40 protein-coding genes and 1 pseudogene are annotated in these 41148 nt (G+C 69.9%); 24 read left to right on the plus strand and 17 right to left on the minus strand.

Going from position 1 to position 41148, the window contains the following annotated elements; genetic code table 11:
• Positions 1-649 (plus strand): TetR family transcriptional regulator (locus tag AIIKEEIJ_RS21115; RefSeq protein ID WP_161996490.1); only part of this gene is annotated, 649 nt, incomplete at its 5' end.
• Here AIIKEEIJ_RS21115 and AIIKEEIJ_RS21120 read toward each other — a convergent pair.
• The 6 genes from AIIKEEIJ_RS21120 to AIIKEEIJ_RS21145 all read right to left on the minus strand — a co-directional run bounded on the left by AIIKEEIJ_RS21120 (position 552) and on the right by AIIKEEIJ_RS21145 (position 7500).
• A complete protein-coding gene (locus AIIKEEIJ_RS21120; RefSeq protein WP_072636696.1) occupies positions 552-2693 on the minus strand; it encodes a transglycosylase domain-containing protein in 2142 nt (713 codons plus the stop codon). The two genes, AIIKEEIJ_RS21115 and AIIKEEIJ_RS21120, sit on opposite strands and share 98 nt — an antisense overlap.
• A gap of 170 nt (positions 2694-2863) precedes the next feature.
• Complete coding sequence (locus AIIKEEIJ_RS21125; RefSeq protein ID WP_006932283.1) at positions 2864-3061, minus strand: hypothetical protein; 198 nt, start codon at positions 3059-3061, stop codon at positions 2864-2866.
• Positions 3058-3909: a carbohydrate ABC transporter permease gene (locus AIIKEEIJ_RS21130; protein ID WP_006932281.1), complete on the minus strand. Its 852-nt coding sequence runs from the start codon at positions 3907-3909 to the stop codon at positions 3058-3060. The genes AIIKEEIJ_RS21125 and AIIKEEIJ_RS21130 overlap by 4 nt, the downstream gene beginning before the upstream one ends.
• A complete protein-coding gene (locus AIIKEEIJ_RS21135; RefSeq protein ID WP_029546719.1) occupies positions 3906-4988 on the minus strand; it encodes a carbohydrate ABC transporter permease in 1083 nt (360 codons plus the stop codon). Before AIIKEEIJ_RS21135 ends, AIIKEEIJ_RS21130 begins: the two co-directional genes overlap by 4 nt.
• Before the next feature lie 14 nt (positions 4989-5002).
• Positions 5003-6280: an ABC transporter substrate-binding protein gene (locus AIIKEEIJ_RS21140; RefSeq protein WP_006932272.1), complete on the minus strand. Its 1278-nt coding sequence runs from the start codon at positions 6278-6280 to the stop codon at positions 5003-5005.
• 146 nt (positions 6281-6426) lie between these two features.
• Positions 6427-7500, minus strand: coding sequence for an ABC transporter ATP-binding protein (locus AIIKEEIJ_RS21145; RefSeq protein ID WP_029546720.1), 1074 nt, complete (start codon positions 7498-7500; stop codon positions 6427-6429).
• Between the two features lie 85 nt (positions 7501-7585).
• Here AIIKEEIJ_RS21145 and AIIKEEIJ_RS21150 point away from each other — a divergent pair, with 85 nt between their 5' ends.
• Positions 7586-8395, plus strand: a complete 810-nt coding sequence (locus AIIKEEIJ_RS21150) for a DUF2786 domain-containing protein (protein ID WP_338020998.1) — start codon at positions 7586-7588, stop codon at positions 8393-8395.
• Entirely contained in the window at positions 8392-8907 is a 516-nt protein-coding gene (locus AIIKEEIJ_RS21155) for a TIGR04338 family metallohydrolase (protein ID WP_050036166.1), read from the plus strand. The genes AIIKEEIJ_RS21150 and AIIKEEIJ_RS21155 overlap by 4 nt, the downstream gene beginning before the upstream one ends.
• Before the next feature lie 26 nt (positions 8908-8933).
• Here the strand turns inward: AIIKEEIJ_RS21155 and AIIKEEIJ_RS21160 are convergent, their stop codons facing one another.
• On the minus strand, positions 8934-9155 hold the full coding sequence (locus AIIKEEIJ_RS21160; RefSeq protein ID WP_161996491.1) for a CsbD family protein: 222 nt from the start codon (positions 9153-9155) through the stop codon (positions 8934-8936).
• 292 nt (positions 9156-9447) lie between these two features.
• Here AIIKEEIJ_RS21160 and AIIKEEIJ_RS21165 point away from each other — a divergent pair, with 292 nt between their 5' ends.
• From AIIKEEIJ_RS21165 to AIIKEEIJ_RS21210, 10 genes are read left to right on the plus strand one after another with little or no spacing between them, the layout of a single operon-like run.
• Positions 9448-10176 carry a hypothetical protein gene (locus AIIKEEIJ_RS21165; protein ID WP_161996492.1) on the plus strand — a complete coding sequence of 243 codons (729 nt, stop codon included), beginning with the start codon at positions 9448-9450 and terminating at the stop codon, positions 10174-10176.
• A 5-nt stretch (positions 10177-10181) separates the two neighbouring features.
• Positions 10182-11420, plus strand: a complete 1239-nt coding sequence (locus tag AIIKEEIJ_RS21170) for an SRPBCC family protein (protein WP_161996493.1) — start codon at positions 10182-10184, stop codon at positions 11418-11420.
• Positions 11417-11833, plus strand: a complete 417-nt coding sequence (gvpJ, locus tag AIIKEEIJ_RS21175) for a gas vesicle protein GvpJ (RefSeq protein WP_072636701.1) — start codon at positions 11417-11419, stop codon at positions 11831-11833. Before AIIKEEIJ_RS21170 ends, gvpJ begins: the two co-directional genes overlap by 4 nt.
• Positions 11833-12630, plus strand: coding sequence for a GvpL/GvpF family gas vesicle protein (locus AIIKEEIJ_RS21180; RefSeq protein ID WP_006932240.1), 798 nt, complete (start codon positions 11833-11835; stop codon positions 12628-12630). The genes gvpJ and AIIKEEIJ_RS21180 overlap by 1 nt, the downstream gene beginning before the upstream one ends.
• A 3-nt stretch (positions 12631-12633) precedes the next feature.
• Positions 12634-12897: a gas vesicle protein GvpG gene (locus AIIKEEIJ_RS21185; RefSeq protein ID WP_161996494.1), complete on the plus strand. Its 264-nt coding sequence runs from the start codon at positions 12634-12636 to the stop codon at positions 12895-12897.
• A complete protein-coding gene (locus AIIKEEIJ_RS21190) occupies positions 12894-13226 on the plus strand; it encodes a gas vesicle protein GvpO (protein ID WP_072636703.1) in 333 nt (110 codons plus the stop codon). Before AIIKEEIJ_RS21185 ends, AIIKEEIJ_RS21190 begins: the two co-directional genes overlap by 4 nt.
• Complete coding sequence (locus tag AIIKEEIJ_RS21195) at positions 13223-13612, plus strand: gas vesicle protein (protein WP_006932229.1); 390 nt, start codon at positions 13223-13225, stop codon at positions 13610-13612. The genes AIIKEEIJ_RS21190 and AIIKEEIJ_RS21195 overlap by 4 nt, the downstream gene beginning before the upstream one ends.
• Entirely contained in the window at positions 13605-14393 is a 789-nt protein-coding gene (locus tag AIIKEEIJ_RS21200; protein ID WP_161996495.1) for a GvpL/GvpF family gas vesicle protein, read from the plus strand. Before AIIKEEIJ_RS21195 ends, AIIKEEIJ_RS21200 begins: the two co-directional genes overlap by 8 nt.
• The gene (locus AIIKEEIJ_RS21205) at positions 14390-14623 is read left to right on the plus strand and encodes a gas vesicle protein GvpJ (protein WP_161996496.1); all 234 of its coding nucleotides are present in this window, start codon (positions 14390-14392) and stop codon (positions 14621-14623) included. Before AIIKEEIJ_RS21200 ends, AIIKEEIJ_RS21205 begins: the two co-directional genes overlap by 4 nt.
• Entirely contained in the window at positions 14616-14909 is a 294-nt protein-coding gene (locus AIIKEEIJ_RS21210; protein WP_072636705.1) for a gas vesicle protein K, read from the plus strand. The genes AIIKEEIJ_RS21205 and AIIKEEIJ_RS21210 overlap by 8 nt, the downstream gene beginning before the upstream one ends.
• An 11-nt stretch (positions 14910-14920) precedes the next feature.
• Here AIIKEEIJ_RS21210 and AIIKEEIJ_RS21215 read toward each other — a convergent pair whose 3' ends face one another.
• Positions 14921-16057: an acyl-CoA dehydrogenase family protein gene (locus AIIKEEIJ_RS21215; RefSeq protein WP_161996497.1), complete on the minus strand. Its 1137-nt coding sequence runs from the start codon at positions 16055-16057 to the stop codon at positions 14921-14923.
• Positions 16058-16066: 9 nt separating this feature from the next.
• Positions 16067-17239, minus strand: a complete 1173-nt coding sequence (locus tag AIIKEEIJ_RS21220) for an acyl-CoA dehydrogenase family protein (RefSeq protein WP_029546726.1) — start codon at positions 17237-17239, stop codon at positions 16067-16069.
• 203 nt (positions 17240-17442) lie between these two features.
• On the opposite strand from AIIKEEIJ_RS21220, the gene AIIKEEIJ_RS21225 reads away from it, so the two are divergent.
• The gene (locus AIIKEEIJ_RS21225) at positions 17443-18081 is read left to right on the plus strand and encodes a TetR/AcrR family transcriptional regulator (RefSeq protein ID WP_006932215.1); all 639 of its coding nucleotides are present in this window, start codon (positions 17443-17445) and stop codon (positions 18079-18081) included.
• Here AIIKEEIJ_RS21225 and AIIKEEIJ_RS21230 read toward each other — a convergent pair.
• Complete coding sequence (locus tag AIIKEEIJ_RS21230; protein WP_161996498.1) at positions 18062-18565, minus strand: nitroreductase family deazaflavin-dependent oxidoreductase; 504 nt, start codon at positions 18563-18565, stop codon at positions 18062-18064. The two genes, AIIKEEIJ_RS21225 and AIIKEEIJ_RS21230, sit on opposite strands and share 20 nt — an antisense overlap.
• 92 nt (positions 18566-18657) lie before the next feature.
• Here AIIKEEIJ_RS21230 and AIIKEEIJ_RS21235 point away from each other — a divergent pair, with 92 nt between their 5' ends.
• The 6 genes from AIIKEEIJ_RS21235 (at position 18658) to AIIKEEIJ_RS21260 (ending at position 25895) form a co-directional block, all read left to right on the plus strand.
• Positions 18658-19452 (plus strand): LLM class F420-dependent oxidoreductase, encoded by a 795-nt coding sequence (locus AIIKEEIJ_RS21235; RefSeq protein ID WP_029546728.1) that lies wholly within the window; start codon positions 18658-18660, stop codon positions 19450-19452.
• A 136-nt stretch (positions 19453-19588) separates the two neighbouring features.
• Positions 19589-20815, plus strand: a complete 1227-nt coding sequence (locus tag AIIKEEIJ_RS21240; RefSeq protein WP_161996499.1) for an acetyl-CoA acetyltransferase — start codon at positions 19589-19591, stop codon at positions 20813-20815.
• Positions 20816-20825: 10 nt separating this feature from the next.
• Positions 20826-22343, plus strand: coding sequence for a carotenoid oxygenase family protein (locus tag AIIKEEIJ_RS21245; RefSeq protein ID WP_161996500.1), 1518 nt, complete (start codon positions 20826-20828; stop codon positions 22341-22343).
• Positions 22344-22353: 10 nt separating this feature from the next.
• Complete coding sequence (locus AIIKEEIJ_RS21250; RefSeq protein WP_202917376.1) at positions 22354-23295, plus strand: winged helix-turn-helix transcriptional regulator; 942 nt, start codon at positions 22354-22356, stop codon at positions 23293-23295.
• Between the two features lie 50 nt (positions 23296-23345).
• A complete protein-coding gene (locus tag AIIKEEIJ_RS21255) occupies positions 23346-25148 on the plus strand; it encodes an ABC transporter substrate-binding protein/permease (RefSeq protein WP_050036180.1) in 1803 nt (600 codons plus the stop codon).
• Between the two features lie 3 nt (positions 25149-25151).
• Positions 25152-25895 (plus strand): amino acid ABC transporter ATP-binding protein, encoded by a 744-nt coding sequence (locus AIIKEEIJ_RS21260; protein WP_065923277.1) that lies wholly within the window; start codon positions 25152-25154, stop codon positions 25893-25895.
• 70 nt (positions 25896-25965) lie between these two features.
• On the opposite strand, the gene AIIKEEIJ_RS21265 is transcribed toward AIIKEEIJ_RS21260, so the two are convergent.
• Positions 25966-26592 (minus strand): TetR family transcriptional regulator, encoded by a 627-nt coding sequence (locus AIIKEEIJ_RS21265; protein ID WP_161996501.1) that lies wholly within the window; start codon positions 26590-26592, stop codon positions 25966-25968.
• A gap of 149 nt (positions 26593-26741) precedes the next feature.
• Between AIIKEEIJ_RS21265 and AIIKEEIJ_RS21270 the strand changes: the two genes are divergently transcribed.
• The 4 genes from AIIKEEIJ_RS21270 (at position 26742) to AIIKEEIJ_RS21285 (ending at position 32473) form a co-directional block, all read left to right on the plus strand.
• A complete protein-coding gene (locus AIIKEEIJ_RS21270; RefSeq protein WP_161996502.1) occupies positions 26742-28340 on the plus strand; it encodes a bifunctional 3-(3-hydroxy-phenyl)propionate/3-hydroxycinnamic acid hydroxylase in 1599 nt (532 codons plus the stop codon).
• On the plus strand, positions 28337-29200 hold the full coding sequence (locus tag AIIKEEIJ_RS21275; RefSeq protein WP_161996503.1) for an alpha/beta fold hydrolase: 864 nt from the start codon (positions 28337-28339) through the stop codon (positions 29198-29200). The genes AIIKEEIJ_RS21270 and AIIKEEIJ_RS21275 overlap by 4 nt, the downstream gene beginning before the upstream one ends.
• Positions 29197-30204 (plus strand): VOC family protein, encoded by a 1008-nt coding sequence (locus AIIKEEIJ_RS21280; RefSeq protein WP_029546735.1) that lies wholly within the window; start codon positions 29197-29199, stop codon positions 30202-30204. Before AIIKEEIJ_RS21275 ends, AIIKEEIJ_RS21280 begins: the two co-directional genes overlap by 4 nt.
• 193 nt (positions 30205-30397) lie before the next feature.
• Positions 30398-32473, plus strand: coding sequence for an alkaline phosphatase PhoX (locus AIIKEEIJ_RS21285; RefSeq protein ID WP_161996504.1), 2076 nt, complete (start codon positions 30398-30400; stop codon positions 32471-32473).
• Positions 32474-32525: 52 nt separating this feature from the next.
• On the opposite strand, the gene AIIKEEIJ_RS21290 is transcribed toward AIIKEEIJ_RS21285, so the two are convergent.
• The 6 genes and pseudogenes from AIIKEEIJ_RS21290 to AIIKEEIJ_RS21315 all read right to left on the minus strand — a co-directional run bounded on the left by AIIKEEIJ_RS21290 (position 32526) and on the right by AIIKEEIJ_RS21315 (position 41008).
• Positions 32526-33245 carry a haloacid dehalogenase type II gene (locus AIIKEEIJ_RS21290; protein ID WP_161996505.1) on the minus strand — a complete coding sequence of 240 codons (720 nt, stop codon included), beginning with the start codon at positions 33243-33245 and terminating at the stop codon, positions 32526-32528.
• A 61-nt stretch (positions 33246-33306) separates the two neighbouring features.
• The gene (locus tag AIIKEEIJ_RS21295) at positions 33307-34602 is read right to left on the minus strand and encodes a PucR family transcriptional regulator (RefSeq protein WP_050036186.1); all 1296 of its coding nucleotides are present in this window, start codon (positions 34600-34602) and stop codon (positions 33307-33309) included.
• Positions 34595-36022, minus strand: coding sequence for an FAD-dependent oxidoreductase (locus AIIKEEIJ_RS21300; protein ID WP_161996506.1), 1428 nt, complete (start codon positions 36020-36022; stop codon positions 34595-34597). The genes AIIKEEIJ_RS21295 and AIIKEEIJ_RS21300 overlap by 8 nt, the downstream gene beginning before the upstream one ends.
• A pseudogene (locus AIIKEEIJ_RS21305) lies at positions 36019-37817 on the minus strand (DUF3556 domain-containing protein). The gene AIIKEEIJ_RS21300 and the pseudogene AIIKEEIJ_RS21305 overlap by 4 nt, the downstream one beginning before the upstream one ends.
• A gap of 87 nt (positions 37818-37904) precedes the next feature.
• Positions 37905-39365, minus strand: coding sequence for an AMP-binding protein (locus AIIKEEIJ_RS21310; RefSeq protein WP_161996507.1), 1461 nt, complete (start codon positions 39363-39365; stop codon positions 37905-37907).
• 158 nt (positions 39366-39523) lie between these two features.
• The gene (locus AIIKEEIJ_RS21315) at positions 39524-41008 is read right to left on the minus strand and encodes an amino acid permease (RefSeq protein WP_050036188.1); all 1485 of its coding nucleotides are present in this window, start codon (positions 41006-41008) and stop codon (positions 39524-39526) included.
• Between the last annotated feature and the right edge of the window lie 140 nt (positions 41009-41148).

Here is a 41148-nt window from a genome sequence, read left to right on the forward strand (position 1 = left end):
CGACATCCTCGATCGCGCCGACGTCGGCCGCTCCACGTTCTACCACCACTTCCGCGACAAGGACGACCTGCTGGTGGTCAGCTGCACCGAATATGTGCAGCGGGCCGTCGAGGAACGCACTCGGGGACGGCAGACGCCGTGGGGACCGGTGCGCACCGTGTTCGACCTGTGCGAGCAGCACCCGCGGTTGTACGAGGCGCTGGCCGGCCGGCGCAGCGACGCCGTGCTCGTGCGCGCCACCACCCACATGGTCCACGAGGTCCTCGCCGGCCACCTGCGCGAACAGTGCGAGGCGGGGGAGGCGGAGTGCGATCCGGCGGTGCGGTTCCTCGCGTGGGGGATCGTCGGCCTGTTCGGTCCTGTCGCCGCGGGCGAGCTGACGGCCGCGCAGGCGTTCGCCACGTTCGAGGCCGCGGCGCGGCCGTGGCGTCTCTCGGACCCCGGGCCGGTCCGACCCGGGGGTCCGGCGGCGGTACCGCTCACCCCCACGGCGGCGGTGCCGCTCACCCCCACGGCGGCGGTGCCGCTCACCCCCACGGCGGCGCCATCACCTATCCGGGAATCTGGATCGTCACGCCCGGCAGGACCTCGATCTGCTGCGGCACCTGGATCTCCGGCGGCAGCTCCACCGGCGGCGCCGGGATCGTGATCGGCGGCAGCTCCGGCAGCTGCAGCTGGGGCAACTGCACGGGCGCCGGGACGTTGTTCGACGGGGCCGTCACCCCGGTGTCGACGGGCACGCCCGCCTGCCCGCCGATCGGCTCGGGCCACGGGAAGCTCTCGACCTCGGTGCCCTCGAGGGCACCGTCCATCGTGCCCTTCCAGATGTCCGACGGCAGCATCGAACCGTAGATCGACCCGCCCCAGCTGTTCGTGATCGCGGTGCCGTCCGGCGTGCCGACCCACACCGCGGTCGACAGCGACGGGGTGTACCCGACCATCCAGGCGTCCTTGTTCAGGCCGGTGTCACCGAGCTGGGTGGTCCCGGTCTTCGCCGCCGACGGCCGCCCGCCCGCGAGCGCGTGTCCGCGCGAGTACGCGGCGATCGGCTGCATCGCCTGCGTGACGTTGTCCGCGACGGCCGGGTCTAGGCGCTGCTCGCCCGGGGACGCGGGCCGGTCCAGCAGCACCTCGCCCTCCGCGTTGACGACCCGCTGCACGAAGTACGGCTGGTGGTAGGTCCCCGACGCGGCGAGCGTGGCGTACGCCGACGCCATGTCGATCACCCGCGACTGGTACTGGCCCAGCACGATGCCGCCCTCCGGCGCGCCGCCGTTGTGGCTGAGCGTGGGGCCCTCGATGCCGGGAATCTCGAGCGGGATGCCGGCCTCGTGGGCGGCGTCGGCGATCTTCTGCGGCCCGTCCTCCATGGCCAGCATCAGCCGGTAGAAGCTGGTGTTCAGCGACCGCTTCAGCGCCTCGGCGATGGTGCACACGCCGCACGACTCGCCCTCGACGTTGCCGATCTCGAGATTGCCGACGGTCAGCGGAGCGCTGCTGAACCGGGCGTTCAGGCCGATGCCGTCCTTCAGCGCCGCGACGAGGCCGAACACCTTGAACGCCGAGCCGGTCTGCACGGGTGCCTGCGCGAAGTCGAACCCGGCGCCCTCCTCGCCGCCGTAGTACGCCCGGACCGCGCCGGTGCGCGGATCGATCGACACGACGGCCGTGCGCAGGTTCGCCGGTTCGCCCTCGAGGGTCTCGCGAGCCGAGTCGATCGCCGCCTGCTGCGCCCGCGGATCGATCGTCGTCGTGATCTGCAGGCCCTCGGTGCTGAGTACCTGGCCGCTGATGCCCGCCGCCTCGAGCTCGCGGATCACCTGGGTGCGCAGCAGCCCCTCCGGCCCGCCGGCCTCGTTGGCCTGCGTCGCCTGCGCGGCCGGCACCGTCGGAGGGAACTCCTGGGCGTCGCGTTCGGCGGTGTCGAGCTCGCCCATCTCGACCATGCCGTCGAGGACGTACTTCCAGCGCGCCTCGATCGCCGGCCGGTTGAACTCGGGGTCGAGCGCCGACGGGGTCTGGATCACCCCGGCGAGCACAGCGCCCTCGGCCACCGACAGCTCCCCGACCGGCTTGCCGAAGTACGCCTGCGCGGCGGCGGCGATGCCGTAGGCGCCGCGGCCGAAGTAGATGGTGTTCAGGTACGACTGCAGGATCTCGTCCTTGGACCACTGCCTGGCCATCTTCGTCGAGATCACCAGCTCCCGCATCTTGCGGGTGACGGTCCGGTCGGCGCCGACGAGCACGTTCTTGACGTATTGCTGGGTGATGGTGGACCCGCCGCCGGCGGTTTCCTTGCCGAGCACGTTGTCGCGGGCCGCGCGAGCGAAGCCGCTGACCGAGAAGCCCGGGTTGCTGTAGAAGTTGCGGTCCTCGGCCGAGAGCACGGCGTTGCGCACGTGCTCCGGGATCTCCGCGAGGTCGACCTCGACACGGTTGCCCTCGGGTGGCACGATCCGGCTCAGCTCGGTGGTACCGTCCGCGGCGTAGACCGTCGCGACCTGATTGGTCCTCATGTCCGACGGGCGGGGCACGTCCGTCGACATGTACGCCACCGCGAACGCGAGCGCCGGCACGAGCACCAGAACGGCCACCACGGCGAGCGCGATGTTGCCGACGATGCGCCACCGCCGCGCTTTCGCAGCGGCGGTGGGCTTCCTGTGCTGGGGGTTCGACGGGGTCGTAGAACTCACACGTACCACTTTCTCGGAAAGATCCGGGTCCGACGAATGATCGCACCCTCTCGATCGCATGGTACGGAGTTCCGTCCCGATGTGACGGGTACCGCAGGCCGCGCGGACACCGCTCGGCCCGCGCGCCCCGGCGGAGAAACCGCCTCCGAGCTGCGGCGATACGGCACCCCTCAGGAGCCCGCGCGCCGCCAGGCCCGGAACGTCAGCCCCCACGCCGCCACGCACCCGAGCAGCACCAGCGACGGGACCACCCCGGGCGAGGCGGACAGCAGCTCGGCGACCGCACCGACCAGCGCCAGCAGCGTGACCATGGTCAGGAACCCGAGCAGCAGCTCGAGCCGCTGCCGGCGCGACGGCCGGCGGCTCACGACTTGACGCCGCCGGCGGTCAGGCCTGCGATGATGCGACGCTGGAAGATCAGCACCATCACCACCAGCGGCACCATCACCAGGGTGCCGCCCGCCATGATCGACGCATACGGCGTCACATACGGGTCGGTCCCGGTGAACCGGGCCATCGCCACGGTCACCGGGGCGGTCTTCTCGCTCGACAGCTGCGACATGAGCAGGAACTCGTTGACGGTCGCGATGAACGCGAGGATCGCGGTGGTGAACAGCGCCGGCGCCGCGAGCGGCAGCATGATCATCCGGAACGCCTGGCCCCGGCTGGCGCCGTCCATGCGGGCGGCCTCCTCGAGCTCCCAGGGCAGCTCGGAGAAGAACGAGGTCAGCGTGTAGATCGTCAGCGGCAGCACGAACGAGATGTTCGGGATGATCAGGGCCTTGTAGCTGCCGATCCAGCCGATGTCGGTGAACAGCTGGAACAGCGGCGTCACCAGCGCGACGACGGGGAACATCGACGCGCCGAGGATGATGCCGGTGACGAAGTACTTGCCGCGGAAGTCGAACCGGGACAGCGCGTAGGCGGTGAAGACACCGACCAGCAGCGCGATCGCGGTGGTGGCCCCGGCGATGATCACGCTGTTGAGCAGCGCCCGGGAGAAGTTGACCTTCGCGGACGGGTCCAGGGCGTCCGCGAAGTTCTGCAGCGTCGGGTTCGTCGGCCACGGCGTGGTGCTGAACGTGTCCGCCGGGTCGCGCAGCGCGGTGACGATCATCCAGTAGCACGGGGCCAGGCCCCACACGACGATGAGTGCGACGCCGGCGTAGGTGCCGATGCTGCCGCGCAGGGCCTTGCCGGTGCCCGGTCGGCTCATGCCGGGGTCCCCTTCCGCTGTTCTTCCTGCGTGCGCACCGCGTTGGCGCCGAGGAACCGGACCAGGACGAACGCCACCGCGAAGATGATGAGGAACGTGATCGTCGACAGGGCCGACGCGGAGTTCGCGCCCTGGCGCATCTGGTCGACCACCAGCACCGAGATGGTGGAGGTGGCCGGGTTGGAGCCCATCATGATGGCGGGCAGGTCGTACATGCGCAGCGCGTCCATCGTGCGGAACAGGATCGCGACCATGAGCGCCGGCTTCACCAGCGGCAGCGTGATCTGGGTGAACCGCTGCCAGGCGGACGCGCCGTCGACCTTGGCGGCCTCGTACACGTCCGACGGGATCATCTGCAGCCCGGCCAGGATGAGCAGCGCCATGAACGGCGCGGTCTTCCACACGTCGGCGACGATGATCGCGAACCGCGCGGGCCACGGGTCGGCCGTCCACAGGATCTCGGTGCCGAGGATCTGGTTGGCGATGCCGTCGTTGGCGAAGATGAAGAACCACAGCTTCGCGGTGACCGCGGTGGGGATCGCCCACGGCACCAGCACCGACGCGCGCAGCAGGCCGCGACCGCGGAACGACTTCGCCATCACCAGCGCCATCGCGAACCCGATGACCGTCTCCAGCGCCACCGTCACCACGGTGAAGAAGAAGGTGTTGCCCACCGAACCCCAGAACTGCGAGCCGAGGGTGCCCGGCGGGCACGGGATCGAGCCCGTCGCGGTGCCGCAGCTCTGCGTGATCCAGCGGACGTAGTTCTCGACGCCGACGAAGCCGCCGGTGACGAACCGGCCCGTCTCGGGATCGAGCTTCTTCGCGTCGCCGTGGAACGACATCCACACCGCCCGGCCGAGCGGATACAAGATGACGACGGCCAGCACGACCAGTGTCGGCGCGACGAACGCCCACACCGGTATCCGCCGGCGCGCCTTCACTGCCGCGGCCGGCGGCTCGGGGGGCTCGGGAGCCCGGTGCCGGCCGCCTCCACGGCCACGGTCGGGACCGATCACTGCGGTCCCGACCGTGGTGGTGGGCGACTGGTCCGCGGGCTCGACCTGCGGCTTCGCCATGTACTACTCCTGCATCAGTTGCCGGCGGTCTCGATGCCGGCCTTGGTGTCCGCGAGCGCCTGATCCACCGTCTTCTCACCGCGGATCGCCGCGTAGGCGTTGTCGCGGATGGCCTTGGAGACCTGCGAGTAGTACGGGGTGACCGGACGCGGCTGCGCGTTGGCCAGGGATTCCTTCAGCGTCGCGAAGTACGGGTACTGCTCGAGGATCTGCGGGTCGTCGTAGACCTCCTCGAGGACCGGCGCGCCACCGGCCTCGGCGTAGTAGGTCTGCGACTTGCGCGTCTGCATGAACTCGAGGAAGTCGCGGGCGGTCGCCGGCGCATCGGAGAACGCGCTGATGCCGACGTTGTAGCCGCCCAGGGTGGAGGCGCCGGGGCCGTCCACGCCCGGCAGCACCGCGATGCCGTAGCGGCCGGCGACCGACGAGGACTCACCGTCGGTGAAGAAGCCCGGCCAGGTGCGCATGAACAGGGCGCGGCCCTCGCCGAAGGCGTTCTGCGACTCGCCCTCGGTGTACGTCTGCGCGGCCTCGGGGATGGTCCCGTCCTTGAACGAGTCGACGACGAACTGCAGCCCCTCGGCGGTCTTGTCGTCGATGGCCGGGGTGGTGCCGTCCTCGGCGACGAAGCTGCCACCGTAGGCGTTGACGATCTCGGAGACGTTGACCGTCAGGCCCTCGTAGTTCTTGAACTGGCCGACGTAGCAGTCGATGCCCGCCTCCTGCGCCTTCGGGCACTGCTCCTTCAGCTCCGCCCACGTGGCGGGGGCCTTGTCGACCAGGTCGGTGCGGTAGTACAGGAACGCGCCGTTGGTGTTCTTCGGCGCCGCGTACAGGGTGCCGTTGTAGGTGGCGGAGTCGACCGTGGCGGGCAGCAGGCCGCCGGTCTCGATCGCGTAGTCACCCTCGAGCGGCCGCAGCCAGCCGTTGGCCGCGAACTCGGCGGTGTTGGTGACGTCCACGGCGATGAGGTCGTACTCGTCGCTCTGGGCCTGCATGCGCTGGGTGATGTCGTCGCGCTGCTGGTCCGCTTCCTTGCCCAGCGGCTTGAAGGTGACCTGCTCGTCCGGGTGCTCCGCGTTCCAGTCGGCGATGATGCTCTCGAGCGCCGTGTTCAGCGGATCCTGACCCTCGACGATCGTGATGGGGCCGCGGCCCTCACCGCCGGCGGCGGTGCCCCCTTCGCTGCCCGAGTCCGAGCCGCCGTCGGAGGAACAGGCCGTGAGCACCAGCAGCGACGCGGCGGACGCCGCGACCGCCGCGCGGCGCATCGCCTTCGAGTTCAGAATCATGAATGACTCCCCGTTGAGATCGTGAGAAAAGCCTCGTCGGCGGCACCCGGCCACCGACATCGGCCCTTACTCTGGCATGGAGGGCACCGGAGTGCAGGGATTCCGCGCGACCTTGATCGGTTCCGTGTCGTGCCCTGCCGCTCGGCTCAGCCCAGGCGCCGGCCGTCGGACGTGGTGAAGACGTGCACCTGGTCCGGGTCGAACCGCAGGTGCACCCGCTCGCCCTTGTGGGGCGGATTGCGCCAGTCCCCGCGCGCGACGACCTGCTGCGGGCGGCCGGCGATCTGGGCGCGGCCGTAGATGTAGGCGTCGGAGCCGAGTTCCTCGACGACGTCGACGTCCATCCCCAGGCCGTCGGGCGCGATCTCGAAATGCTCGGGACGGATGCCGACCACCACCTCCGACTCGGTGACCCGGCCGACGACGTCGCGCGGCACCTGCACGGCGGTGTCGCCGAGCATCACCCCGCGGTCGAAGACCGGCAGCCTGAACAGGTTCATCGCCGGCGAGCCCATGAATCCGGCGACGAACACGTTGGCGGGCTTGTTGTAGAGCACGCGCGGCGACGCGCACTGCTGCAGAATCCCCTTGTCGAGCACGGCGACGCGGTCGCCCATCGTCATGGCCTCCACCTGATCGTGCGTGACGTAGACGGTGGTGGTGCCGAGGCGGCGCTGCAGCTGCGCGATCTGGGTGCGGGTCTGCACGCGCAGCTTGGCGTCGAGGTTGGACAGCGGCTCGTCCATCAGGAACACCTGCGGCTGGCGGACGATGGCGCGGCCCATGGCGACACGCTGCCGCTGCCCACCGGACAGCGCCTTGGGCTTGCGGTCGAGGTACTGCTCGAGGTCGAGCATCTTCGCGACCTCCTCGACCCGCGCGCGGATCTCCGCCTTCGGTGTCTTGGCGAGCTTGAGGGCGAAGCCCATGTTCTCGGCGACGGACATGTGCGGGTAGAGGGCGTAGTTCTGGAACACCATCGCGATGTCCCGGTCCTTGGGCTCCTGCGCCGTGACGTCGCGGCCGCCGATGAGGATGCGTCCGCTGTGCACCTGTTCGAGTCCCGCGAGCATCCGCAGGGAGGTGGACTTGCCGCAGCCGGACGGGCCGACCAGGACGAGGAACTCGCCGTCCTCGATCTCCAGGTTCAACGCGTCGACGGCAGGCGTGGTCGACCCGGGGAACAGACAGGTCGCGTGGTCGAAGGTCACTGGGGCCATGGCAGGAGAATAGGCGACCCCGTCGCCGTGGTGTCCTTTCGGATCACCACGGGTCCGAAAGGGCACCACGGCGTAGCCTGCCTGGGTGAGTTCGGAGAAGATGCTGACCCGCATCGGTGGCCTGCTCCGTCAGGCGGAATCCACCGACAACCCCCACGAGGCCGACGCGTTCCTCGCCGCCGCGCAGCGGCTGGCCACGGCGGCGTCGGTGGATCTGGCGGTGGCGCGTGCCCACACGGCGGGCCGGGAGCGCCGGGCCACCCCCGTGCAGCGCCTGATCACCATCGGCGAGGCCGGCCGGAAGGGGTTGCGGACGTACGCGCAGCTGTTCCTGGCGATCGCCGCCGCCAACGACGTCCAGTGCGACATCACCACGACGTCGACGGTGATCTACGCCTACGGCTTCGCCTCCGACATCGACGTGTGCGAGGCGCTGTACTCCTCGCTGCTGGTGCAGATGGTCCGCGCCTCCGACGCGTACCTGCGCTCGGGCACCTACAAGGAGGAGACGACGGTGCGCACGGTGGTCGAGACCCGCGGGGGACGGCGGGTGCGGACCCGGGTGCGCCGGCCCGTCGCGGCCGTCACCGCGCGGCTGAACTTCCAGTCGGCGTTCGCGGCGCGGATCGGCCGGCGGCTCGCGGAGGCGAAGCAGGACGCGGAGCAGGAGGCGGCGGCCGCCGCACCGGGCACGGCCCTGGCACTGCGGGACAAGCAGATCGAGCTGCGAGACTTCTACCGCAGCACGTCCGAGGCGCGCGGCAGCTGGCGCGGGCCGGGGGTGGGGGTGGGGCACTCGTCCGACGCCCGTCGTGCGGGGGACCGGGCGGGACGGCAGGCGCGCCTGGGTACGGCGCCGGAACTGCCGGTCCCGGCCCGGCGGTTGCCGCGGTGACCCGGCTGCGCGACACCCAGAGGACCGCCGTCTACGAGGCGGAGTCCTTGGTACGCAAGATGTTCGACCGCGCCGACGAGCGCGGACTCCGGGTGGTGGAGCTGGCCGGGTCGCAGGTGACCCTGCCGGTGGAGCGGCGCTTCGCCTCCATCGATTCCGTCCAGGCGTACGTGGACTCGGTGCTGGCGCTGAACTGGGTGCGGGCGCGCTGGCCGCGGGCGTCGGTGCGGGTGCGCGTCCGGGCACGCGCCGGCCATGCCGCCGCTCACTACGAAAGCGATTGCGCCACAATCGCGCTCCCGGAGCACCGCGCGAACACCGCGTGGGCGTTCCGCGAGCTGGTGGTGCTGCACGAGCTGGCGCACCATCTGGATGCGTCCGATCCGGACGATCCGGCGGAGCCGCCGCACGGGCCCGCGTTCGTCGACCGGTTCCTGACCCTGGTCGGCGAGATCATCGGGCCCGAGGCGGCGTTCGCCCTGCGCGCCTGCGGCTTCGCCGCCTGCGAATGACACCCGCCGGCGGCGCGCCGGGAGGCTCAGCGGAGATCGGAACGATGTGACCTGTTCTTGAATCGCCCTTGGGCATTCCTTACCGCGTGGGTGAGGTTGTCGCCGAACCGCTTGACGCGCCCGGAGACCTGGCCGCGCCTGCCCACGCTCTGCAGGTTCTTGTTTCCGGTCCGCTTGCCCAGGTTGTACCGGGTCTTGCCGACCACTTCCTCAGCCTTGTGCATCACCTTGTTGGCGAGGTGAGCCATGGTGCCCTCCTTAGCATTTCTGCGGGGACGGAGCCGCGCCCCGTCGAGGGTTGTCATACCCCGGGGCGCCGCCGGGAAACACCTCCGGGACATACCGATCGGTCCTTTATCACACCCGGATTGTGACGCATGCGCATTCCTGTTGATCGTCAGCGAAGCGATGTTTGAAATGCGTAGTGTGGGCTACACCACATCCGAACCGCACCGCGGGCCCGCCGCACCGGACCAGACACCGTGCGCAGCCGGGAACCTGCCCGCAACCGCGGCCACTTGCAGGCGAAGGAGAATGGTCATGAAAGGTGGGGCACGCGTCGCCGCCGGGGTGAGTATCGGGTACTTCCTCGGTCGCACGCACAAGATGCGGCTGGCGTTGATGCTCGCGGGGGCAGGCCTGACGGGACGCCTGCCCAGCAACCCGCAGGACATCCTCAAGCGTGGGGCCTCGATGGTCGGGTCCTCACCGGAACTCGTCAAGATCACCGATTCGGTTCGTGGCGAACTGATGAGCGCCGCCCGCGCAGCCGCGGTCACCGCCGCGAGCAACCGGATCGATTCGCTCAACGATCGGCTCCAGCAGCGCGCCGCCGGACGTTCCAAGGCTGCCGAGGAGGAGCCGGAGGAAGAGGAGTACGCCGGCGAGGAGCCCGAAGACGAGTACGCCGAAGGCGAATACGAGGAGGAGCCGGGCGAGGAGTCCGCCGAAGAGGAGGAGTACCCGGAGGAGGAAGCCGAAGAGGAGGAAGCCCCGGAGGAGGAAGCCCCGGAGGAGGAAGAGGGCGCTCCGGAAGAGGCCGAGGAAGCCGAGGAGGAGGCCCCGAAGCCCGCGCGGCGGCGGCCGGCCGCCCGACGGCGCACCTCGGAATCCGCGAGCCGTCCCAAGGCATCCCGGGCCAAGTCGAAGCCACAGGAACCGGAGGAGTCCGGCGACGAGGGCGAGGAGCCGTCGAAGCCCCGGCGACGCAGCACCCGCGCTGAGACACCCTCCACCGGACGCGCTCCGGTCCGGCGCACGAGGAAGTGAGTCCGATGACGCGATCACTCGGAGACGCCACCCGCCGGCTGGGCAAGACCGCCACGGAGACCGTCGGCAAGGCCGGCAAGACCGCCGCCGGCACCGCGGGACAGGCCGGTAAGACGGCCACCGGGGCGGCCGGAAGCGCCGGCAAGGCGGTGCAGGACCTCTCACCCACCAAGCACCTGCAGAAGTCGCTGCAAGGTCTGGCCGGGACGTTTGCCGAGCGTGCCCTGTCGACGGTCTCCGACAAGGTGACCGGGACTGCTGGGCGCCTCAACGACTATGCCGAGGGCGGGGGCGGCAACCTGATGAGCGCCTTGACCGGCGGCCAGAAGTCCGCGGAGGGCGAGTCGTCGGTCAAGTCCGCCATGAGCACCGGCCTGGAGAACATCAAGCAGACCGCCAAGGACAAGTTCGAGGGCGTCAAGGAATCCCTCGGCGGAGGCGGCAAAGGCAAGGGCGCCGGCGGCAAGAAGATCAAGCTCACCAATATCGTCGAGCAGATCGACGTCGGCGTCCCGATCGAACTTGCCTACGACATGTGGACCCAGTTCGCGGACTGGCCGAAGTTCATGAAGAAGGTCGAGCAGGTCGAGCAGGCCTCGGACGAGAAGCTGCAGTGGACCGGCAAGGTGTTCTGGTCCCGGCGCAACTGGGAGTCGACGATCCTCGAACAGGTTCCGTTCGATCGGATCGTGTGGCGCTCGAAGGGCGCCAAGGGCTACATCGACGGGGCGGTGACCTTCCACGAGATCACCGACAACCTGACCCGCATCATCATGGTGCTCGAGTACCACCCCAAGGGGCTGTTCGAGAAGACGGCCAACCTGTGGCGAGCCGTGGGACGACGAGCACGACTGGAGCTCAAGCACTTCGAACGCCATGTGATGACCGAGGCCGTCCTGCACGCCGAGGACATCCAGGGCTGGCACGGCGAGATCCGCGACAGCGAGGTCGTCAAGGACGACGAGACCGCCCGGCGCGAAGAGGAGGAACAGGAGCAGGAGGACCAGGAGCAGGACGTCGGGGACGAAGGCGCCGAGGACGAACTCCCCGAGGATCAGGACGAGGAAGACGAAGGCCTGCAGGACGAGGAGGACGAGGAGCCGGAGGAGGAAGACGAAGGCCTGCAGGACGAGGAGGACGAGGAGCCGGAGGAGGAAGACGAGGAGCCCGAGGAGGAACCGGCACCCTCACGGCGACGGCGCGCGGCCACCCGTAAGGGTGGCAGGCAAGGAGCACGCACATGACGATCCAACCCGCCGGCGGCGGGGGCGGCGGAGGTGGTGGCGGCGGCACGATGGCCCGCCCCAACTCCTCCGGTCTGGCCGACGTCATCGACACCATCCTGGACAAGGGACTCGTCATCGACGCGTTCGTGCGGGTGTCGCTGGTGGGCATCGAACTGCTGACCATCGACGCACGCATCGTGGTGGCCAGTGTCGACACCTATCTGCGGTTCGCCGAGGCGGTGAACCGGCTCGAGATCTCGCAGAACGAACCGAAGGGCCTGCCCGACCTAGTCGGTGACATCACCCAGGGCGGGGCGAAGCACAAGACCAAGGGCGCGCTCGAGGCCGCGGGCGAGAAGGTCATGGACTTCCTCGGCGACGTGGAAGACAAGCGGCAGACGGCCAGCCGACCGAAGAGAAGGGGGGATTGATGTCCACCGATCAGGCCGCAGAGGCACCCGAGAGCGAAGGCGGGCAGAGCACCGCGATGTACGTCTACGGCATCGTGCCGGCCGACGTGGAGCCCGAGGAGCACGCGAAGGGCGTGGGGAAGCCCCAGAGCGACGTCGCGGTGGTGCGCCACGGCGACATCGCCGCACTGGTCAGCGAGATCTCGGTCGACCGGCCGCTCGGCACGCCCGACGATCTGAAGGCACACGCGGAACTGCTGGACGGTTCCGCGGCCGTCGCGCCCGTGCTACCGCTGCGGTTCGGGGCGGTGATGACGGATGCGGAGGCGGTGGAGCGGGAGCTGCTCGAGGAGAACCACGACGAGCTGAAGGCAGCACTGGACGAACTCGAGGGGCGTGCGCAGTTCGTGATCAAGGGCCGCTACGTCGAGAACGCGGTCCTGCGCGAGGTGCTCGACGAGAACTCCGAGGCCGCCCGGCTGCGCGACGAGATCCGCGACAAGTCGGAGGACGCCACCCGCGACGCCCGCATGGCTCTCGGGGAGATCATCAGCCAGGCGATCGAGTCCAAACGCGCCGAGGACACCCGCCGGGTGATCGACGCCCTCGAGGCCCTCGAACCGATGGTCAACGAGCGCCAGCCCACCCACGAGGAGGACGCGGCCCACGTCGCCGTCCTCGTCGAACTCGACCGTCAGGGCGAGCTCGAAGAGGCGGTGGGTTCGCTCGCGCACGAGTGGGACGGCCGGGTCGAGATGACGCTGCTGGGCCCGATGGCGGCGTACGACTTCGTGATGAAGCGGGAACCGGAGGGCTGACACATGGGACTGATCTCGTCCATCCTCTTGTTGCCGCTCGCCCCGGTCAGAGGCGTGCTCTGGCTCGGCGAAGTCATCCAGGACCAGGTCGAGCAGACACTCCACGACCCGGCGACCATTCGGAGGGAACTCGAGGAGATCGACGAGGCGGCGGCGGCCGGTCGACTGTCGGAGGACGAGAAGGAGAAGGCACAGCAGGCGGTCCTCGACCGCATGATCCGGCCTGGCGGCGGTACGGCACCCGCCGGGGGGAGTGAGAACCTGTGAGCGGCAGGGCGACGCCCGAGGATTCCGACGACGTCCACGACGACGACCAGCCGCCGCCCCTGACGGCAGGCGAGGCCGCCGCGGCCGCCCTCGAGCACCTCGTGGAGCTGACCTCGAAGGAGCCCCAGGGGGCCACCTCGGTGGAGCCGGCCGATCACGGCTGGACCGTGGAGATCGAGGTGCTCGAGGATCGGCGCATCCCGTCGTCGGCGGACATGCTGGCCCTCTACGAGGTGGAGATCGACCTGGACGGAAACCTGCTGGCATACCGCCGAACCAAGCGCTACGGCCGCGGCAGCAGCGACATCGGCGAAAGGGACCGGCGATGACCGTGATGGGGGGCAGCTCGTCGCCGCAGCCGTCCGGGGGCGGTCACCAGTCGACGAACCTCGGCGACATCCTCGAGCGGGTCCTCGACAAGGGCCTGGTGATCGCCGGCGACATCCAGGTCAATCTGCTCGACATCGAGTTGCTCACCATCAAACTGCGGTTGGTGATCGCCTCCCTCGAGACGGCGAAGGCCGTGGGCATCGACTGGTGGGAGTCGGATCCGTGGCTCAGCAGCAAGGCCCGCAACCGCGAGATCGATCGGGAGGACGACAAGCTGGAACTCGAGAACCGGCGGCTGCGCGAGCGGATCGCCGAACTCGAGTCCGGGCAGGGCCGCCGCGAGGCCGTCGAGAGCGCTCGTGTGGAAGAGGAGGATCGTGACTGACGGAACCGGAGCGTGGTTGTACGCCGTGACGGACGACGGGCTCGCCGAGGAGGACCTCGGCGGGCTCACCGGCGTCGCAGGGGAAGCGGTGCGCGCCGTGACCGCCGGGGGCCACTCCGCCGTCGTGGGTTCGGTGCCGCTCGAGGTGTTCGGGGAGGAGCCGTTGCGGCACAACCTCGAGGACCTGCAGTGGCTCGAGGCGACGGCCCGGGCGCACGACGCCGTGGTGTCCGCCCTCGTGCGGCGGGGTGCGGTGATCCCGCTGCGCCTGGCCACCGTCTATCTCGACGACGCCCGCGTGCGCGATCTGCTGGACGAGCGGCGTGCGGACTTCGAGTCGGCGCTGGCCCTGGTGACCGGCCGCACGGAGTGGGGGGTCAAGGCGTACGGCGACCGGCGGGCCCTCGCCGACGCGGTGGCGGAGGCGCAGATCGCGGGCAGCGCCAAGGGCTCCGGCACCGCCTACCTGCTCCGTCGCCGCGCCCAGCTGTCGGCGCAGGAGTCCGTCGAGCGCGACGCCGCGGCCCGCGCCGACGAGATCCACTCCCGGTTGGTGCGGCAGGCCGCCGCCGGCCGGCGTCAGGCCGCGACGGATCCGGCGCTGAGCGGCCGGCGGGACTGGATGGTGCTCAACGGCACCTATCTGGTGGACGACGACCGCGCGGACGAGTTCGCGGCGACGGTCGAGGAACTCGGCAAGGAGTTTCCCGGGATCCGGCTCGAGCTGACCGGGCCGTGGCCGCCGTATTCGTTCGCCGGTGTGGAGCGGACATCCACATGAATCACGTCAGCGAGAGCGCCGACGGCGAGCGCCGCATCGCCCTCATCGACCTCCTGGACCGGGTGCTCGCCGGCGGGGTCGTCATCACCGGCGACATCAAGCTGTCCATCGCGGACGTCGACATGGTGCAGATCTCGCTGCGTGCCCTGATCTCGTCCGTCAGCACGCTGTCGGCAACCGGGATCGAACCGCCCGTCCCTCGCGACGCCCTGGAGGCGCCGGATGAGTGAATTCGACGGCATTTCACCGCGTATCGACTCGGATCCCGAGTCGGTCGAGCGTGGGCTGGTCACGCTCGTCCTCACCCTCGTGGAGTTGCTGCGGCAGCTGATGGAGCGGCAGGCGCTGCGGCGCGTGGACGAGGGGGACCTGAGCGACGAGCAGATCGAGCGCATCGGCACCACCCTCATGCTGCTCGAGGAACGCATGGGGGAGTTGCGTGACCACTTCGGGCTCACCCCCGAGGATCTCAACATCGACCTCGGACCGCTGGGGACGCTGCTGCCCCGGGAGTGAGCCCGCGCCGCTCACATGCCGGCGACCTCGATGCGGTCGTGGTCCGCGACGGCCCCGGCGAGGATCCGCACGTGATCCTCCACGGTGCCGAGCGTGTGCTCGATCGCGGTCAGCCGGCTCACGTAGTGGCCGACCGGGTATTCGGCGGTGATGCCGATACCGCCGTGCATCTGGATCGCCTCCTGCCCGACCTTCCGTGCCGACCGGCCCACCTGCAGCTTGGCCCGCGACGCGATGGTCGGGTCGACGATGCCGTCGGCGAGGGCCATGGTGGCGTACAGGCTCATGCTCGACGCCAGTTCGAGCAGCACGTACATGTCGGCCGCGCGGTGGGTCAGGGCCTGGAAGCGGGCGAGGGGGGCGCCGAACTGCTTGCGCTGCTTGAGGTAATCGGTCGTCAGGCGCAGCGTCTCGGCCAGCGCACCGACCGCCTCCGCGCACAGGGCGGCCTGAGCCCGTACCTGGGCGGCGGTGATCGCCGCCGTGGCGTCCACGGCCTCGCCGAGCGGCACGGCAGCGGCCGAGTCGAGGACGAGTTGCGCGGCGCGGCGCTCGTCGTGGGTGCCGTACGCGGTGCGGGTGACGCCGGCCGGGTCGGCGTCGACGAGGAACAGCCCGACACCGCCCTGGGGAAGACGGGCGGACACGACGAACGTCTCGGCGCAATCCCCGTGCAGCACAGGGTTCTTGCGGCCGGTGAGGGCCCAGGTGTCGCCGGTGCGGGCGGCGGTCGTGGCGACCTCGGTGGCGGGCCACCGGCTGCCGGGCTCGTCGTGGGCGAACGCGAGCAGCAGCGCGCCCTCGGACAGCCGCGGCAGGAGGTCCGCGCGCTGCTCGTCGGTGCCGACCTCGGCGACGAGGCCGCCCGGCAGGAACACCGCATTCAGCAGCGGTTCGGGGGCCAGCGCTCGGCCGATCTCGCCCATGACGGCCATGACCTCCACCGGTCCGGCGCCCATTCCGCCGTGCTCCTCGGCGAACGGCAGGCCGAGCACGCCGAGTTCGGCGAGCTGGCGCCACACGTCATCGCTCCAGCCGCGGTCGGTGTCGGCGACCTTGTTACGGGTCTCGGTGTCGTAGGTGCCCGAGAGCACGTCACGGACGGTCTTGCGGAGCAGGTCCTGTTCGGTATCGAGTTCGAAGTTCATGACAGTGGCTCACAATCCGAGGATGGAGGAGGCAATGATCGAGCGCTGCACCTCGCTCGACCCGCCGTAGATGGACACCTTGCGGTAGTTCAGGTAGGTCGGGGCGGTGTGCTGCGCCCACTCCGGCGAGTCGATGCCCGCGGCGCCGACGGGCAGCGAGTCGGGTCCGGCGATGTCGGTGAGCAGTTCGGTGACCGCCTGCTGCAGCTCCGAGCCGCGCAGCTTCAGCAGCGACGACGCCGGATTGGGCTTGCCGTCGGCGGACCCGGCGACCACCCGCAGCTGCGTGAGCTCGAGCGTGAGCAGTTCGTTCTCGAGCTCGGCGAGGCGCGCGGCGAACAGCGGGTCGTCGATCAGGGTGCCGGATCCGGTCCGGGTCTGCGCGGCGAGCTGCTTGGCGCGGGCGAGCCGCACCTTGGTGGCGCCGACACGGGCGATGCCGGTGCGTTCGTTGCCGAGCAGGAACTTCGCGTAGCTCCAGCCCGCGTTCTCCTCGCCGACCAGGTTCTCGGCGGGGACGCGCACGTTCTCGAAGAAGACCTCGTTGACCTCGTAGCTGCCGTCGACGAGCTTGATCGGGCGGACGGTCACGCCGGGCGTGGTCATGTCGATGAGCAGCATCGAGATGCCGGCCTGCTTCTTCGGCGCATCCGGGTCGGTGCGCACCAGGCAGAAGATCCAGTCGGCGTGCTGGGCGAGGGTGGTCCACGTCTTCTGGCCGTTGACGATGTAGTCGTCGCCGTCGCGCACCGCGCGGGTCTTGAGTGAGGCCAGGTCGGAGCCGGCCTCGGGCTCCGAGAATCCCTGGCACCACCAGATGTCGAGGTTCGCGGTGGCGGGCAGGAAGCGCTCCTTCATCTCCTGCGAGCCGAACTGCGCGATCACGGGACCGATCATGGACGCGTTGAACGGCAGCGGATCGGGCACCGAGGCGAGCTGCATCTCGTTGAGCCAGATGTTTCGCTGCACGGGAGTCCAGTCCTTGCCGCCCCACTCGACGGGCCAGTTCGGCACCGCCAGACCCTTGGCGTTGAGGATCTGCTGGCTCCGGACGACCTCGTCGCGGTCCAGGTGCCGGCCGGCAGCCACTTTCTCTCGGATCTCGGCGGGGAACTCGGTGGTGAAGAACGTGCGCAGTTCGTCGCGGAACGCGAGCTCTTCGTCGGTGAGCTTCAGGTTCATGGGGGCCTTCCGTCACGGTTGTGCCTGTGCGAGCGCAGCATGGAACCACGGCCCGATCCCGTTTTCACGCTGCATGATTCGCGGAGGGATGGGGGCTCGTTCGCCCTGGTGCTGCGTACACCCGTACTGTAACTTGACACTGTTAGGTTGTCCAGGCCGACCCCGGGACCGACCCCCGGACCGACGCCGAGGAAGGAGCGCCGATGGCACGACCCCGTACCCCGCTGCTCAGCCGCCCGCTCATCCGCGAGACCGCCCTGCGCCTCGTCGACGCGCACGGACTCGACGAACTGTCCATGCGCAAGATCGCCGCCGAGCTCCATGTCAGCGCGCCGTCGCTGTACAGCCACTACTCGAACAAGGACGAGCTGCTCGACGACATCGCCGACCAGGTCGGCGAGTCCGTCGATATCAGCGGGTTCGACACCGACGACTGGCAGGAGGCGCTGCGCGTCTGGGCGAGGTCCTACCGCGCCGCCCTCGCCGAGCACCCGAACCTCGTACCGTTCCTCGCGCGCAGCCCGGGCCGGCGCGAGGTCGCGCTCGATCAGGCCAACGCCGTGCACGGCGGCCTGACCCGGGCCGGGTGGCCGCCACGGACCGCGACCCTGATCGGCGCGTCGATCAAGTACATCGTCGTCGGCTCGGCCATCGCCTCGTTCTCGGGCGGCTTCCTCGACGACCTCACCATCTACCGGGAGCGCTATCCCCATCTGTCCCAGGCACACCGGCTGCGCGAGCACGCGGACGAGATCGACCGCGACGGCTTCGAGCTGGCGCTCGAGTCGTTCCTGCAGGGCCTGGCGCAGCGGTTCGCGAGCCTCACCGGCGCGGACCGCTGACCGGTCTGTAGGTACGGTGCAACCGCACGAACCGCAGATGCCGGCCCGCCGCCCGGTAGTCGGCCTCGCTGCCGTCGACGTCGAAGCCCATCGCCGCGCACAACCGCGGCGCGACCTTCGGGTGCCGGCGCCCGTACCGCGCCATGAATTCCGCCGCCTCCTCCGGATCGAGGAACTCCGCGGCCACCGCGACCCGTTCGCGGCCCGACTCGATCCGCGCCGCGGGATGCGCCCGCAGGTTGCGGTACCAGTCGGTCTGCTTCCCGAAGCCGACGGCCACGACGAATCCGCCGGACGTGTCCTCGTGGTTCACCACCTCGAGCACCGTCTGCCGCGGCCGTCCGCTGCGCCGGCCGACGTGGTGCAGCAGCAGGAACCGGCGGCCCAGCACCCGCCCCAGCCCGATCCGGTAGAGGTGGATCGGAGCGCGCAGGAATCGGCGGCGCAGTCCGGTCGGTGGTGCGGCGGGCTCGGTGATGCGCATTCCTTCACTGTGCGCCCGATCCGTCCGCTGCACCACCGGGACGCCCACACGGATCGGCTGCGGGACCGGCGCGACGGCCCTACCGTTGACTCATGCACCGTCCCATTCGCATCGGTCTTCAACTCCAGCCCCAGCATCAGCCCGACTACGGGAAGATCCGCGACACCGTGCTCCGCGCCGAGGACGCCGGCGCCGACATCGTCTTCAACTGGGACCACTTCTATCCCCTCTCCGGGGACCCGGACGGCGCCCACTTCGAATGCTGGACGATGCTCGGCGCGTGGGCGGAACAGACCGAGCGCGTCGAGATCGGAGCGCTCGTCACCGGCGGCGGCTACCGCAATCCCGATCTGCTCGCCGACATGGCCCGCACCGTCGACCACATCAGCGGCGGCCGGCTCATCCTCGGCATCGGCGCGGGCTGGTTCGAGAAGGACTACGTCGAGTACGGCTACGACTTCGGCACCAAGGGTTCCCGGCTGAAACTGCTCGGCGAATACCTGCCCCGGATCACCGCGCGGCTCGCGAAGCTCAACCCCCCGCCGACCCGGCACATCCCGCTGCTCATCGGCGGCGGCGGACCCCGCAAGACCATCCCGCTGGTGGCGCAGTACGCCGACATCTGGCACAGCTTCGGGGACCTCGACACCCACACGGAGAAGGCGGAGATCCTCGCGGCGCGCTGCGCCGACGCCGGCCGCTCACCGAACGAGGTCGAGCGGTCCGTGCCGTGGCCCGGAACCGCGCACGCGGCCGCCTTCGTCGATGCGGGCGTCACCCTGTTCACCGTCGGTGTCGGCGGTCCCGACTACGACCTGAGCGGCCTCCTCGAGGCGATCGGGTGGCGGGACGAGAACTCCGCACCGCCGCTGTCCGGGCTGGCCTGACCGGGCTACCCCAGGGCCGGGACGCGGCAACCGGGGTCCGGTTCCCGGCTGCCCGCGCGCACATCGTCGTTGCGTCCGCCTGGTCACTCTGTTTACTGTAGTTGAAGCCACGTATGGTCGACCCCCGCGGAAGGCGGTGAGCGGCGTGAACCCTGAAGGCGTGTGGATCGCCGGTGGATACCAGTCCGACTTCGCGCGGAACCTGACCCGGGAGGACCGGAACATCGCGGACCTCGTCGCGGAGACGGTGACGGAAACGCTGCGCGACGCCCGCATCGACGTCGCCGACGTCGGGGTGATCCACGTCGGCAATGCCTTCGGACAGCTCTACACCGGCCAGGGACACCTCGGCGGCATGCCGGCCTCCGTGCTGCCCGAGCTGTGGGGGATCCCGGCCACCCGGCACGAGGGGGCCTGCGCGTCCGGCTCCCTTGCCGTGCTCGCCGCGATGGCCGATCTCGAGGCCGGTCGCTACGACTGCGCCCTCGTGCTCGGCGTCGAACTCGAACGGTGCGTCCCCGGCGACGCCGGCACCCGGGTCATGAACGCCGCGGCCTGGGTGGGACAGGAAGGCGCCGACGCGAAGTACATGTGGCCGTACATGTTCGACAAGATCGCCGACGAGTACGACCGCCGCTACGGCCTCGACGACGAGCACCTGAGGGCGATCGCGGAACTGAACATCCGCAACGCCCGCGCCAATCCGAATGCGCAGACCCGCAACCGGACCTACGGACCCGGCAGTTTCGGCCCGGACGAGGCCGCCAATCCGGTGGTCGAGGGACGCCTCCGCAGGACCGACTGCAGTCCGCTGACGGACGGCGCCGCGGGCGTGGTGCTGCTGAGCAACCGCTACCTGAGCCGGCACCCACGCACCGTCGACGACATGTCCCGCATCCTCGGCTGGGGCCACCGCACGGTCGGACTGTCCTTGTCCGGCAAGCTCGCCCGCGACGGCGACGATCCCCTCGTCATGCCGCACGTGCGCGCCACGATCGTCGACGCGTTCGAGCGGAGCGGCATCGGCGGCGTCCGGGACCTCGACCTGATCGAAACACACGACTGCTTCACCGTCAGCGAATACCTGGCCGTCGACCACTTCGGGATCACCTCCCCCGGCCGGAGCTGGCAGGCGATCGAGAACGGCGACCTCGAGATCGGTGGCCGCATCCCCATGAACCCCAGCGGGGGGCTTCTCGGCGGGGGGCATCCGGTCGGCGCCACCGGAGTCCGGATGCTGCTGGACTGCCACCGCCAGATCACCGGCCGCGCCGGCGACTACCAGGTCCCCGGCGCCACGCGAGCCGCGACCCTGAACATCGGCGGAAGTACGACCACCACGGTCAGTTTCGTCGTCGGCTGAAAGGACATCCATGGAACTCGAGATTCTGGGACGGGCACTGTCCACCCTGCCCGCGGACGACGACCACCCGTACCGCACCGGTCCGTGGCGCCCGCAGCACACGGAGCGGCGCGCCGACGACCTCGAGGTGATCGGCGACCTGCCGGCCGATCTCGACGGCGTGTACCTGCGCAACACCGAGAACCCGGCGCACCCGGCACTCGAAGGTCTCTATCATCCCTTCGACGGTGACGGCATGATTCACGTCGTCGGATTTCGCGACGGAAAAGTCTTCTACCGCAACAGATTCGTGAAGACCGACGGCTTCCTGGCCGAACAGGAGGCCGGTGGCCCGTTGTGGGCGGGCATCGCCGAACGGCCGCAGAACTCGATCCGCCAGGACGGCTGGGGCGCCCGCGGCCGCATGAAGGATGCCTCCAGTACGGACGTCACCGTGCATCGCGGCGTCGCCCTGACCAGCTTCTGGCAGTGCGGGGACCTCTACCGCCTCGACCCGACCACGCTCGAGACCCTCGGCAAGGCGACGTGGGACGGCCGATTCCCCTCCGACTGGGGCGTTTCCGCGCATCCCAAGGTCGACGCCCGCACCGGCGAACTGCTGTTCTTCAACTACGGCACCGACGCCCCGTACCTGCACTACGGCGTGGTCGACGCCGACGATCGGCTGGTGCACTACGTCGACATCCCCCTGCCCGGCCCCCGCCTGCCCCACGACATGGCGTTCACCGAGAACTACGCGATCCTCAACGACTGCCCCCTGTTCTGGATCCCGGAGGCCCTCGCGCGCGGCAAGTACGTGCCGCGCTACCACCCCGACCTGCCGATGCGGCTCGGCGTGATTCCCCGGCGCGGCCGTCCCGACCAGATCACCTGGTTCGACGCCGACCCGACCTACGTGCTGCACTGGACCAACGCCTACGAAGACGGCGACGAGATCGTGCTCGAGGGATTCCATCAGGAGACACCGGAACCGCCGGACGACGGCACCGGACCGATCTACCGGCGGCTGTTCCGTTCGCTGGCACTCGACCGCATGGGCACCCACCTGCACCGCTGGCGGCTGAACCTGCGCACCGGCTCGCTCACCGAGGAACGGCTGTCCGAGTCCGTCACCGAATTCGGGATGATCAATCCGCATCACGGCGGCGTCCGCCACCGCTACACCTACGCCGCGACGGGGGTGCCGGGCTGGTTCCTCTTCGACGGCCTCGTCAAACACGACGTGCAGACGGGGGCGGAGGAGCACTACTCGTTCGGCGAGGGCGTCTTCGGCAGCGAGACCGTGATGGCGCCCCGCACCGGGTCGGCCGCCGAGGACGACGGCTACCTGATCACGATCACCACCGACATGAACCGGGACCGGTCCGAATGCCTGGTCTTCGACGCGCGGCAACCGGGGGACGGACCGCTCGCGCGGATCGGACTCCCCGAACGGGTCTCGAGCGGCACCCACTCGACCTGGGCGGCGGGCTCGGACCTCCCGGGGTGGCGGGACGCGGACCGGGCAGGCGACGTCCTGAACCTATGATCAGCTGTCGATGGCAGGTTCCGGCACGGTCACCGAACTCGAGCCGGGCGGTGACAACGCGATCGCGGTCACCCTCGGCATCCTCGGCGACGAGTGGAACCTGTGGATTCTGCGGTACGCGTTGCAGGGCGACCGCCGATACCGGGACTGGATCGAGCGGGGGGAGATCTCCAACGCGGTGCTGACCGCGCGCCTGGCCCGCCTCACCGACGCGGAACTCCTCGAGCGGGTGCAGTACCAGGAGCGGCCGGCTCGACACGAGTACCGGTTGACGGCCCGCGGCCACGGCGTGTGGCCGGTTCTGCTCACCATGTGGGCGTGGGAACAGCAGTGGGCGCCCGACCACCGGGGACAGCTCCCGGCCAGGCGGCACGCGGTCTGCGGCGCCCGGTTCACACCGGTGCTCGTCTGCGGCCACTGCGACCGGCCCACCGGCGCACCCGACGTGGACGCGCAGCTCGGCCCCAGCGGACAGTGGCCGCGCAGCGTGCCGGCCGCGACCGGTCGCCGACGGTCCGGCCGTGCTCGCGCGCCGGAGATCCTGCCGCACACGATGGAACTGCTCGGCGACCGGTGGTCGGCGGCGCTGCTCGGGGCGGCGTTCCTCGGCGCCACCCGCTACGGGCAGTTCGCCGAGCGCATGGGGGCACCTCCGACGGTGGTGGCCGACCGGCTCCGGCGCTTCACCGAGCTGGGCGTCCTGCAGGAACTGCCCAATCCCGACCGCCCGGCGTGGGTGACCTACCACCTCACCGACAAGGGGCGGGCGTTCTTCCCCGTCGTCGCCTGCATGATCGACTGGGGGCTGCGCTGGTTCCGCGCACCGGAGGGACCGGCGATCGTCCTGCGTCACCGCCACTGCGGCCACACCTTCGCACCCGCACTGACGTGCAGTCACTGCAGGGGGCGGCTGCGGGCCTCCACGGTCTCGATCGAACCCACCGGCGGCTGACCCGCCCCGGCACACCCGTCGGACGGCGCGATTCGGATTAGGCTCCCACCATGCCCGAATCCGTGATGGCGAAACGGAGCACCGTGGCGGCGCTGCTCCTGGCGGTGCTCCTGGCGCTGACTGCGACGGCCTGTTCCTCGGGCGGTGGTCGACCGTCGGCTCCCCAGGACCTGTGTTCCCCGCCCGGGGTCGGCGGGGCCTCCGCCGCACCGACCAATCTCGACACGTCGGCCGCCGCCGCGGAGGACCGCTACACCACCCCGGGCGTGGTGCCGCTCGAGTCGATCGACGTTTCCGGGCTGAACCTCATCACCCCCGGTGTGCTCACCGTAGGCACGCTCTCCGACGCGCCACCGAGCATCTGCGTGAACTCCCAGGGCGAGTTCACCGGCTACGACAACGAACTGCTGAAGGCCATCGCCGAGAAACTCGGTCTCCGCGTGGAGTTCGTCGGCACCGAGTTCGCGGGCCTGCTCGCCCAGGTGGCCGGCCGGCGCTTCGACGTCGGCTCGTCGTCGATCACCACCACGGACGAACGTCGCCGGCTGGTCGGCTTCACCAACGGCTACGACTTCGGCTACTTCTCGCTGGTCGTGCAGAACGGCAGTCCCATCCGTGGCTTCGGGGACCTGAACGCGTCCACCCGCATCGGGGTCGTGCAGGGAACCGTCCAGGACGACTACGTCGTCAACACCCTCGGTCTCGATCCGGTGAAGTTCCCGGACTACAACACCGCGTACGCGAACCTGAAGACCGGCCAGATCGACGCGTGGGTGGCGCCGTCGCAGCAGGCCGAGGGCGCGATCGCGCCGGGTGATCCGACGTCGATCGTGCAGAACACGTTCAGCCTCAACAACTACGTCGGCTGGGCCGTGTCCCGGGAGAACCAGGCGCTGATCGACGCGCTCAACTCCGGGCTCGACGCCGTGATCGCCGACGGCACCTGGGCCGAGCTCTACACCGAATGGGTCCCCCGGGAACTGCCCGAGGGCTGGAAGCCCGGCAGCAAGGCCGCGCCGGAACCCGACCTGCCGGACTTCGCGGCGCTGGCCGCCGAAAACACCGCCAGCGGCGAGGAGCCGGCGGCCACGGCCCCGAAGTCCACGCTCGAACAGCTGCGCGAGACGTTCTTCTCGTGGGAGCTGTACCGGCACGCCTTCCCGGATCTGCTGAAGACCGGTCTGCCGAACACCCTGATCCTGGCGCTGACCTCCGGGCTCGCCGGCACGGTCCTCGGCATGCTGCTCGCCATGGCGGGGATATCGCGCACCCGCTGGCTGCGCTGGCCCGCCCGCGTCTACACCGACATCTTCCGCGGCCTGCCCGCGGTGGTGATCATCCTGCTCGTCGGCCTCGGCCTCGGCCCGGTGGTGCAGGGCGCCACGGGCAACAACCCGTACTGGCTGGGCGCGGCGGCGCTGGCGCTGCTCGCGGCCGCATACATCGGGGAGATCTTCCGCTCCGGCATCCAGTCGGTCGAACCGGGGCAGATGGAGGCGGCCCGGGCCCTGGGCTTCAGCTACCGCCGGGCGCTGACACTGGTGGTGATCCCGCAGGGCGTGCGGCGCGTGCTGCCCGCGCTGATGAACCAGTTCATCTCGCTCATCAAGGACTCGTCGCTCATCTACTTCCTCGGTCTGCTGGCCACCCAGCGCGAACTGTTCGCCGTCGGCCGCGACCTGAACGCGCAGACCGGCAACCTCTCGCCGCTCGTCGCGGCGGGCCTGTTCTACCTCATCCTCACCGTGCCGTTGACTCATCTCGTGAACTACATCGACCACCGCCTGCGCACCGGCCGGCCCGAGGCCACCCTCGACCCGCTCGAGCAGGAACTCGTCGTGGAGAGGGGCTGACCGATGCCGACCACCATCCGGGACAGCGTGTCCCTCACCGGGACCGGACTGCACCTGGCCTTCGGCACCAACAAGGTGCTGCGCGGCGTCGACATCCACGTCGACGCCGGCAAGACCGTCACCGTCATCGGCCCGTCCGGCTCGGGCAAGTCGACCCTGCTGCGCGTGCTCAACCGGCTGCACGAACCCGACGCCGGCGACATCCTCCTCGACGACCGCTCGGTGCTGAAGGACAACCCCGACGAGCTGCGGCAGCGGATCGGGATGGTGTTCCAGCACTTCAACCTCTTCCCGCACAAGACGGTGGCCGAGAACATCGCGCTCGGCCCCCGCAAGCTCAAGGGGCTGTCGAAGGAGCAGGCCCGCGCGCTCGCCCTCGAACAACTCGATCTCGTCGGCCTGAAGCACAAGGCCGACTCCCGTCCCGGCAACCTGTCCGGCGGGCAGCAGCAGCGCGTCGCGATCGCCCGCGCGCTCGCGATGGCCCCGCAGGTGATGTTCTTCGACGAGGCCACCTCGGCGCTCGACCCGGAACTGGTCAAGGGGGTCCTCGCCCTGATGGCCGATCTCGCGTCCGGCGGCATGACGATGGTGGTCGTCACCCACGAGATGGGCTTCGCCCGCTCGGCGTCGGACACGGTGGTGTTCATGGACCACGGCGCGGTCGTGGAAACCGGTCCCCCCGACGAACTGTTCGACGCCCCGAAGACCGAACGACTGCAGCAGTTCCTGTCGCAGGTGCTGTAGGCCGCTCCGCGGCCGGTGCGTCCTTCGGGTTGCCCCAGCCGCCCAAAGGACGCACCGGCGGTGCGCGAGGTCAGTCTCCTTCGGAAGTGCTCAACCGCTGCGCGGCGTCGTAGAGCGAATGGGCGTGTAGTTCGAACAGGGCGACGAGATCGACGCTGTCGCCGCCGATCTCCTTGGCGATGAACAGACCGTCGGCGCCGGCCATCGCGTACGTGGTCAGCAGGGCGACCGAGCCGTCCGACAGGCCGGGCGCGAGGTCGCGGATTGCGTCGACGAGGCGGAGGCGTGCTTGCTCACGCACCTGCAAGAACATCGTGCGGGCGCTCGGTTCGACCGGGCGCCGCTCGAGGGTGAGCATCAGCCCCAGCCGCAGGAAGTCCGGTGAATCCAACAGCGTCTTCGCGACCTGCATCGCCAGGGCCACGATGCGTTCGCGTGGGTTGTCGCCGTCCGGTACGGTCCACCCGGACAGCCAGGTGTCGAAACTGCGCTCGATCACCGCGGCGATCAGCTCGTCCTTGTCCTTGAAATGCCAGTAGATCGAGCTCGCGGGCAGACCGCACTTCTTGCTCACCAGCGCAATGCTGGTGCCCTCGTAGCCGCGCTCGGCGGCGACCTCCACGGCGGCGTCCAGAATCCGGCGACGGGACTCCTCGCCGTTCGCGCGGCGCTGCCGGGTCCTCTTCTGCTCGTCCACGAGCGCTCCTCAGGTTGCGACGGTGTGTATTGACTCACACTGCACGCCAGCTTACTGTAGTGACCACTACAGGAACAATCCCTGATCTTCGGCGGCCGGATTCCACCCCGCCGATCGACACCCTTCCCCGCTCGACGAGAGGTCTCGACGTGACCGACATCCCGCACTACGACGTCGCCGTCATCGGCTACGGCCCCACCGGCGTGACCGCCGCGAACATCCTCGGCCAGATCGGATTGAAAGTGCTTGTGATCGAGCGCAATCCGGACATCTACGGCAGGGCGAGGGCAATCTCCACCGACGAGGAGGTGCTGCGAATCTGGCAGCAGGTCGGCCTGGCGGACCGCCTGCAGGAGGACATGCTCGCCGGCAACGCCGCTACCTTCGTCGACGCGAACGGCGCACCGTTCACGGAGATCGCACCGGTGTCCCACGGATCCGGTCACCCGCCTCAGCAGTTCATCTACCAGCCCGCACTCGAGAAAGTGCTGCGCGGCGGGGTCGAACGATTCCCCAACGTGGATGTCCTGCTCGAGCACGAGTGCCTGCGGGTCCTCCAGGACGCGGCCGGGGTCGAGCTGATGCTGGCCGACCTACGGAACGACGCCTTCGAACGCGTGCGTGCGTCCTACGTGATCGCCGCCGACGGTGGCGCGAGCCCCACCCGTGCTCAGCTCGGGATCGGCTACGAGGGCCGGACCTACGCCGAACGGTGGGTGGTCATCGATACGAAGGTGCTGCAGGAGTGGCCGGGCCACGATCGGCTCCGGTTCCACTGCAACCCCGACCGTCCGACCGTGGACTGCCCGACACCGCTCGGACACCACCGGTGGGAATTCCCGGTCCGCGACGACGAGGACGAGGACGAACTGGTCACCGACGCAGCGATCTGGCGCGTACTCAACAACCAGGGCATCACCGACACGCAGGTGAAGATTCTCCGCGCAGTCGTCTACAGCCACCACGTGCGCTTCGCCGACCGCTGGCGCGTCGGCCGGGTCTTCCTCGCCGGCGACGCCGCCCACGCGATGCCGCCGTGGATCGGCCAGGGCATGTCCGCCGGGGTGCGCGACGTGGCAAACCTGTGCTGGAAGCTCGCCGCAGTGCTCGACGGCACCCTGCCCGAATCGATCCTCGACAGCTATCAACTGGAACGCCTGCCCCATGTGCGGGAGGTGACCGACCGCGCGGTCAAGGTGGGCCGGCTCATCACCCAGCGGCACCCTGTACTCGCGGCCGTGCGTGATCGGTTCTTCCGGATTGCCATGCGGGTACCGGGGATTCCCGAATGGCTACGCGACAATCGGTGGATCCCGGACGCCTTCTACCCCCGAGGCCTGCTGGCCGGCCCGAAGGCGGTCGCGTCGGCGGCGGTGGGATGGCTCGTACCGCAGCCGTGGGTGCTGGACGAGAAGGGCAGCCTCGAACGCCTCGACGACGTGCTCGGTGGGCGATGGACGATCCTGCATGTCGGCTCGCCGGACTCGTGGCCCGGCTGGCGCACCGCCGGCGTACCGACCGTGCGTCTGGCCGGTCCCGGCGCCGCCCCGGCCGCCGACACCGTCGTCGACACGAACGGCACCCTGATCCGGTGGATGCGCGCCAAGGGTGCCACCGTCCTGGCCCTGCGGCCGGACGGGGTCGTCTACGCCGCCGCCGGACCCGACACCAACCTCGCGCCGCCCCCGCCGGGAATGAAAGCCCCCTCATCCATCCGCCTTTCCGAGGAAACGGAGACCCTCGCATGACCCGCACAGCGCTGACCGAACGCACCGTGACCGTCGCCGGCAAGGACATCTTCTTCGCCGAAACCGGAGAAGGGCCGGCGGTACTACTGCTGCACGGCGGCGGGCCCGGCGCCTCCGGGGCGTCCAACTATTCCCGCAACATCGACGAGCTCGCCCGGAAGTTCCGGGTGATCGTGCCGGACCTGCCCGGTTACGGACGCTCGAGCAAGGGCGTCGACCGGTCCGATCCGTTCGGCTACCTCGCCGACAACATCCGCGGACTGCTCGACGCCCTGAACCTCGGCCGTGCCCACCTGGTCGGCAACTCCTACGGCGGTGCCTGCGCCCTCCGCCTGGCTCTCGACACCCCGGAACGGGTCGAGAAGATGGTGCTCATGGGCCCCGGTGGCATCGGCACCACGCGCGGGCTGCCCACTCCCGGCCTGCAATCGCTGCTGTCGTACTACACCGGCGACGGTCCCTCACGCGACAAGCTCGAAGGCTTCATTCGCAAGTACCTGGTCTTCGACGGGGCCACCGTACCCGACGAGGTGATCGACGAACGCTACCGGTCGAGCATCGATCCGGCCGTGGTGGCCGATCCGCCGCTGCGCCGTCCCTCCGGGCCCGGCGCCCTGCGCACGCTGTGGGGCATGGACTTCACCCGCGACCGGCGACTGCGCCGGCTCGCCACCCCCACGCTGGTGATCTGGGGCGCCGACGACAAGGTCAATCGTCCGAGTGGTGGCCGCATGCTGGCACACACCATGCCCAACTGCGACCTGCTGCTCGCCGCGAACACCGGCCACTGGGTGCAGTGGGAACGCGCCGACTTCTTCAACGCCGTCACCACGGCCTTCCTCACCGGGAGCACCCGATGACCACCGCGGACTCGCTGTTCGGCTCCGTCCACCTCGGTTACGTCGTCATCGAGACGAACAAGTTCGCCGACTGGCACCGCTTCGGCCGCGACGCGATCGGCCTGCACGCCGACCGGCTTTCCGCCCAGGCCATGCGATTTCGGCTCGACGACCACGAATGCCGGTTCCTGCTGCAACGCGGCGACGCGGAGGACGTCACCGCCCTGGGCTGGGAGATCGACGATCACGGATCGTTCGACCGAATCGTCGCCCGGGTGCGCGACCGCGGCGTCCCGGTCACCGAAGGCACCGACGAGGAGGCGGCCCTGCGCGGCGTCGAACGCCTGCTGCGCTTCCCCGGGCCGAAGGGCATCGACCAGGAGATCTTCACCCGCGCCCGCACCACCACCACGCCGCTGGCGATGAGCAACGCCGGATTCGTCACCGGCGCATCGGGAATGGGACACGTCGCGATCACCTCGACCCGGCCGCACACGCTGCACGGCTACTACGGCACCGTCTTCGACGCCCGGCTGTCCGACTACATCGACGAAACCATCAGCGGTGCCAAACTCAAGATCCGCTTCCTGCGCGTCAACGAACGCCACCACTCGGTGGCGATCGCCGCGGTGCGCGGTCTTCCCGTCGACCCGGTCCGCACCCGGATCCAGCACCTGAACATCCAGGTCACCGAGCTCGACGACATGACCCGGTCCTACCAGCGTGTCAAGGAACTCGGCTTCGACATGGCCCTCGGCGTCGGCCAGCATACAAACGATCGCGAGCTGTCCTACTACGCTCGCACACCGTCCGGGTTCGAGTGGGAGGTCGGCTGGAACCCCATCGTGGTCGACGAATCCACCTGGGAGCCGACCACGCATCGCGGCATCAGCATCTGGGGCCACACCCCCGAGGGGCAGACCGTCGTCGACAAGCTGGTCCAGTTCAAGACGGCCGCACTGTCGCTGCGCCGCCCCGAGCAGACCGTCCCCGCGCTCAGCGGAACCGGAATCGCCGACGACTGATCGCTCCTCGGTGAGGGTTCCGCATCCGCACGATTCCCGGTCGGTCGCGACAGCAGTCCGATGTCGCGGCTGACCGGGCGGGGCGCGGATGTGCCGAGGGGCGGGCTCACCGCCCGTTCACCTTCTCGTTCCCTTTACCTGGTTTCGGTCTCCTACGGTGCCCGCGTTGAACCGATTCGACGAGGGAGTACCTGTGAGTCCGAAGCCCCTGCCGCTGATCGTCACGCACGACGGCACATCGTCGCGCGCCGCCGTCACCTGCCGCTACAAGTGCGGCAACGCGTGTTCCCACGCGGTGCCCAACACCTCCGGGGGCGAGTACTTCGGCGACATCGTGCGCACCGCCCTGACCCGGCGCGGCGTGCTGCGCGGCGGCGCGATGGCGGTTCTCGCGGTCGGTGCGGGCGGCGTGCTCGCCGCGTGTTCCGACGACGCGGGCAGCACCGGCGGCGCCACGACGTCGGGCCCGGCGGACCTCGGCCCCGTGCCCACCGGCACCGACTTCACCGCCGTCGCGCCGAACACCGACGACGCCGTGACCGTCCCCGAGGGCTACGACCAGGCCGTCGTGATCCGCTGGGGTGACCCGGTGCTGCCCGACGCGCCGGCCTTCGACATCGGCAACCAGACCGCGGCCGCGCAGGAGAAGCAGTTCGGTTACAACAACGACTTCGCCGGGCTGCTGCCCGTCGACGGCGTGCCGAACACCTACCTGCTGGTGGTCAACCACGAGTACACGTCCGAGCCGTTCATGTTCGCCGGCTACGACGCCGAGAACCCCACCGAGGAGCAGGTGCGCATCGGCTGGGCCAACCACGGGCTGTCCGTCGTGCAGGTCAAGGGCGAGGCCGGATCCGGGCGCCTCACACCCGAATTCGGCCCGTACAACCGCCGGATCACCGGCCTGACCGAGTTCGCCCTCACCGGTCCCGCCGCCGGAAGCGACCTGGTCAAGACCGCCGCCGACCCGACCGGAACCCGCGTGCTCGGCACCCTGAACAACTGCGCCGGCGGTCTCACCCCGTGGGGCACCGTGCTCTCCGGCGAGGAGAACTTCAACCAGTACTTCGCGAACGCCGAGAACGTCACCGATCCCGTGGCCGCCGAGCGACTGGCCCGGTACGGCCTCGAGGGCGGCGCCTCGGAACGGCTGTGGGAGCGCTTCGACCCGCGCTTCGACATCGTCGCTACCCCCAACGAGGTCAACCGGTTCGGCTGGGTCGTCGAGGTGAACCCGTGGGACGCGACGTCCGTGCCGGTCAAGCACACCGCGCTCGGCCGGTTCAAGCACGAGGCCGCGACGATCCACGTCACCGGCGACGGCACCGTCGTCTCCTACAGCGGCGACGACGAACGCTTCGACTACATGTACAAGTTCGTCTCCTCCCGGACGATGCAGAGCGGCACGTCGCAGGCCGCGATGCGGCACAACATGACGCTGCTCGACGCCGGAACCCTGTACGTGGCCAAGCTGACCGGTGATGCGCCGGACGAGATCGACGGCAGCGGTACGCTTCCCGCCTCCGGCACGTTCACCGGCACGGGGGAGTGGATCCCGCTGCTGCGCACCGCCGAGGACGGCCGCGGCGAGTCCCTGGTCGACGGCATGACCGCCGAGGAGGTCGCCGTGTTCACCCGCCTGGCCGCGGACAAGGTCGGGGCCACCAAGATGGACCGGCCCGAGGACTTCGAACCGAACCCGGTCACCGGCAAGATCTACGTGGCGCTGACCAACAACTCCAAGCGCGGCGAGGAGGGCAAGGCCGCGGCCGACGTGGCGAACCCCCGCAACAACAACAAGAACGGGCAGGTGCTCGAACTCGACGACGACCACGCGGGCACGTCGTTCACATGGAACCTGCTGCTGGTCTGCGGCGACCCGGAGGCCGCCGACACCTACTTCGGCGGCTTCGACAAGGCTCAGGTCAGCCCGATCTCGTGCCCGGACAACCTGGCGTTCGACCCGCACGGCAACCTGTGGATCTCCACCGACGGCAACGCGCTGAAGTCCAACGACGGGCTGTTCAGCGTCGTGCTCGACGGTCCGCGCCGCGGCGAGACCCGGCAGTTCCTCACCGTCCCCGTCGGCGCGGAGACGTGCGGGCCGATCGTGCAGGAGAACCGCGTCGTGGTGTGCGTGCAGCACCCGGGCGAGACCGACGACGCCACGTGGGACGCCCCGTCGTCGCGCTGGCCCGACGGTGGCACCGCCCAACCGCGCCCGGCCGTCGTCGCGGCCTGGAAGTCCGACGGCCTGATCGGCGCCTGACCCCGTGCGCGCTTCTGGTAGTAGCCGCTACCAGAAGCGCGCACGGGCGCCGTCAGGCGCCCAGGCGGCGCGCGAGGTCGACGAGGTCGTCGGCGATCACGTCCCAGTCGTGTTCGGCGTGCAGGTCCGTGGTCTGGGCCGGGCCGTGTTCGGTGGGTCGCGCGAAGAACGCGGTCTTCAGGCCGCAGGCGCGCGCGGCCGCCAGGTCCTCGTTGTGGGCGGCGCACATGCACACCTCGCCCGGCTCCAGGCCCAGGATGTCTGCCGTGCGCAGATAGGCCTCGGGCATGGGTTTGTAGGCCTGGGCGACCTCCGCACCGAGGATGGCATCCCAGGGCAGACCCGCGCGCTTGGCGATATCGACCATCATGCTGACGTTGCCGTTCGACAGCGGCGCGACGACGAAGCGCTGCTTCAGCCGCGTGAGCCCCTCGACGGCGTCCGGCCACGGATCCAGTTCGTGCCAGGCACGGTTGAGCTGATCGAGTTCGTGCCCCGGTATGCCCGCCGGGTCGATGCCGCAGCGGCGCAGGGCGTCGTCCAGGTTCTCCCGGTGCAGCACGTCGAGGCGCACGAAGGGCCGCCTGCCCTCGCGTACCGCCTGCATGGCCGGTTGGTAGCGCGCGCGCCAGGCATCCGCGAACTCCGCGGGTTCGGCACTGCTCCCGTGACGAACCAGGAACGGTGCCGCCGCGCGCGCGATGCTGGTGCGCCAATCCACCACACTGCCGAACACGTCGAAGACGAGTGCCTTCACGCCGGGCATGCTCATACGGTGCCTCCTGGAATCGACCGACCGTGCCGATGTTGTCACAGTCGGGATACCCGGCGCGTCAGCGCAACACCGCCTCCCCGAGGAACTCGCACGCCTGCAACGCCAGCGCGATGTCCAGCTTGTCGTGCACCGCGGGCGCGCGGGTCGGGTCGCCGAGGGCCTTGTTGATCCGGTACTTGACGGTGTTGCGGTGCAGGTTCAGCCGTTCGGCGGTGTGCAGGTGGCTCTCACCGGTGGCGAAGTAGGTGCCGAGCGTGACCCGCAGCATCGCGGCCTGCTCGGTGTCGTCGGCGAGCGGGCCGAGGATCTCGCCCACCCACGCCCGCGCGGCGTCGAGGTTGCGGGCGAGCAGCGACACCACGGCGACGCCGCGATCCCCGAACCCGATGACCCGCCGGGTGCACGTGGCCTGGGCCACCGCGATCGAATACGCGGCCTCGGCCTGTTCGTGCGAGCGACGGAAACCGGCGAGGCCGGAGCCGGGCAGGCCCAGCGCGAGGCGGCCGGCGGGATGGGATCGGACGACGGAATCGAGTGCTGCCGTGTCGATCGTCGGCCGGTGCCGATCGAACGGCAGCCAGGCCCACACCGTGCGCCGGTCGATGGCGGTGAGGATCGGCGGGGCATCCGACCCGAGGTGCACCGCCACCGCGCGCACCAGCCGGTCCAGGGGATTGATCGCGCCGTCCGCGGATTCGGTTGTAGTCCAGACGATCACCCCGACATGACAGCGGTCGAGCCGGTACCGGGTCTCCGCCTCGAACGCCGCGACGTCGGTTTCGGATCCGTCGACGAGGCCGTGGATGAGGGCGGAGTGCACGTTGCCGCGCACGGCCGACCACCGGCGCCGTTCCTTCTCGTACGCGTCGAACACGTACAGGGTGATCCAGTCGATGTACCGGTAGACCACCGCGGAGATGTGCTCGATGACGTCGAGTGTCACCTGCGGCGGGAGGTTCATCGACCGCACCTCGTCGAAGCACAGCCGCATGAGGTCGTTCTGTCCCATGTGGTACGCACGGACGAGCGAGTGCGACGGCACGTCGCGCTGCGCCAGCCGCAACGCATATTCCACTGCCGCCGTGGTGGGTTGGAGGTGTTCGGCGGGGATCTCGTTGGTGAGCACGTGGATGATCGTCGCGATGTTGCCGTGCACGCTCGCCTCGAGCAGCTCGACGAGATGCGGATCCTCGTCGAGGTGAGCGATCTCCCGCGCCATCATCGCGGTCATGGAACGGGTGATCTCCCGCTGGCGGGCGTCGAACCGGCGCGCGACCTCGGCGACGACGCGCTGAACCTCGTCGGCGGCCGACGGTGCGCCCGTCGACCGCCCCGAGACCACCGGCTCAGCCACGGCCGGCGCTCCGCAGGTGCCGCAGCGCCGATTCCGCGGCGTTGTAGCCGCACATCCCGTGCGCGCCCGCCCCGGGCGGGGTCGAGGCCGAGCACAGGTAGACCCCGGGAACCCCGGTGCTGTAGGGGTCCAGCGCAATTCGCGGCCGGAACACCACCTGCAGGTCAGCGTTGGCGCCGCCGATGATGTCACCGCCGACCTGGTTGGGGTTCTGTCGCGCGAGGTCGGCGGGCGCGGTGACCGCGGTGGCGACGATGCGGTCCCGGAACCCCGGGGCGAACCGCTCGATCTGGGCGACGATCGCGTCCGTCGCGTCGCCGGTGTAGCCGGCCGGGACGTGGGCGTACGCGTAGAGCGGATGCACGGAGCCGTGGGAGCGGGTCGGGTCGGCGACGTACTGCTGGCCGAGCAGCACGAACGGCCGCTCCGGCATGCGCCCCGTCGCGACGTCCCGTTCGGCCCGGGCGATCTCGGCGAACTCGCCGCCGAGGTGGACGGTGCCGGCCTTCCCGCATTCCGGGTCGGCCCACGGAACGGGACCGTCGATCGCGAAGTCGACCTTGAAGGCGCCGGGAGCGTGGCGGAACCTGCGGTAGGCCTTGGCGATCCGCGCGGGTACCGCGTCGCCCAGGATGCCGAGGGCGGCCTCGGGGGCGACGTCGAGGAGCACGACGTCCGCGGGCGGCAGATCCGCGGCACGGCGGACCCGGACCCCGGTGTGCACCTTGCCGCCGTGCTCCGCGAGCTGCGCGGTCAGTGCCCGCGCGATCGCGGCGGAGCCGCCCTCCGCCACCGGCCACCCGTAGCGATGGCCGGCGGCGGTGATCATCAGACCCACGGCGGACGTGGCGGGCCGGTCCAGCCGGTGGTAGGCGTGAGCGGCGACCCCGCCGAACAGGGCACGTCCCTTGGGGGTGCGGAACCAGCGGGCCGAGGCCGTGGCGGGCAGCAGGGCCCGGGGCCCGAACGCCACCAGCCGCAGCGGGTGCCGCGGGACGTTGAGCACCGGCCGCATCAGGTCCGCGGCGAGCCCGTCGAACCCGGTTGCGAGGTCGGCGAACATCCGCCGCCACCGCGGGCCGTCCTCGCCGAGGCCGGCCGCGGTGACGTCGAGGGATCGGTGCAGCAGGGCTGCCTCGCCCCCGTCGAGGGGATGGGCGCAGTCGATCTCCGGCCACCGCCACCGCAGCCCGTAGCGATCGAGGCCGAGGGTCTGCAGGTAGGGGGAGCCGGCACCCATGGGGTGGAAGGCGGAGCAGTGGTCGTGGACCAGGCCGGGGACGGTGAGCTCGCCGGAGCGGGTGCCGCCACCGATCTCGTCGGCTGCCTCGAGAACCTGGACGTCCACGCCGCTGCGGGCGAGGTGGACGGCGGCAGCGAGCCCGTTGGGTCCGCTACCGACCACGACCGCCGTACTCACGCTGTGACCTCCCGCTGTGCGGCTGCCCGGTGGGCGCCCTCGCGGTCCATTGTCCACTCCACGTCGAACGGGATGGGCCCGTTGGGCAACCAGGGCTGCTCGGCGACGGCGTCGGCGACCCTGTAGGTGCCGCGTTCGATCACGCCGAGGGCCGCGTCGATCACCTTGTATTCCTGGGTGCCCTTGTGGATCGGCTGGGATTCGATCCAGGCGACGACGAACTCGCCGGGCGCGAAGTTGCAGCGCCGCTGGATCGCGGCGATCAGGTGCTCGTTGTGCAGGTGCCCGTCACCGAAGTTGAAGGCGACGATCGAGTTGCAGGAGAACTCGGCCTCGCGCAGGTCGTAGGTGTCGATGTCGTCCCCGAGGTGGCGCATCATCAGGGAGATCAGCGCCCGGCCCTGGCTGTGCATGGACCGCCAGCCCAGGAGCTGGTGCATCACGACGTCCGCGACGTCGGCGGGGTAGGTCGCGAGCAGCTGGGTGCGGGTGTTCTCGGCGGCCCGCACGATGTGCCGGTTCAGCTTCTCCTCCGCACCCGGGGCGAACGCCCAGGTGGCCGAGGCCCAGTTGCCGGCGTACTGCCGCATCGACGGCAGGAACGAGACCAGGTCGGGGCGCAGGTTGCCGAGGACCGGGAAGAAGCACAGCGCGGCGGTGATCGCGCCCGCCAGCCACAGCGACGACATGTCGGTCACGGCGTAGCCGTCCCAGGCGGGGAAGCCCCAGAAAGGAAGACCGTGGCGTAGGCGAACAGCAGGTTCCATTCCAGCGGCACCGCGAGCGGGAACGTCGAGGCGATGAAGAAGTGGAACGCCACCATCAGCAGCACCGCGAGCAGCGTGAGCGTGCGGTTGGTGGAGAACAGCAGCACCAGCGGGGTGACGATCTCGACGAACGTGCCGAGGACGTGGGCGACGCCGCTGCCGAGGTGCGAGGGCCGCAGGTCGTTCGGGAAGCTGCGGTAGTGCATGCGCTTGACCCGCTTGGACAGCATCCACGGGGTGTTGCTGATCATCGGGGGGACCACCATGGCGAAGTGGCGGCCGAACTTGGAGACGCCGGCGCCGACCCAGACGGTGACGATGAGCAGCTTGAGGGCCACGATCATGTCGACGAAGGGCAGGAAGGTGAAGAACACCATCGCCGGCAGGTACTGCTCGCTGCGGGCGGCGATGAAGATGACCTTGTCCCGCAGGCCGATCACGATCAGCAACACGATCAGCGGCGCCACGACCGCGGGGCGGACGAGGCCGGCGTTGTCGGCGACGAGCGCGTCGACGGAGGCGGAATGCACACCCGGAAGAACCACGGCGACAATCAGATTGACGATCAGAAGGGCGTAGAGCGCCACGTCGCCGACGGTGCGGCGGTCACCGGACGTGCCGGGCACCTTGCCCGGCCACGGTGGGAGCCGGATCGTCTCGGGCTTGAGCCAGTACCGGAAGCCACCGGTCATCGGCTTGAAGTGACCGGCGAGCGGACCCCACGACCCGGCGAGACCGAGCGCCTCGAGCAGCACGGTCCACAGGATCAGCTTCTGGTAGACGATCGGCTGATTCCACCACGACGAGACGTCGAGCCACGACAGGCCCGAGGTCAGCGTCGCCAGGGCGGTGCCGGCGCCGATGTAGAGGAACAGCAGCTTGAGGATGTAGACGGTGTGCACCATTTTCGGCGTGCCGAATCCGTAGTCGACCCAGTGGGTCGACATGGCCCGCAACCGATCCCGGAACGGGAGGTCGCGGAACGTGGCGGGGTCCACTTCCGGGAAGTGGCCGGTCTTGAAACCCATGGGAATTCGCCTTTCGGGTAGGGGTTGCCGCCCCACCGGCCCGGGGCCGGCGAGTCGGGGTGGAGCGTGTGGTGTCCTCGGGAGCGGTCAGGCGTGCACGGGAGCACCGTGGCTGCGCCGCAGGCCGGGTTTGTCGATCTTGCCGACGGGGTTGCGCGGCAGGGCGGCGACGACGTGCACCTCGGCGGGCACCTTGACCCTCGTCAGCCGCTCGGCGAGGTGGGCGAGCAGTTCGGAGTCGGTGACGGTCCGCTCGGGATAGGTCACGACGTACGCGACGGGAACCTCGCCGTACACCTCGTGCGGCGCGCCGATCACGGCGGACTCGAGGACCGCGGGGTGCGTGGCCAGGGCGTTCTCGATCTCCTTGGGATACAGGTTCTCCCCGCCGCGGATGATCATGTCCTTGATGCGGTCGACGAGGGTGAGGTATCCGTCCTCGTCGAGCCGGCCGACGTCGCCGGTGTGCAACCAGCCGTCGACGACGGTGCGGGCGGTCTCCTCGGGTCGGCCGAGATAGCCGCGCATCACGTTGGGCCCCTTGATGAGCACCTCGCCGGTGGCGCCGGCCGGCAGGTGCCGCCCGTCGGGTCCGGCGATGGCGATCTGCTGGCCGGGCAGCGCGGGGCCGACGGTGCCGAGCTTGCGGGGGCCGTCGATCGGGTTGCACGCCGACGCGCAGGTGCCCTCGGTGAGCCCGTAGCCCTCGACCACGACCAGGCCGAAGCGCTGCTCGACCCGATCGAGAAGTTCCTTCGAGATCGGGGCCGCGCCGCAGATCGCGAAGCGCAGCGACGAGGTGTCCACCGGGGTGTCCAGCGGCTGGGAGACGAGCAGGGCGTAGATGGTGGGCACGGCCGAGAAGTAGGTCGGCCGCAGCCGTGCCACGTCGTCGAAGAACCGGGCCGGGGAGAACCTGCCGGTGATGCTGAGCTGCGCCCCGGCCAGGATCGGCGCCAGGAAGCTGACCGCGATCGCGTTGACGTGGAACAGCGGCAGGATCAGCAGGCAGTGGTCGGCCTCGGTCAGCTGCAGGTGCGTGCGGAACGAGTCGGCCATGAACTGCAGGTTCGCGTGGGCGAGCTGGACGCCCTTCGGGCGGCCGGTCGAGCCGGAGGTGTAGATCAGCAGGGCGGTGTCGTCGGGACGGGGATCGGCGCCGGCCGACCATCCGGCCGGCGGGGCGGTAGCCATGTCGTCCACGTGGATCAGCGGGCGGCCGCCCGACGGGGTGTCGGGACCGGCGCCCAGGACGAGTACGGCTCCCGCATCGTCGATCTGGTACTCGGCCTCGGTCGCGGTGAACGCGGGATTGACGGGGGTGGCCGTCGCACCCAGCCGCCACGCCGCCATGAGGGCGACGAGGAGTTCGGCCCGGTTCGGCAGCATCACCGCGACGACGTCACCCGCAGCGATCCCGTGCTGCTGGAGTTGCGCCGCGAAACCGTCTACTCTGCAGGCAAATTCGGCGTAGGTGAGTTCCCGGTCGTCGTCCCGCACGCAGGGCCGGTCCGATTCGCGGTGCCACACCAGATATTCGATCGTCACTACCGTCGGTCCTTTTCTCTTCGGCTGACCACAACGGTAGTGACGGGGATCACGTCCCGACTACGGCCTCGCGGGCTCGAGTTCCGACGGGGTGTTGTCCTCCGAGCACAACACCGCGCCGCCGGCTGTCGTTGCAGCCGGCGGCGCGGAGCGGATCGTCAGTGGGCCGGATTGCCCGAGGGCGCGGGCTGCGGCCCGCCGGGTCGCGGCTCCGCGTCGACGTGCATCGCCCGGGCCAGCGCCCTCTCCTCCGGCGGGGTGGCCCGTTCGCCGCCGCGCCGGCGCAGGTACCGGGTCTTGAGGTGGTACGCGGCGACGATGACCGCGAGCGCGATCAGCGACTGCACCAGTTCGGCGCGGGCGCCGGTGAACCACATGCCGACGAGGATCGCGACTATGACCGCCGTGACGACGACCGGCAGGACCGGGTAGAGCCACACCCGGAACTGCAGGATCTCCGGCGACGTGCGTTCCCAGCGGCGGCGCAGCACCAGCTCCGACAGGCAGATCATGATGTACACGAACAGGCAGATCGCACCGGACGACGTGACCAGGTACAGGAAGATCGTGTCGGGCCAGACGTAGGCCGCAACGATGCACACGTATCCGACGAACGTGCACGACAGCACGCCCTTCAGCGGGACACCGCGGGAGTTGACGGCCGTCATCCACGCGGGTGCGTCGCGGTGGGCACCGAGCACGAACAGCATGCGCGAGGCGGTGTAGAGCCCGGAGTTCAGGCACGAGAGCACGGCGACCAGCACCACGAAGTTGAGGATCTCGGCGGCCCCGGGGATGCCCAGGACGTCGAGGGCGGCCACGAACGGGGATTCGCCGACGACATAGCTGTCCCACGGCAGCATGGTCACGAGCAGGAACGTCGCGCCGACGAAGAACGCCAGGATCCGGAACACGACGGTGCTGGTGGCGCGGCGGATCGCCGCGGCCGGCTCCTTCGACTCGGCCGCGGCGATCGTGACGAGCTCGGCCCCCGTCATCGAGAAGATGACGGCGACCACCCCGACCATGACGGGGGTGAAGCCGTGGGGCAGGAAGCCTCCGTGTGCGGTCAGGTTGCCGAAGGACAGCTCGGCCCCGGGCCAGACGCCCAGCACGTAGAGACCGGCCAGGACGAGGAACGCGATGATCACCGCGACCTTGATCCCGGCGAACCAGTACTCGGCCTCGCCGAAGTTGCCGACCGACAACAGGTTCACGACGGTCATGATCAGCAGCAGGCCGGCGGCCATCAGCCACAGCGGCACGCCGGGGAGCCAGCGGGCGAGCAGGGTGGCCCCGACCACGGCCTCGATCCCGACGACGACCACCCAGAAGTACCAGAACAGCCAGCCGGTGGCGAAGCCTGCCCAGTTGCCCATGGCGTCGCGGGCGTATTCGGTGAACGAGCCGGTGCAGGGCTTGGCGACGGCCATCTCCCCGAGCATGCGCATGACCAGGAAGACGATGAGCCCACAGATCAGGCAGGTGAGGATGGCGCCGGGGCCGGCCTGACCGATGATCGCGCTGATCCCCACGAAGAACCCGGCCCCGATCACCCCTCCCATGGACAGCATGGTGAGATGGCGCTTCTTCAGCGCGTGGCCCAGGGTGTCGGACCTTTCGGCCGGTGGATCGGTATGCACGGCACTCCCTTCGAGACCTGATGTGCGGCCGCCGTCGTGTGCCGGTTCCGGCGTTACGGCGGCGCTGTCGCTCGGATGGGAGAACACTATGGCCGTGATGTGACCCACGGCATGGCCGCCGCGTACAGGGGCCGGTGTCA

The sequence above is a fragment of the Rhodococcus sp. YH1 genome (assembly GCF_009939605.1).
GTDB classification, from domain to species: domain Bacteria; phylum Actinomycetota; class Actinomycetes; order Mycobacteriales; family Mycobacteriaceae; genus Rhodococcus; species Rhodococcus aetherivorans.

Bases quoted from the DNA above. Each gene is read 5' to 3' on its own strand.
- AIIKEEIJ_RS21130 (WP_006932281.1), bottom strand. From the start codon at position 3,909: ATGAGCCGACCGGGCACCGGCAAGGCCCTGCGCGGCAGCATCGGCACC.
- AIIKEEIJ_RS21135 (WP_029546719.1), bottom strand. From the start codon at position 4,988: ATGGCGAAGCCGCAGGTCGAGCCCGCGGACCAGTCGCCCACCACCACG.
- AIIKEEIJ_RS21140 (WP_006932272.1), bottom strand. From the start codon at position 6,280: ATGATTCTGAACTCGAAGGCGATGCGCCGCGCGGCGGTCGCGGCGTCC.
- AIIKEEIJ_RS21145 (WP_029546720.1), bottom strand. From the start codon at position 7,500: ATGGCCCCAGTGACCTTCGACCACGCGACCTGTCTGTTCCCCGGGTCG.
- AIIKEEIJ_RS21160 (WP_161996491.1), bottom strand. From the start codon at position 9,155: ATGGCTCACCTCGCCAACAAGGTGATGCACAAGGCTGAGGAAGTGGTC.
- AIIKEEIJ_RS21165 (WP_161996492.1), top strand. From the start codon at position 9,448: ATGAAAGGTGGGGCACGCGTCGCCGCCGGGGTGAGTATCGGGTACTTC.
- AIIKEEIJ_RS21170 (WP_161996493.1), top strand. From the start codon at position 10,182: ATGACGCGATCACTCGGAGACGCCACCCGCCGGCTGGGCAAGACCGCC.
- gvpJ (WP_072636701.1), top strand. From the start codon at position 11,417: ATGACGATCCAACCCGCCGGCGGCGGGGGCGGCGGAGGTGGTGGCGGC.
- AIIKEEIJ_RS21180 (WP_006932240.1), top strand. From the start codon at position 11,833: ATGTCCACCGATCAGGCCGCAGAGGCACCCGAGAGCGAAGGCGGGCAG.
- AIIKEEIJ_RS21185 (WP_161996494.1), top strand. From the start codon at position 12,634: ATGGGACTGATCTCGTCCATCCTCTTGTTGCCGCTCGCCCCGGTCAGA.
- AIIKEEIJ_RS21195 (WP_006932229.1), top strand. From the start codon at position 13,223: ATGACCGTGATGGGGGGCAGCTCGTCGCCGCAGCCGTCCGGGGGCGGT.
- AIIKEEIJ_RS21205 (WP_161996496.1), top strand. From the start codon at position 14,390: ATGAATCACGTCAGCGAGAGCGCCGACGGCGAGCGCCGCATCGCCCTC.
- AIIKEEIJ_RS21210 (WP_072636705.1), top strand. From the start codon at position 14,616: ATGAGTGAATTCGACGGCATTTCACCGCGTATCGACTCGGATCCCGAG.
- AIIKEEIJ_RS21215 (WP_161996497.1), bottom strand. From the start codon at position 16,057: ATGAACTTCGAACTCGATACCGAACAGGACCTGCTCCGCAAGACCGTC.
- AIIKEEIJ_RS21220 (WP_029546726.1), bottom strand. From the start codon at position 17,239: ATGAACCTGAAGCTCACCGACGAAGAGCTCGCGTTCCGCGACGAACTG.
- AIIKEEIJ_RS21225 (WP_006932215.1), top strand. From the start codon at position 17,443: ATGGCACGACCCCGTACCCCGCTGCTCAGCCGCCCGCTCATCCGCGAG.
- AIIKEEIJ_RS21230 (WP_161996498.1), bottom strand. From the start codon at position 18,565: ATGCGCATCACCGAGCCCGCCGCACCACCGACCGGACTGCGCCGCCGA.
- AIIKEEIJ_RS21235 (WP_029546728.1), top strand. From the start codon at position 18,658: ATGCACCGTCCCATTCGCATCGGTCTTCAACTCCAGCCCCAGCATCAG.
- AIIKEEIJ_RS21245 (WP_161996500.1), top strand. From the start codon at position 20,826: ATGGAACTCGAGATTCTGGGACGGGCACTGTCCACCCTGCCCGCGGAC.
- AIIKEEIJ_RS21250 (WP_202917376.1), top strand. From the start codon at position 22,354: ATGGCAGGTTCCGGCACGGTCACCGAACTCGAGCCGGGCGGTGACAAC.
- AIIKEEIJ_RS21255 (WP_050036180.1), top strand. From the start codon at position 23,346: ATGCCCGAATCCGTGATGGCGAAACGGAGCACCGTGGCGGCGCTGCTC.
- AIIKEEIJ_RS21260 (WP_065923277.1), top strand. From the start codon at position 25,152: ATGCCGACCACCATCCGGGACAGCGTGTCCCTCACCGGGACCGGACTG.
- AIIKEEIJ_RS21275 (WP_161996503.1), top strand. From the start codon at position 28,337: ATGACCCGCACAGCGCTGACCGAACGCACCGTGACCGTCGCCGGCAAG.
- AIIKEEIJ_RS21280 (WP_029546735.1), top strand. From the start codon at position 29,197: ATGACCACCGCGGACTCGCTGTTCGGCTCCGTCCACCTCGGTTACGTC.
- AIIKEEIJ_RS21290 (WP_161996505.1), bottom strand. From the start codon at position 33,245: ATGAGCATGCCCGGCGTGAAGGCACTCGTCTTCGACGTGTTCGGCAGT.